54 protein-coding genes, 1 tRNA gene and 2 pseudogenes (1 of these 57 only partly in view) are annotated in these 56,256 nt (G+C 71.4%); 27 read left to right on the forward strand and 30 right to left on the reverse strand.

Annotated elements, in window-relative coordinates:
• From G3576_RS32730 to G3576_RS27725, 6 genes and pseudogenes are all read right to left on the reverse strand, one after another.
• A pseudogene (locus G3576_RS32730) lies at positions 1–705 on the reverse strand (IS3 family transposase); the annotation flags it as partial.
• Positions 702–971 (reverse strand): transposase, encoded by a 270-nt coding sequence (locus G3576_RS32735; protein ID WP_407926139.1) that lies wholly within the window; start codon positions 969–971, stop codon positions 702–704. The gene G3576_RS32735 and the pseudogene G3576_RS32730, both read right to left, overlap by 4 nt.
• Complete coding sequence (locus G3576_RS27710) at positions 938–1,213, reverse strand: transposase (RefSeq protein ID WP_164697737.1); 276 nt, start codon at positions 1,211–1,213, stop codon at positions 938–940. The genes G3576_RS32735 and G3576_RS27710 overlap by 34 nt, the downstream gene beginning before the upstream one ends.
• Positions 1,189–1,704, reverse strand: a complete 516-nt coding sequence (locus G3576_RS27715; RefSeq protein ID WP_164697738.1) for a transposase — start codon at positions 1,702–1,704, stop codon at positions 1,189–1,191. The genes G3576_RS27710 and G3576_RS27715 overlap by 25 nt, the downstream gene beginning before the upstream one ends.
• 6 nt (positions 1,705–1,710) lie before the next feature.
• The gene (locus tag G3576_RS27720) at positions 1,711–2,409 is read right to left on the reverse strand and encodes a transposase (RefSeq protein ID WP_164697739.1); all 699 of its coding nucleotides are present in this window, start codon (positions 2,407–2,409) and stop codon (positions 1,711–1,713) included.
• A gap of 91 nt (positions 2,410–2,500) precedes the next feature.
• Positions 2,501–2,904: pseudogene (locus G3576_RS27725) on the reverse strand (transposase); the annotation flags it as partial.
• A 159-nt stretch (positions 2,905–3,063) separates the two neighbouring features.
• Between G3576_RS27725 and G3576_RS27730 the strand changes: the two are divergent.
• Entirely contained in the window at positions 3,064–4,539 is a 1,476-nt protein-coding gene (locus tag G3576_RS27730; RefSeq protein ID WP_164697740.1) for a sialate O-acetylesterase, read from the forward strand.
• A 485-nt stretch (positions 4,540–5,024) separates the two neighbouring features.
• Here G3576_RS27730 and G3576_RS27735 read toward each other — a convergent pair.
• Positions 5,025–5,101: transfer RNA gene (locus G3576_RS27735), tRNA-Arg, on the reverse strand.
• A gap of 123 nt (positions 5,102–5,224) precedes the next feature.
• Between G3576_RS27735 and gtdA the strand changes: the two genes are divergently transcribed.
• The 8 genes from gtdA to trpA all read left to right on the forward strand — a co-directional run bounded on the left by gtdA (position 5,225) and on the right by trpA (position 11,309).
• Entirely contained in the window at positions 5,225–6,292 is a 1,068-nt protein-coding gene (gene gtdA / locus G3576_RS27740; RefSeq protein WP_164697741.1) for a gentisate 1,2-dioxygenase, read from the forward strand.
• 262 nt (positions 6,293–6,554) lie between these two features.
• A complete protein-coding gene (locus tag G3576_RS27745) occupies positions 6,555–6,908 on the forward strand; it encodes a hypothetical protein (protein ID WP_164697742.1) in 354 nt (117 codons plus the stop codon).
• Between the two features lie 78 nt (positions 6,909–6,986).
• Positions 6,987–7,310 carry a LapA family protein gene (locus G3576_RS27750; RefSeq protein ID WP_164697743.1) on the forward strand — a complete coding sequence of 108 codons (324 nt, stop codon included), beginning with the start codon at positions 6,987–6,989 and terminating at the stop codon, positions 7,308–7,310.
• Complete coding sequence (pyrF, locus tag G3576_RS27755) at positions 7,307–8,023, forward strand: orotidine-5'-phosphate decarboxylase (protein ID WP_164697744.1); 717 nt, start codon at positions 7,307–7,309, stop codon at positions 8,021–8,023. Before G3576_RS27750 ends, pyrF begins: the two co-directional genes overlap by 4 nt.
• A gap of 7 nt (positions 8,024–8,030) precedes the next feature.
• Positions 8,031–8,660, forward strand: a complete 630-nt coding sequence (locus tag G3576_RS27760) for a phosphoribosylanthranilate isomerase (protein WP_164697745.1) — start codon at positions 8,031–8,033, stop codon at positions 8,658–8,660.
• On the forward strand, positions 8,657–9,205 hold the full coding sequence (locus tag G3576_RS27765) for a GNAT family N-acetyltransferase (RefSeq protein WP_164697746.1): 549 nt from the start codon (positions 8,657–8,659) through the stop codon (positions 9,203–9,205). The genes G3576_RS27760 and G3576_RS27765 overlap by 4 nt, the downstream gene beginning before the upstream one ends.
• A 30-nt stretch (positions 9,206–9,235) precedes the next feature.
• A complete protein-coding gene (trpB, locus tag G3576_RS27770; protein WP_164697747.1) occupies positions 9,236–10,474 on the forward strand; it encodes a tryptophan synthase subunit beta in 1,239 nt (412 codons plus the stop codon).
• Position 10,475: 1 nt separating this feature from the next.
• Positions 10,476–11,309, forward strand: a complete 834-nt coding sequence (gene trpA / locus G3576_RS27775) for a tryptophan synthase subunit alpha (RefSeq protein WP_164697748.1) — start codon at positions 10,476–10,478, stop codon at positions 11,307–11,309.
• Positions 11,310–11,514: 205 nt separating this feature from the next.
• Here the strand turns inward: trpA and G3576_RS27780 are convergent, their stop codons facing one another.
• On the reverse strand, positions 11,515–12,534 hold the full coding sequence (locus G3576_RS27780) for an NAD(P)/FAD-dependent oxidoreductase (protein WP_164697749.1): 1,020 nt from the start codon (positions 12,532–12,534) through the stop codon (positions 11,515–11,517).
• Between the two features lie 129 nt (positions 12,535–12,663).
• On the opposite strand from G3576_RS27780, the gene tsaE reads away from it, so the two are divergent.
• The 9 genes from tsaE to G3576_RS27825 all read left to right on the forward strand — a co-directional run bounded on the left by tsaE (position 12,664) and on the right by G3576_RS27825 (position 24,430).
• Complete coding sequence (gene tsaE, locus G3576_RS27785; protein WP_164697750.1) at positions 12,664–13,116, forward strand: tRNA (adenosine(37)-N6)-threonylcarbamoyltransferase complex ATPase subunit type 1 TsaE; 453 nt, start codon at positions 12,664–12,666, stop codon at positions 13,114–13,116.
• Positions 13,113–14,114 (forward strand): aminoglycoside phosphotransferase family protein, encoded by a 1,002-nt coding sequence (locus G3576_RS27790; RefSeq protein WP_235952492.1) that lies wholly within the window; start codon positions 13,113–13,115, stop codon positions 14,112–14,114. The genes tsaE and G3576_RS27790 overlap by 4 nt, the downstream gene beginning before the upstream one ends.
• A complete protein-coding gene (locus tag G3576_RS27795; protein ID WP_164697751.1) occupies positions 14,111–14,839 on the forward strand; it encodes a nucleotidyltransferase family protein in 729 nt (242 codons plus the stop codon). The genes G3576_RS27790 and G3576_RS27795 overlap by 4 nt, the downstream gene beginning before the upstream one ends.
• Before the next feature lie 68 nt (positions 14,840–14,907).
• On the forward strand, positions 14,908–17,967 hold the full coding sequence (gene addB / locus G3576_RS27800) for a double-strand break repair protein AddB (RefSeq protein ID WP_164697752.1): 3,060 nt from the start codon (positions 14,908–14,910) through the stop codon (positions 17,965–17,967).
• Positions 17,968–18,133: 166 nt separating this feature from the next.
• Positions 18,134–21,625 carry a double-strand break repair helicase AddA gene (gene addA / locus G3576_RS27805; protein ID WP_164697753.1) on the forward strand — a complete coding sequence of 1,164 codons (3,492 nt, stop codon included), beginning with the start codon at positions 18,134–18,136 and terminating at the stop codon, positions 21,623–21,625.
• A gap of 104 nt (positions 21,626–21,729) precedes the next feature.
• Positions 21,730–22,059, forward strand: a complete 330-nt coding sequence (gene trxA / locus G3576_RS27810) for a thioredoxin TrxA (RefSeq protein WP_164697754.1) — start codon at positions 21,730–21,732, stop codon at positions 22,057–22,059.
• 78 nt (positions 22,060–22,137) lie between these two features.
• On the forward strand, positions 22,138–23,271 hold the full coding sequence (locus G3576_RS27815; protein WP_235952493.1) for a PQQ-dependent sugar dehydrogenase: 1,134 nt from the start codon (positions 22,138–22,140) through the stop codon (positions 23,269–23,271).
• A 48-nt stretch (positions 23,272–23,319) separates the two neighbouring features.
• Entirely contained in the window at positions 23,320–23,706 is a 387-nt protein-coding gene (locus tag G3576_RS27820; protein WP_164697756.1) for a thioredoxin family protein, read from the forward strand.
• Between the two features lie 7 nt (positions 23,707–23,713).
• Entirely contained in the window at positions 23,714–24,430 is a 717-nt protein-coding gene (locus G3576_RS27825) for a cytochrome c biogenesis CcdA family protein (protein WP_207623075.1), read from the forward strand.
• 40 nt (positions 24,431–24,470) lie between these two features.
• Here G3576_RS27825 and G3576_RS27830 read toward each other — a convergent pair whose 3' ends face one another.
• The 5 genes from G3576_RS27830 to katG all read right to left on the reverse strand — a co-directional run bounded on the left by G3576_RS27830 (position 24,471) and on the right by katG (position 31,349).
• Positions 24,471–26,165 (reverse strand): solute carrier family 23 protein, encoded by a 1,695-nt coding sequence (locus tag G3576_RS27830; RefSeq protein WP_164697758.1) that lies wholly within the window; start codon positions 26,163–26,165, stop codon positions 24,471–24,473.
• A gap of 82 nt (positions 26,166–26,247) precedes the next feature.
• The gene (locus G3576_RS27835; RefSeq protein ID WP_407926140.1) at positions 26,248–27,546 is read right to left on the reverse strand and encodes a bifunctional folylpolyglutamate synthase/dihydrofolate synthase; all 1,299 of its coding nucleotides are present in this window, start codon (positions 27,544–27,546) and stop codon (positions 26,248–26,250) included.
• A complete protein-coding gene (accD, locus tag G3576_RS27840; protein ID WP_164697797.1) occupies positions 27,543–28,469 on the reverse strand; it encodes an acetyl-CoA carboxylase, carboxyltransferase subunit beta in 927 nt (308 codons plus the stop codon). Before accD ends, G3576_RS27835 begins: the two co-directional genes overlap by 4 nt.
• Positions 28,470–28,625: 156 nt before the next feature.
• Positions 28,626–29,045, reverse strand: coding sequence for a Fur family transcriptional regulator (locus tag G3576_RS27845; protein ID WP_164697759.1), 420 nt, complete (start codon positions 29,043–29,045; stop codon positions 28,626–28,628).
• A gap of 84 nt (positions 29,046–29,129) precedes the next feature.
• On the reverse strand, positions 29,130–31,349 hold the full coding sequence (gene katG / locus G3576_RS27850) for a catalase/peroxidase HPI (RefSeq protein WP_164697760.1): 2,220 nt from the start codon (positions 31,347–31,349) through the stop codon (positions 29,130–29,132).
• 176 nt (positions 31,350–31,525) lie between these two features.
• On the opposite strand from katG, the gene G3576_RS27855 reads away from it, so the two are divergent.
• Positions 31,526–32,416 carry a LysR substrate-binding domain-containing protein gene (locus G3576_RS27855; protein WP_164697761.1) on the forward strand — a complete coding sequence of 297 codons (891 nt, stop codon included), beginning with the start codon at positions 31,526–31,528 and terminating at the stop codon, positions 32,414–32,416.
• Here the strand turns inward: G3576_RS27855 and G3576_RS27860 are convergent, their stop codons facing one another.
• From G3576_RS27860 to sppA, 5 genes are all read right to left on the reverse strand, one after another.
• Positions 32,417–33,373, reverse strand: a complete 957-nt coding sequence (locus G3576_RS27860; protein WP_164697762.1) for a peptidoglycan-binding protein — start codon at positions 33,371–33,373, stop codon at positions 32,417–32,419. It lies immediately after the preceding gene.
• Positions 33,373–33,984: a hypothetical protein gene (locus tag G3576_RS27865; protein ID WP_164697763.1), complete on the reverse strand. Its 612-nt coding sequence runs from the start codon at positions 33,982–33,984 to the stop codon at positions 33,373–33,375. The genes G3576_RS27860 and G3576_RS27865 overlap by 1 nt, the downstream gene beginning before the upstream one ends.
• A 1-nt stretch (position 33,985) precedes the next feature.
• Positions 33,986–35,575 (reverse strand): hypothetical protein, encoded by a 1,590-nt coding sequence (locus G3576_RS27870; RefSeq protein ID WP_164697764.1) that lies wholly within the window; start codon positions 35,573–35,575, stop codon positions 33,986–33,988.
• 148 nt (positions 35,576–35,723) lie between these two features.
• The gene (ihfB, locus tag G3576_RS27875) at positions 35,724–36,050 is read right to left on the reverse strand and encodes an integration host factor subunit beta (protein WP_164697765.1); all 327 of its coding nucleotides are present in this window, start codon (positions 36,048–36,050) and stop codon (positions 35,724–35,726) included.
• Positions 36,051–36,081: 31 nt separating this feature from the next.
• Complete coding sequence (sppA, locus tag G3576_RS27880) at positions 36,082–36,999, reverse strand: signal peptide peptidase SppA (protein ID WP_164697766.1); 918 nt, start codon at positions 36,997–36,999, stop codon at positions 36,082–36,084.
• A gap of 168 nt (positions 37,000–37,167) precedes the next feature.
• Between sppA and G3576_RS27885 the strand changes: the two genes are divergently transcribed.
• Positions 37,168–39,471, forward strand: a complete 2,304-nt coding sequence (locus tag G3576_RS27885) for a fused MFS/spermidine synthase (protein ID WP_164697767.1) — start codon at positions 37,168–37,170, stop codon at positions 39,469–39,471.
• A 6-nt stretch (positions 39,472–39,477) separates the two neighbouring features.
• On the opposite strand, the gene G3576_RS27890 is transcribed toward G3576_RS27885, so the two are convergent.
• The 4 genes from G3576_RS27890 to aroA all read right to left on the reverse strand — a co-directional run bounded on the left by G3576_RS27890 (position 39,478) and on the right by aroA (position 44,101).
• Positions 39,478–40,047 (reverse strand): YdcF family protein, encoded by a 570-nt coding sequence (locus tag G3576_RS27890; RefSeq protein ID WP_164697768.1) that lies wholly within the window; start codon positions 40,045–40,047, stop codon positions 39,478–39,480.
• 7 nt (positions 40,048–40,054) lie between these two features.
• A complete protein-coding gene (gene rpsA, locus G3576_RS27895; RefSeq protein WP_164697769.1) occupies positions 40,055–41,770 on the reverse strand; it encodes a 30S ribosomal protein S1 in 1,716 nt (571 codons plus the stop codon).
• Positions 41,771–42,086: 316 nt separating this feature from the next.
• Positions 42,087–42,728, reverse strand: coding sequence for a (d)CMP kinase (gene cmk, locus G3576_RS27900; protein WP_164697770.1), 642 nt, complete (start codon positions 42,726–42,728; stop codon positions 42,087–42,089).
• Positions 42,725–44,101 (reverse strand): 3-phosphoshikimate 1-carboxyvinyltransferase, encoded by a 1,377-nt coding sequence (gene aroA / locus G3576_RS27905; protein WP_164697771.1) that lies wholly within the window; start codon positions 44,099–44,101, stop codon positions 42,725–42,727. The genes cmk and aroA overlap by 4 nt, the downstream gene beginning before the upstream one ends.
• Before the next feature lie 126 nt (positions 44,102–44,227).
• Here aroA and G3576_RS27910 point away from each other — a divergent pair, with 126 nt between their 5' ends.
• Positions 44,228–44,551 (forward strand): TIGR02300 family protein, encoded by a 324-nt coding sequence (locus tag G3576_RS27910; protein ID WP_164697772.1) that lies wholly within the window; start codon positions 44,228–44,230, stop codon positions 44,549–44,551.
• Positions 44,552–44,635: 84 nt separating this feature from the next.
• Here the strand turns inward: G3576_RS27910 and G3576_RS27915 are convergent, their stop codons facing one another.
• The 5 genes from G3576_RS27915 to G3576_RS27935 all read right to left on the reverse strand — a co-directional run bounded on the left by G3576_RS27915 (position 44,636) and on the right by G3576_RS27935 (position 49,028).
• Positions 44,636–45,253 (reverse strand): transposase, encoded by a 618-nt coding sequence (locus G3576_RS27915; protein ID WP_164697773.1) that lies wholly within the window; start codon positions 45,251–45,253, stop codon positions 44,636–44,638.
• Between the two features lie 309 nt (positions 45,254–45,562).
• Positions 45,563–46,333 (reverse strand): hypothetical protein, encoded by a 771-nt coding sequence (locus G3576_RS27920; RefSeq protein WP_164697774.1) that lies wholly within the window; start codon positions 46,331–46,333, stop codon positions 45,563–45,565.
• A 313-nt stretch (positions 46,334–46,646) separates the two neighbouring features.
• Complete coding sequence (locus G3576_RS27925) at positions 46,647–46,910, reverse strand: type II toxin-antitoxin system Phd/YefM family antitoxin (protein WP_164697775.1); 264 nt, start codon at positions 46,908–46,910, stop codon at positions 46,647–46,649.
• A 246-nt stretch (positions 46,911–47,156) separates the two neighbouring features.
• Complete coding sequence (locus tag G3576_RS27930) at positions 47,157–47,717, reverse strand: YdcF family protein (protein WP_207623077.1); 561 nt, start codon at positions 47,715–47,717, stop codon at positions 47,157–47,159.
• Positions 47,718–47,786: 69 nt separating this feature from the next.
• A complete protein-coding gene (locus G3576_RS27935; protein WP_407926141.1) occupies positions 47,787–49,028 on the reverse strand; it encodes a class I SAM-dependent methyltransferase in 1,242 nt (413 codons plus the stop codon).
• Positions 49,029–49,109: 81 nt separating this feature from the next.
• Here G3576_RS27935 and G3576_RS27940 point away from each other — a divergent pair, with 81 nt between their 5' ends.
• From G3576_RS27940 to G3576_RS27965, 6 genes are all read left to right on the forward strand, one after another.
• On the forward strand, positions 49,110–49,643 hold the full coding sequence (locus tag G3576_RS27940; protein ID WP_164697777.1) for an invasion associated locus B family protein: 534 nt from the start codon (positions 49,110–49,112) through the stop codon (positions 49,641–49,643).
• A complete protein-coding gene (gene rlmN / locus G3576_RS27945; protein WP_164697778.1) occupies positions 49,607–50,809 on the forward strand; it encodes a 23S rRNA (adenine(2503)-C(2))-methyltransferase RlmN in 1,203 nt (400 codons plus the stop codon). The genes G3576_RS27940 and rlmN overlap by 37 nt, the downstream gene beginning before the upstream one ends.
• A gap of 73 nt (positions 50,810–50,882) precedes the next feature.
• Positions 50,883–52,034, forward strand: coding sequence for an MFS transporter (locus tag G3576_RS27950; RefSeq protein ID WP_164697779.1), 1,152 nt, complete (start codon positions 50,883–50,885; stop codon positions 52,032–52,034).
• A 64-nt stretch (positions 52,035–52,098) separates the two neighbouring features.
• Positions 52,099–52,917: a cyclase family protein gene (locus G3576_RS27955; RefSeq protein ID WP_164697780.1), complete on the forward strand. Its 819-nt coding sequence runs from the start codon at positions 52,099–52,101 to the stop codon at positions 52,915–52,917.
• A gap of 91 nt (positions 52,918–53,008) precedes the next feature.
• The gene (locus tag G3576_RS27960; protein WP_164697781.1) at positions 53,009–53,365 is read left to right on the forward strand and encodes a hypothetical protein; all 357 of its coding nucleotides are present in this window, start codon (positions 53,009–53,011) and stop codon (positions 53,363–53,365) included.
• Between the two features lie 2 nt (positions 53,366–53,367).
• Positions 53,368–54,000 (forward strand): type II toxin-antitoxin system VapC family toxin, encoded by a 633-nt coding sequence (locus G3576_RS27965; protein ID WP_235952494.1) that lies wholly within the window; start codon positions 53,368–53,370, stop codon positions 53,998–54,000.
• Positions 54,001–54,195: 195 nt separating this feature from the next.
• Here G3576_RS27965 and G3576_RS32035 read toward each other — a convergent pair whose 3' ends face one another.
• From G3576_RS32035 to G3576_RS31355, 3 genes are all read right to left on the reverse strand, one after another.
• Entirely contained in the window at positions 54,196–54,807 is a 612-nt protein-coding gene (locus G3576_RS32035; RefSeq protein WP_164697782.1) for an RES family NAD+ phosphorylase, read from the reverse strand.
• Complete coding sequence (locus G3576_RS27975) at positions 54,804–55,379, reverse strand: DNA-binding protein (protein ID WP_164697783.1); 576 nt, start codon at positions 55,377–55,379, stop codon at positions 54,804–54,806. The genes G3576_RS32035 and G3576_RS27975 overlap by 4 nt, the downstream gene beginning before the upstream one ends.
• Before the next feature lie 182 nt (positions 55,380–55,561).
• Positions 55,562–56,256, reverse strand: partial view of a hypothetical protein gene (locus G3576_RS31355; protein ID WP_164697784.1) — the 3' portion only. The gene runs 22 nt beyond the window's last position; only the last 695 of its 717 coding nucleotides appear in the window; its start codon lies off the right edge, out of view — the gene reads right to left on this strand; its stop codon occupies positions 55,562–55,564.

The raw sequence follows: 56,256 nt of genomic DNA on the forward strand, positions 1-56,256 counted from the left end.
AGACGCTGAACTGGAGCACGCCAGCAGAGGCGCTTGATGAGGCGCTACAGACGGCGCAAAGAGGCGTTGCGACGACCCGTTGAACCTGGGTTGGCTGCCTTGGTCCGAGTGATGCACCACGTCGGCGGGCTTCCTCGTCGTCACCGCCATGTCGAGCGCATCGAGTACCAGGCGCGTGCGCAGGTCGGTTGCCATGGCCCAGCCGACGATCCGGCGCGACCAGGCGTCCAGCACGACAGCGAGGAACAGGAAGCCCGCCGCGGTCGGCACGTAGGTGATGTCCGCCACCCACAGCCGGTTCGGGCCTGCGGCGCGGAAGTTGCGGCCGACCAGGTCGTTGGCAGGCCTGTGGCTCGGCTCCCACTGCGTGGTCGTCGGGAAGCGGCGCCGAGAGACGCCACGCAGCGCGGCCTCGCGCATCAGCCGCGCCACCCGCTTGCAGGCCACGGCCGTCCCCTCGGCCTGCAGCTCGGCATGCACGCGTGGCGCACCGTAGGTGCCGTGCGAGGCGGCATGGATGGTGCGGATCCGGCGCAGCAGCGCTGCGTCGCCCGTGACATGGGCCGATGCCGGCCGGCTGCGCCATGCGTAGTAGCCGGACACCGAAACGCCCAGCACGCGGGCCATGGTGGCAATGGGGAATTCGGCCTGCTGCGCGCTCATGAACCGGAAGACCCGCTGTGGGTCCTCTCCTTCGCGAACTAGGCCGCCGCCTTTGCCAAGATGTCGCGCTCCTGGCGCAGGCGATGGTTCTCACGCCGGAGATTCGTCAACTCCTCCCGCTCAGGGCTTATCAGGCCACCGTCCTTACGGGCCCCGTCGCCCCGCTCCGCCTGACGCACCCAGTTCCAGATCGACTGCGCCGTCGGCTCGAACTCCCTGGCAAGCTCCTCCGGCGTCCGTCCCGATCGGACCAACTCCAACTTCAACTCCAACTTCAGATGTGGCGTTCGGTCGTTCCGTTGGACCACGGCTCGGTCAGCGCCGCAAGGACGGCCGACTGATCGGCTGCGATGCCGTGGCCGAACGCGGGCAGCATGCTGGCGCTGGCTCGCGTGATCCAGTCCCGGAGCGGTGCTGGCGCCATGGCGCTGACCATGCGGTGGAATTCGTCCACGATGTCTCGCGCCGTCGCCAATTCGGGCACCCCGGCCTCGACGGCCGCCACCATCGTCGCCTCGGCACGTGTCAGGCGGTCGCGGCGCACCAGCATGGCATGCGCGATCGATCTGGCCGGCGGTAGCCGGCTGGCGATGGCACCGCCAGGACACTCGCTTCCCACTGGCGTGTGGCCCATTCGCCGACGACACGAAGGCCACCGGCGAAGCCCCGCAGGCGCAGCCGGCGCCAGAGCTCTGCGCCATTGCGGCAGCCCTCCGACCACATCGTGTCGATCGTTGCCAGCCAGGGCGCGAGGCTGCTCGTGCGACTGCGGAACACCTCGTCCTCCGTGTTGCGCAGGACGGCGCGGACGAGCTTGCGGCTGCGGCCGGTGCGCCTGGATATCTGCTTGATCGCGACACAAGCCTCCACCATGGCGCGGATGGCGGCATTGTCGTCGCGTCGTCGCAGGTAGCCGTCGTACTGGAGCCGCGCGGCAGAACTCAGCAATTCGGGGTCGATAGCGCCGACACCCAGGGCGCGCTGGATCGACCCCAGGGCGCCCCGCACGGCCTGCAGGAAAGCGGCGCTGGCGTTCTCCATCAGGTGCTAGCGGTCTGCGACCTTGAGCGCGCCCGGAGCAGCCGCGGCGATGGCGCCGGTGTAGCCGCCGGCACCATCGCGAGCGACAACGCGCACCTCGGGATGGAGGGACAGCCAAGCCCGCACGGTGGCCGGGTCGCGGTCGGGAAGCAGGTCGACTACCCGCTGGCGTTCGAGATCGCAGATGAGGGTCCCGTAGCGCTGCCGCCGACGCCACGCCCACTCGTCGATGCCGATGACCCGCAGCGGTACGCCATCGAGCGTAACTCGGCGCCGGAAGGTCCGCAGCATGGTATCCACCCCGACCGGCCGCATCAGCCGTTTCGCCAGCACCGCCGCCGGGCGACCTCCAAGCCACCGGCCGAGGTCACCAAGGAGACCGTCGAGCCGCGCTGTGCGGCGTCCCGTGCCCCCTGTAATCGACGGTGACGGCACCTCGGTGAAGGCCTGGCGCGGATATCCTGGTTCGCCGCAACGAAATCGGCGGATCTGGACATGCAGTTCGACCGCTCGGTCATGAACCGGCGAATCGAGCACGCGGCTCAGGTGCAGACTGTGAACCAGTGCCGAGCAGACGCCGCAACTCGGGCAGTGGCCAGCGCCGCCTTCGCGGCGTGCGCTGATGGTGATTGTGCCGGGGGTGACCTCGACGGCCTTGAGGACAAGACCCGGCGGGAGCAGCGAACGTGGATCGAGGCTTGGCATCGCCATCGGCTTCCTGAAAGGGCAATGCCCCTGTCAACGCCGCTCAGCACGCAACGAGCGACAGAGCTCTTGTTCCATGCTGATCCATATTCAGGCCCATGGCGTGCACCACCTCGTCCACGCGCCGCGTGAAGACGCCGTCGATCCAGGCTTCCTGGATCAATTCCACCAAGGCCTTCTCGGAGGTCTTCCTGGGCTCCAGGAAGGGCAGGAAGCAACGGCCTTGCCGCAGCTTCGGGATCCACAGCTGCGGCGACCCCAAGCGCGTGTCCAGCGTCCGGTCGCGGACGCCGTTGCGGTTTTCAGCCGCTCGCCGGTGAGCTCGTGCCGTCCGGGGCCGATCAGGCCCTCCATATCGGCCTCAAACAGCGTGGGCAGCACCGCCTCAGCGATGCCGCGAAGGAAGTCTCTGTGTCCTGTCTTCGCCAGTAGGCCCGCCAGTGGCAATCTGTCGTCGGTGTTCCACCCTAGCCGCCAGGTCCGATGGTCACCCAAGCCCTACGCCCCGGCCCAAGCCGGAATTTCCACAACGTCCGCAGACGGTACCCTTGGTGTCGCTGGTTCCCTTTGGGGCGCGCCCTAGCTAAGCGCGCCAACGCTCGGCCTCCTACGCGACAACTGAGATACACGTAAAATGGCAAAGGCTGTGAAATCATGGAAGCCGACCTAGCAGCGTACCAAAACGAAGCTCGTAGTCATTCGGACGCAATAAGGCGACGATCAGTTTCTCTGCACCAACCGACATCTGGTCTGGTGCTGTGGCTAAGTTATGGCCAATCGCTTGCCGCCGGTTGGGAAAGCTGGCCACGTCTTTCCAAGACAGCGCGATTATCCAGCGTCTACATGATGGGCGAGTCAGTTCATCCCGCCGCCGAGAACAGGGCGAAATGGGCGCCAGTAGGTGGATTGGCGAAATTGGCACCTTTGGTTGCGACGGTTCGTGATGGTGGTCGGGGCCTGCTGACGGATGAGGAGGTGGCGAGGCTCACGCCCGGTGCTCCAAACCGTGGGGAGACGCTGTTGGAGGGATTTGCTCAACAGTTTGGTGCCGCCTGGTACGGCTCTCGCGGCATGGCGGGTGGAGATGTTGCAAATAGGTTTGTATTTGCGCAGTGCGGAGTAGGCGGTAAGACAATCGCAGAACTCAGCGTTGGCGCCTGCCCAGATCTGTTCCACCGTATTCGTGATGCTATAAGGCTTGCCCAAAAGCAAGCGACACGCCTGGGTCTCAGTTTCAGTGTCGGCGGCTTACTCTATAACCAAGGAGAAACCGGATACGCCTCAACTACTCGAGGCGCCTACGCGAGCGCGTTAGCTAGGCTTATCGAAGATGTTCGCTCTTATGTTAGTGATGCGACCGGGCAGGCAGGAAAGCTGCCGGTTTTCCTATTTCAGACTGGTGGCCAGTATGCTGTGGACAGCGTTGAACTCGCAGTCGCTAGGGCTCAAATTCAGGTTGCCTCGACTACCGAGGCCGTATTCATGGTATCCGGCAATCAACACGTCGTCGATAAAGATTTTCACTTGACGAGTAATGGCACGCGTTGGTTGGGTTGTTTGGCGGGAAAGGTGGCGGTGCGGACTATTATTGAGGGGGAAGGATGGCAATGCACTCAAGCGATCCGTTGGGTCGGTGGCGGCAATGTTGTCGTGGGATTATTTCATACCCCTGTGCCGCCGCTTCAATTCGCTGCGCCTTACGTTGGGCGGTCAGTATCTCCAATTGTTAGGGCCCCACACAGGGGCATTTATCTGGAAGACGAGAACGGGCCGCTAACTATCTTAAATGTTGAATTGAAGGGGCAGTTAGCGATCGTCACCACCTCGAGGCAACTCTGTATTCGCCCAAGAATTTGGCTTGGGAGAGGAGCTTGCTTCAGCGGAGCCATTTGTATCGCGGACAGCGATCGTACGCCGCTGGCCTATCCTTACGTGTATACCGCTGGGTCTGGGCAGACGATGGATGAAGATATCGCTTCACTTGCAGGCTTTAGCTACCCGAGCAATAATTTTGCCCTCGCTGACGTCCAGACAGTTGACGTTGTCGATCGCGACCCAGGACGTACGGCAAAGTCAAGCCTTCTCAGCGGCCTCGCGGCAAGGCTGAGGACCCGTATAAGCCTTGCGTGACCTGCGTGGTGTGTGAGTCAACCTGCCTCGGAGAAGGGGAATTGGAGTCGGAGTTAACCCGATTTGGTTGACACCCCGAGGCTTGAAACGGAGGTGTTCGAGATTCTGCAGCTCTGCGGTGTGGCCGTTGGCTGTGGATCAGCACGCTGTGGGACCCCGCGTCGGCGTGGGGGTCCCCCTTGCAGATGCAGTAGGTACAATGCCTTGCCGGTGGGGATCCCCGCGCCGATAGGGGTCCCGCTCGGTTGCTTGTCCACAGGTTGCTGAAAAGGGCGCAACGGGCTGCAACGCGCAACGTGCGCCGCCTGAGGAAACCATTCCTCGCCATCAGCGCCGAAGCGGGCCGCCCCCCGTCATGACCGGTAACCCGATTGTGGGGATGCCAGACTGGCGCGTCCCGACGCTTTGCCGGCCCTGCCGCTACCTATCCGCCACCTAGGTTATCTTCGCCTGGACTGAGGTGCGGCCTAATGGGCTGAAAAGATTGGCGGACCCGATACGATTCGAACGTACGACCTTTGCCTTCGGAGGGCAACGCTCTATCCAGCTGAGCTACGGGTCCCGCTCCCCCTCCATAGCCAATGCCGGGGCTCGACGGAAGCCCCGGCAGCGCAAAGCACCGGCATTTCAACGCGGGGCCCTCCTAGGCTACCCTCCACCCCAACAAAGGGGAGGGTCCCGACCCATGACAGACGCGCCGCCGACCGGCACCAATGATCCGAAGGCGCTGCTCCAGGCGCTCTATGCCGAAATGGCGCCCAAGCACCTGTTTCCCCTGTGGGAAGTGCTGGCGGCCCTGGTCACGCCGACGCCCTCCTCACCCGTCCGCCCGCATCTCTGGCATTACGGGGAGGCGCGGGATCACCTGCTGCGGGCGGGCGACCTGATTTCCGCCGAACAGGCGGAGCGGCGCGTCCTGATCCTGGAGAATCCGGGCCTGCCGGGCTCCTCCTCCGTCACCACCAGCCTCTATGCCGGGCTGCAGCTGATCCTGCCGGGGGAGGTCGCGCCCTGCCATCGCCACACCCAATGCGCGCTGCGCTTCGTGATGGAGGGTGATGGCGCCTTCACGGCCCTGGACGGGGAGAAGGCGGTGATGCGCCCCTTCGACCTGGTGCTGACGCCGAACTGGCAGTGGCACGACCACGGCAACACCAGCGACGCGCCCATGATCTGGCTGGATGGGCTGGATATCCCGACCGTCCGCCACTTCGCCGCCAGCTTCGCCGAACGCCTGCCCGATGGCGCCATGGCGCATGCGGAGACGGCGCCGGCGGGCGACACGGCGTCGCGCTACGGCCGCAACCTCCGGCCCTTCGCCGGCACCGCCGCGGCCAGGCGCCCGGCACACCAGCCGATGTTCCACTACCCCTATGCCGAATGGCGGGACAGCCTGGCCGCCATGGCGCGGGTCAGCGCCCCGGATCCGCATCTGGGCCACGCGCTCGAATTCGTGAACCCGGCCGATGGCGGGCCGGTGATGCCGACCATCGCCGCCCATGTCCGCCTGCTGCCCGCGGGTTTCGCCACCCGCCCGCGCCGGTCCACCGATGCGATGGTCCTGGTGGTGGTGGAAGGCCAGGGCTCGGCCCGGATCGGGGAGCAGGACTTCGCCCTGGCGGAGCGCGACCTGATCGTCATCCCCTCCTGGTCCAGTCTCACCCTATCGGCGGCAAGTGACCTCGTGCTGTTCGGCTATTCGGATGCGGCGGCCCAGCAGAAACTCGGCCTGTACCGGGAGGCGCGGCTCTAGCAGGCTGCGGAAGAACGGGCGGCTGAGGATGGACGAGCGAATTTTCGTGCAGGAAAGGATGACGCGCAGACACGATGTGGTTGCATCGTGGCAAGCGGCAGACGAATCCTGCGCGGAAAGGCGCCGTCCAGCCGACCCGTCCCGTTCTTCCGCAGCCTGCTAGCCGTTTCGGTCCCCGGCAACCCCGCGCGCCCCGGCCGCGTTCGCCCCAGGCATCGCCGCCGGGGTTTCCCTCCGGCGGCTCCAGCCCGGAGGACCCCCCATGCCGAACCCGACCAGCATGAACGAAAGGCCCGAGAACACGCGGGACAGCAACATCGAGAAGGGGGTGGTGGACAGCTTCCCCGCCAGCGATCCGCCCGCCGGCACCGCCACCCAGGGCGCCCGCGCCGTGCCTCCGGAGGCGATGATGGCCAGTTCTGATCAGCAGACCGCCCATCCCGTGACGCTGACCCGGCACTTCCCGGATGCCGAATCCGCCAAGCTCGCGCTGGAGAACCTGGTCCGCGCCGTGCCGCTCGACCGCAACTGCACCGAGATCGAGGGGCTGGAGCTGCGCCTGAAGGTTCCGCGCGAGGATGCGGGCCGCATCGAGGACATGCTGCTGGCGGTTTGACCGCGATCCGGAGCGCGGACGCTTCCCGTCCGCCCTCCGGGCGCGTAGGAACGGCCCGTGCCTGGAGAATGAGGTCCCATGCGCTGGGTTCTGTTCGTGCCGCTGCTGATCCTGATCGCGCTCTTCGCCCTGTCGAATACGCAGGAGGTGGAGCTGCGCCTCTGGCCCTTCGACATCGGCTGGGCCTCGCCGCTCGGCATCGCCGTGCTGCTGCTCTCCGCCGTGGGCTTCCTACTGGGCGCCTCCATCGCCTGGGCAGCCGCGCTTCCCGCGCGCCGGCGCGCCCGGGAACTGCAGAATGCCGCCCGGCTGCTGGAGGCCGAGCTCGCCGGCTACAAGGCGCGGGAGGAACAGGCGCGGCGCGACGCCGATCTCGGCCGCCTGCCCGCGCCCGCACCGTGAGCGCCGCCGTCCAGAACGTCCCCTGCGGCCTCTGCGTCGCACTGGATGCGCCTGACCTGGCGACGGCGGAAGCCTGGGCGCAGGCCGTGGCGCCTTCCGCCGGGCTGCTGAAGGTGGGGCTGGAGCTGTTCTCGGCCGAGGGCGCGCCGGCGGTGCGCCGCATCGCCGCCCATCGTCCGGTCTTCCTCGACCTCAAGCTGCACGACATCCCCAACACGGTGGCCGGCGCCATCGGGTCCATTGCGCCCCTTGGCGCCGACTGGATCACCATCCATGCCGCCGGCGGCGCCGCCATGGTGGCGGCGGCGCGGGAGGCAGCGGAGAAGGCCGGGGGCGCCAGCCGCCCGAAGATCCTGGCTGTCACGGTGCTCACCAGCATCGACGCCGCGACGCTGAGCGAGATCGGGGTCGCGGGCGGCACCATGCAGCAGGTTCTGCGCCTCGGCCGCCTGGCGGTCGCCGCCGGCGCCGATGGCCTGGTCTGCTCGCCGCGGGAGGTCTCGGCGCTGCGCGATGCGCTGGGGGAGGGGCCGGCCCTCGTTGTCCCCGGCATCCGCCCCGCCGGCAGCGTGGCCGACGACCAGGCCCGCACCGCGACGCCGGAGGCGATGGCGGCAGCCGGCGCCACCTGGGTGGTGGTCGGCCGCCCCATCACCAAGGCGGCCGACCCGGCCGCCGCGGCGAAGGGCATCGCCGCCTCGCTCGGCTGGTAGCGCCGCCATGCAGGTGAAGATCTGCGGCATCACCGATGCCGCCGCCATGCAGGCCGCAGCCGACGCGGATTTTCTCGGCTTTGTCTTCTTCCCGCCCTCGCCCCGGGCGGTGACGCCCGCGCGGGCAGCCGAGCTGTCGGCCAGCCTGGCGGGTGGCCCGCAGCGTGTCGGGCTGTTCGTGGACGCAACGGACGACCAGCTGGCGGAGACGCTGGCCGCCGTGCCGCTGGATGTCCTGCAACTGCATGGGGAGGAGACGCCGGACCGCTGCGCCGCGGTCCGCGCCCGCTTCGGCCTGCCGGTGATGAAGGCACTCGGCATCGCCTCCGCCGCCGATCTCGAGGGGCTCGCGGCCTATGTCCCGCATGTCGATCGCTTCCTGCTGGACGCCAAGGCCCCGCCCGGCGCACCGCTGCCGGGCGGCAATGCCGCGCCCTTCGACTGGACCCTGACCGCGGGCCGCACCATCCCGCGCCCCTGGCTGCTGGCGGGCGGCCTGACGCCCGGCAATGTAGCGGAGGCCATCCGCGTTGCCGGCGCGCCCGGCGTCGATGTCTCCTCCGGTGTCGAGGTTTCGCGCGGCGTGAAGGATCCGGACCGTATCGCGGCCTTCATCGCCGCCGCCCGAGGCGCGTGATCCGCCCGGCGACGCGCGCCGATGCCCCGGCGATCGGGGAGATGCACGCCCAGGCCTGGGTCGAGACCTACCCCGGCCTGGTGCCGGCGGCCCTGTTCGAGGAGATGACCGACCCCGCCCGCCGCCGCGCCGCCTGGGCGCGCAACCTGGCGGAGCCGCTGCTGGAGGGTGGCACCTTCGTGGCGGAGGAGGCCGGCGCCATCCTCGGCTTCATCAGCGTCTGCCGGGCGCGGGACGCGGCGCTGGGCACGGGGGGTGAAGTCTCGGGCCTCTACCTGCTGCGCCGCGCCCAGCGGCGGGGCCTCGGCCAAGCACTGCTGGCCGCGGGGGCTGCCCGGCTGCTGGCGGAAGGCCTTACGGATGCCGCGGCCTGGGTGCTTGACGCCAACCACCAGGCCCGCGCCTTCTACGTCGCGACCGGCGCCGTCCCCGGCATCAGCCAGACCGGCTACCACGGCGAGACCGCCGTTTCCGAGACCGCCTATGTCTGGCGCGATCTGTCTTGCATCCCACCTGCCCGTGACCCGCCCGCGCCCCTGCGCTAAACACCGCGGAACGCCCAGGAATATTGCCCCGTGAACAAGCCCCTTCCGAATTCCCTCCGCCAGGGCCCCGACGCCCGCGGCCGCTTCGGCGATTTCGGCGGCCGTTTCGTCGCCGAGACCCTGATGCCCCTGATCCTCGAGGTCGAGGCCGCCTACGAGGCCTCCAAGAAGGACGCGGCCTTCCAGACGGAATGGCGCCGGCTGCTGACCCACTATGTCGGCCGCCCGAGCCCGCTCTGGTACGCGGAGCGGCTGACCACCCATCTCCGCAAGACCGCCGAACCCGGCAAGGGCGCCAAGGTCTATTTCAAGCGCGACGAGCTGAACCACACCGGCGCGCACAAGATCAACGCGGTGCTCGGCCAGATCCTGCTGGCCAAGAAGATGGGCAAGACGCGCATCATCGCGGAAACGGGCGCCGGCCAGCACGGCGTCGCCACCGCCACCGCCTGCGCGCTGATGGACCTGCCCTGCGTGGTCTATATGGGCGCGACCGACGTGGAGCGGCAGCAGCCCAACGTCTTCCGCATGAAGCTGCTGGGGGCGGAGGTCGTGCCCGTCACCTCCGGTGCCGCGACGCTGAAGGATGCGATGAACGAGGGCCTTCGCGACTGGGTCGCGAATGTCCACGACACCTACTACTGCATCGGCACCGTCGCCGGCCCGCACCCCTATCCCGCCATGGTCCGCGACTTCCAGTCCGTGATCGGCACCGAAGCCCGGGCGCAGATGCTGGAAGCGGAAGGCCGCCTGCCGGATGTGCTGGTCGCCGCCGTCGGCGGTGGCTCCAACGCCATGGGCCTCTTCTTCCCCTTCCTCGACGACAAGGACGTCGCGATGGTCGGCGTGGAGGCCGCGGGCCGGGGCCTCGACACGCATGAACACGCCGCGGCGCTGTCCCGCGGCCGGCCCGGCGTGCTGCATGGCAACCGCACCTACCTGCTGCAGGATGGCGACGGCCAGATCACGGAAGCGCACAGCATCTCCGCCGGCCTCGACTATCCCGGCGTCGGCCCCGAACACTCCTGGCTGCACGAGATCGGCCGCGTCCAGTATGTCGGCGCCACGGATGAGGAGGCGCTGGCCGCCTTCCAGCTCTGCTCCCGCCAGGAAGGCATCATCCCGGCCCTCGAACCCGCCCACGCCCTGGCCCACGTCATCAAGGCCGCGCCGACCATGCCGGCAGAGAGCATCATCCTGATGAATCTCTGCGGCCGCGGGGACAAGGACATCTTCACCGTCGCGAAGCACCTGGGCGAGAACATCTGAGATGAGCCGCATCGCCGCCAAATTCGCCGCGCTCCGCCAGGAAGGGCGCGGCGCGCTCGTCACCTACCTCCAGGCCTTCGATCCGGACCGGGAGACCTACCGCGCCATCCTGCACGGCCTGCCGGCCGCCGGCGCCGACATCATCGAGGTCGGCGTGCCCTTCACCGACCCGATGGCGGACGGCCCCTCCATCCAGAAGGCCGGGCAGCGCGCGCTGAAGGCCGGCGCCACCGCCGCCGGCGTGCTCGACCTGGTGCGCAGCCTGCGCACGCTGGACGACACCACCCCCGTGGTGCTGATGGGCTACTACAACCCGATCCTCACCTACGGCGTCGAGGCCTTCTGCAAGGACGCCGCCAGCGCCGGCGCCGACGGCCTCATCATCGTCGATGTGCCGCCAGAGGAAGCGGATGAGGTGGAGCCGCACGCCACCGCGAACGGCCTCGACCTGATCCGCCTGATCGCGCCCACCACCGACGAAGCGCGGCTGCCCCGCGTGCTCGCGGCCACCACGGGCTTCATCTACTACGTTGCCATCACCGGCATCACCGGCACGCGCAGCGCCGACTACGCGTCGATGGCCCCCACCATCGCCAAGCTCAAGCGCCACACGGACCTGCCCGTCGCCATCGGCTTCGGCATCCGCAGCCCGGCCCAGGCCGCGGAAGCCGCCAAGGCCGCGGACGGCGCCGTGGTCGGCACCGCCCTTGTGGACACGCTGGCCGCCAGCCTCGACCCCGAAGGCCGCGCCACCCCGGACACCGTGACGAAAGTGCTGGCCCAGGTCAGCAGCCTGGCCGAAGCCGTGCGCGCGGCGAGGAAGGTCGCGGCGTGAGGCTTGCAGGGGGACGCTGTCCCCCTGCACCCCCTGCCAGGGTCCAGCGGGACCCTGGACCGCGGGCATAACGACGAAGGGGGAGGGGGCTTGGGCCCCCTCCCCCTTCGTCGTTGTTATCTCATGGGCTCCAAGGGGCCGCTGCCCCTTGGCATGGGGGGTACGGGGGGAACGGCGTTCCCCCCGGGCAACCTTCGCGCGCCCCTCACCCCGCCACGGGCACGCCCTTGCTGGTGCTGTACTCGAAGTGCAGGGCTTCGCCGGGGAAGATGCGGGGGTGGATGGCGTGGGCGGCCATCGCGGCTTCGGAGAAGCCTTGCAGGATCAGTTTCAGCTTGCCCGGGTAGGTGGCGATGTCGCCGATGGCGTGGATGCCGGGGATGGTGGTTTCGCAGGTCGCGGGGGTGACGGCGATGTGGCTGCGTTCCAGGCCGAGGCCCCAATCGGCGATCGGGCCCAGTTCCATGGACAGCCCGAAGAAGGCCAGCAGGTGGTCCGCCGGCACGGTCTTCACCTCCCCCTTGAGGGTCGCGAGCGAGACGCCGGAGAGCTGCCCGTTCTGCCCTTCCAGGCCGTGCAGCTGGTAGGGAATCGCCAGCTCGATCTCGCCGCGCTCGGCCGCCTGCTTGAGCTGCGCGGCGCTTTCGGGCGCGCAGCGGAACTTGTCGCGGCGGTGCACGACGGTGACCTTGGCGGCGATCTGCTTGAGGCTGAGCGCCCAGTCCACCGCGCTGTCGCCGCCGCCCGCGATCACCACCTGCTTGCCGCGGAAATCTTCGCGGCGGCTGACCATGTAGCGCACGCCGCCGGATGCCTCGAACTCAGCCAGGCGTTCTAGCGGCGGGCGGTTCGGGCCGAAGGCGCCGGCGCCGGCCGCGACCACCACGGCCTTGCAGCGGATCGTGTCGCCCGTGCTGGTGGCGAGGACGAAGCCATCGCCGTCCTGCCGCAGCGCATCGACGCGGCGGCCGAGCATCAGCAGGGGATTGAAGGGCGCGCATTGCTTGTGGAGGGAGGCGATGAGGTCCGCGCCCGCGATCTCGGGATGGGCGGGGATATCGAAGATCGGCTTTTCCGGATAGAGCGCGGCGCATTGCCCGCCGATCGCTTCCAGCGCGTCGATCACCACGGTCTTCATCCGCAGCATCCCGCATTCGAACACCGCGAAAAGCCCCACGGGGCCCGCGCCGATGATCGCCACATCCGTCTCGACCACTGCGGTCATCCGCCTTGTCCCCACGCCGATCGTCGCGCCCCCCTTGGCGGAAGCGCCGGGGTCGATCAAGCCCGCGGGATCAAATTGGGAACGGCTGCGCTTGTGCCAGGGGGGTGGGGGAGGGCAGATTGGGCCCTCATGTCGCTCACGCTGCACCTCCCCGATGAAGCCGCGACGGCGTCGCTCGCCGCGCGCCTGGCCAGGCTCGCGCGGGCGGGCGATGCGGTGCTGCTGGAGGGGCCGCTCGGCGCCGGCAAATCCGCCTTCGCCCGCGCCTTCCTGCGCGCCGCCAGCGGCGATCCGGCGCTGGAGGTACCATCGCCGACCTTCACCCTGGTGCAGTCCTACGATCTGCCCGCCGGCCCCGCCTTCCATTTCGACCTCTGGCGGCTGAACGGCCCGTCCGGCATCGCGGAGTTGGGGTGGGAGGAGGCGCGGGAGGGCATCGTGCTGGTCGAATGGCCGGACCGGCTGGGCGACCTCCGCCCGGCCGATGCTCTGGTCATCACGCTGGCGCCGGGCGGGACGGATGAACAACGCATCGCGACGCTCACGGGCTGGGACGGGCGTCTGAAGGAACTGGCGGCATGATGCGGGCGGCGGAGGCGGCTTCCTTCCTGGCGGAGCATGGCTATGGCGCGGCGGATTACGCGCCGCTGCCGGCCGATGCCTCCTTCCGCAGCTATGCCCGGCTGCGCGGCGGGCCGCGCCCGGTGCTGCTGATGGACGCGCCGCCGCCGCAGGAGGATCTGCGCCCCTTCCTCGCCATCGCCGCGCATCTGCGGGATGCGGGGCTTTCGGCGCCGGAGGTCATCGCGGCCGACGTCACGCGGGGCTTCTGCCTGGTGGAGGATTTCGGCGACGCCACCGTGGCGCAGCTGCTGGATGCCGGCGACGACCCCGCGGCCCACTACCTGGCCGCGACGGCCGCGCTGGCGCGGCTGCACGCGGTGCGGCCGCCCGATGGCCTGCCGGGCTGGGGCGTGGACCGCATGACGGAAACCGCCGGCGCCACCTTTCTCCAGTGGTGGTGGCCCGCGGCGTTCGGCGCGGCGCCCTCGGCCGCGGTGACCGCGGCCTTCGAGGCCGCGATGCGCGCCATGCTCGCGCCCTTCCAGGGTGAGGGCTTCGTCCACCGCGACTACTTCCCGGCCAACCTCATGCCGCTGCCGGATCGCGAGGCGCCGCGCGACATCGGCATCCTCGATTTCCAGGACGCCGCCATCGGCCACCCCGCCTATGACCTCGTCTCCCTGACCGAGGATGCGCGGCGGGACGTCGATCCCGCGCTGCGGGAGGAATGCATCGCCCGCTACCTGGCGCTGCGGCCCGACCTCGATGCCGGCGGGTTCCGCGCCGCCCTGGCGGCCTGCGCGGCGCAGCGGCATCTGCGGGTGGCCGCGCTCTGGGTGCGGCTGGCGCGGCGGGACGGCAAGCCGAAATACCTCGTGCATGGGCCGCGCTGCTGGGCGCAGCTCGACCGCGCGCTGCAACATCCCGCCACGGCGCCGCTGCGCGACTTCCTGGATGCGCAGGTGCCGCCTTCCATGCGACAGAATCCTCTCGTGCTACAGGACGCCACGGCATGATCGCCCTCTCCCACGCCATGGTGCTCGCCGCCGGCCTCGGCACCCGCATGCGGCCGCTGACGGATGACCGGCCGAAGCCGCTGCTGCCGCTGGAAGGCCGCAGCCTGCTGCACCATGCGCTGGACCGCCTCGCGGCGGCGGGCGTCTCGCACCACGTCGTCAACGCGCACTACTTCGCCGACCAGATCGCCGATTCCGTCGCAGCCCATGGCGCGCCGGGCCGGAAAGTGCTGCGGGAGGAGGTGCTGCTCGAGACCGGCGGCGGCATCACCAATGCGCTGCCCCACCTCGGTGACAATCCCTTCGCCGTCATCAACGGCGACGCCTTCTGGCTGGATGGCCCGACGCCGGCGCTGGACCGCCTGGCCGCCGCCTTCGACCCGGAGCAGATGGACGCGCTGCTGCTGCTGGTGCGGACGTCCCAGGTGGATGGGGAGGTCGGGCGCGGCGACTTCCTGCTCGATCCGCTCGGCCGCGTCCGCCGACCGAAGGAGCGGGAGATCTCCCCCTACCTCTTCGCCGGCGTGCAGATCCTCTCGCCCGCGCTGTTCCGCGATGCGCCGGCCGGGCCCTTCTCGCTCAACCTGCTCTTCGACCGCGCGATCGAGGAAGGGCGGATGTTCGGCCTGGTGCATGACGGCGCCTGGTTTCATCTGTCCACGCCCCGTGATCTGCAGCGGGCGGAGACGATGCTGCGCGCCGGGATGCTGACAGCCTTGTTCTGAGGCGGCCGCAAGAAGCCGCCACGCCAACCCTTCATGCGGCCGCCAAGGGCGTCACCGCGGGAGCCCTGATGAACCTCTACGACATCCCCGCCGAGCTGCCCTTCCTGGACTGCCTGGCGGCGGGGGTGCTGCATGCGCTGAAGGACGCGCCGCCGGAGGCGTTGGCCCGCGCCACCATCCTGCTGCCGACGCGCCGTTCCGCCCGCGGCCTGCGCGATGCTTTTCTGGCCGCGGCGGAGGGCCGGGCGCTGCTGCTGCCGCGCATGCGGGCGCTGGCGGGGCTGTCGACCGAGGATGCCGACGAACTCGCGCTGCCCGCCCTGCTGGATCTGCCGCCCGCCGTCGCGCCCCTGACCCGCCAGGCCGTGCTGACCGGCATGGTGATGCGCCTGCCGCCCCGCCATGGCGGCCCCGCCACCCCCGAACAGGCCTGGGGCCTGGCGGCGGAGATGGCGCGGCTCTTCGACGAGGTGGCGCTGGAGGAGAAGGACCCGGACCTGCTCCGCCAGGGCAATCCGCTCGCCTATGCCGAGGCCTGGCTCGCGCGGCTCGAATCCCTGGTGCCGGGGGAGCAGGCGACGCATTGGCAGATCACCACCACCTTTCTCCGCGGCGTCGCCACCGCCTGGGCCGGGTGGCTGGAGGAGCGGGAGCTGCTGGATATCGGGCTCCGCCGCGTCCTCGCGCTCCGCGCCCAGACCGAGGCCTGGCGGCAGGCGCCGCCGGCGGAGCCGATCATCGCCGCCGGCATCGGCGTCGGCGGCACCATCCCGGCGGCGGTCGAGCTGCTGAAGGTGGTCGCCGCGCTGCCGCACGGCGCCGTGGTGCTGCATGGGCTGGACCGCGCCGCGCTCGGCCAGGTCTGGGATGCCGTCTCCAAGGCGCCCACCCACCCCTTCTGCAGCCAGGCGAGGTTGCTGGCGGAGATGGGGGCGGAGGCGAGGCAGGTGCGGCGCTGGCCCGGCTGCGGGTTGCACCAGCCCCGCGCCGTGCCGGAAGCCCGCCCCGCCCTGCTGGAAATGGCGCTGCGGCCGCCGGAGGGCATGGCGCCCTGGACCGTGCCCGCCGCCGATGGCTGGGCGCCAGGCCTGCAAGGCCTGCAGCTGCTCGCCGCCCCCGACGCCCAGGCGGAAGCCGCCGCCATCGCGCTGCTGCTGCGCGAGGCGCTGGAGAAGCCGGGTGCGCGCGCCGCTCTCGTGACACCCGACCGCGACCTGGCCCGGCGCGTCAGCGCGGAGCTGATCCGCCACGGCATCATCGCCGATGACAGCGCCGGCGAGCCGCTGGGCCAGACGCCGACCGGCGCCTTCCTGCGCCTGCTGGCCCGCGCGGTGGCGGAGGATCTCGCCCCCGTCCCCCTGCTGGCCCTGCTGAAGCACCCGATCTGCGCCGCAGGCATGGCCCGGGCGGATTTCCTGGATGCCGTGCGCCTGCTGGAACGCCGCGTGCTGCGGGGCGCGCGGCCGCCGGGCGGGCTCGGCGGTTTGCGCGCGGCCATCGAGGCCCTGTCGGAAGGCGCCACCAAGCCGCGGCTGCTGGCGCTGCACGATGCGCTGTCGGCCGCGCTCGGCGACTTCGCCTCCCTCCACGGCGCGCCGCGCCCGCCCGCCGACCTGCTCGCCGCCCATCTGGCGGCGGCGGAGGCGCTGGCCACCACGCCGGAAGCGCCCGGCGGCCTCCGCCTCTATGCGGCGGAGGAGGGGGAGGTGCTGGCCTCCCACCTCGCGGACCTCGCCCCCGCCATGGCGATGCTCCCGCCCCTCGACCCCGGCGCCTGGCCCGCCTTGTTCGATGCGGCGATCGAGGGCATCGCCGCCCGCTCCGTCCGCGCCCAGGCCGGCCGCGATGCCGGCGCCCATCCGCGCGTCGAGATTCTCGGCCTGCTGGAGGCGCGGCTGCTGGCCTTCGACCGCGTCGTGCTCGGCGCGCTGGACGAGACGGTCTGGCCACTGGCGACCGACCCCGGCCCCTGGATGAGCCGCCCCATGCGGACCCAGTTCGGCCTGCCCGAACCCGAGGCCCGCATCGGCCGTGTCTGCATGGACTTTTTCCTGTTTGCCTGCGCCGCACCCGATGCGATCCTGTCGCGGGCCGCGCGGCGGGGCGGTGCGCCAACCGTGCCCGCGCGCTGGATCACGCGGCTGGAAACCTTCCTCTCCGGCCAGGGGCTGGAACTGCCGCAGAGCCAGGCCGCCCGCCTGGCCGCGGCGCTCGACCAGCCCGCGCAGGTCCTGCCGCTCCGCCGCCCCTCGCCCTGCCCGCCGGCGGCGCTCCGCCCGCGCGAGATCAGCGTGACGGAGGTGGCGACCCTGCTCGCCGACCCCTACGCCTTCTATGCCCGCCGCGTGCTGGACCTGCGAAAGCTCGATCCGCTGGACGCAGATGTCGGCGCGCTGGACTACGGCATCATCGTCCACGCCGCTCTCGCCCGCTTCGTGCGCGATGTCTCCACCGCCCGCGCCGGCTGGCCAGGCGACGACGCCGCTCGCGCGATCTGGGAGGAGGCGGCGGAGGAAGCGCTGGCCGCACAGGGCCCGCGCCCCGCTCTCGCCGCCTTCTGGCGCCCGCGCCTCTCCCGCATCGGGGCCTTCGTGATCGATCTGGAACGCGACATGCGCCGCGACGGCCATATCCGGCAGAGCTGGGTGGAGCGCGACGGGCGGCTCGACCTGCCGCGCCCCCGCGGCAAGGTCACGCTGAAGGCCCGGGCCGACCGGGTGGACCAGCTCGGCGACGGCACGCTGGCGGTGCTGGACTACAAGACCGGCACCCTGCCGAGCCCCGACGATCTGGTGGACGGCACCGCCCCCCAGCTGCCGCTCGAAGCCGCCATGGCCTGGCGCGGCGCCATCCAGGGCGTGCCGGACAGCCCCGTGCGGGCACTCACCTACTGGAAGCTCTCGGGCGGGGAGACCGCCGGGGAGGTGAAGGCCATGCTGACCGAGCCGGAGGAGGTGGAGTCCGCCGCCGAGGATGCGCTGGACCGCCTCGGCCTGCTGGTCGATCGCTTCCTGTTGGGCGACGCCCCCTTCACGGCACGGCCCCACCCCGCGCGCAGCACGCGGGGCGATGACTACGACCACCTGTCGCGCGTCGCGGAATGGGCGGATGCGGAGGGGGATGAATGAGGGGGCTGCTTGGTCGCCCGGGGGGAACTCCGTTCCCCCCGATGCCCCCCATGCCAGGGTCCAGCCGGACCCTGGACCGGGATCAATTGACGATGGTCCAGGGGGGTCTCCCCCCTGGCGGATGGGGTGTGGGGAAGGCAGCGCCTTCCCCACGACTGCCCCGCCCATGAACCTCCCCCTCACCCCCCGCCAGGAAGCCGAGTTCGAGCAGGGCCGGGCCTCCGACCCGCTCTCCTCCGCCTGGGTCGGTGCCTCGGCGGGCTCCGGCAAGACCAAGGTGCTGACGGACCGCGTGCTGCGGCTGCTGCTGGCGCCGGGCACGCGGCCGGCCAGCATCCTCTGCCTGACCTTCACAAAGGCGGCCGCGGCGGAGATGGCGACGCGGCTCGCGCGCGAACTCGGCCGCTGGGCGGTCGATCCCGAATCGCGCCTGGCCGATCGGCTGGCCCGGCTGCTCGGCCGCGCGCCGACGCGGGACGACCTCGACACCGCCCGCAGCCTGTTCTGCCGGGTGCTGGAACTGCCGGGCGGCATGCGGATCAGCACCATCCACGCCTTCTGCCAGTCCCTGCTGCGTGCCTTCCCGCTGGAAGCCGGCCTCGCGCCGCAATTCGGCGTCGTCGAGGATGCCGATGCCCGCACCCTGCTGGCGGAGGCGCGGGAGGCCGTGCTGGCGGGGCCGATGACGCCGCGGGAGGCGCTGGAGGCGCTGGCCAGCCTGGTGCCGCCGGAATCCTTCGCCCGCCTGGTGCAGGCCCTCGATGGCGACCGCGAACGCCTCTCCGCCGCGCTGCGCGGCACCGGGTCGCTGGAAGGTCTCTGCGCCGCCATCGCCGGCCACCTCGGCCTGCCGGATGGCGCGCATGAGGCGAGCCTGGTGGCGCTGGCGGCGGAGCAGGTGGACCGCCAGGCCGTGATGGCCGCCCGCCTCCTCCAGGCCAGCCGGAACGAGAACGACCAGGCGCGGGGGCTCCGCATCCTCACCTGGCTCGAACTCCACCCCGCCCACCGCGCCGCGCGCTGGGGGGAATGGGCGGAGATCTTCCTGACCAGGGAAGGCACGCCCCGCAAATCCATGGCGACCAAGCAGGTCGGCCCCCGCCAGGCCGAATGCGCGGAAGTGCTGGCGCGGGAGGCCGAGCGCATCGCGGCGCTGGAGGGCAGCCGCCGCGCCTGCCGCCTGCTGGCCGCGACGCGCGCGCTGCTGGCGCTCGGCGCGCCGGTTCTGCAGGGCTATGCCGCGCGCAAGCAGGCGCGCGGGCTGATGGATTATGACGACCTGATCCTCTCCGCCCAGCGCGTGCTGCAGGACCCCGGCAGCGCCTGGGTGCTGTTCAAGCTGGATGGCGGCCTGGACCACGTGCTGCTGGACGAGGCGCAGGACAGCAACCCCGCGCAATGGGGCATCGCCGCCGCGCTGACGGAGGAATTCTTCGCCGGCGCCGGCCGCGAATCCCGCCGTGATGAGCCGCCCACGCCCCGTACCATCTTCGCGGTGGGTGACATCAAGCAGTCCATCTACGGCTTCCAGGGGGCGGACGCCGCCGGCTTCGCGCGGTGGAAGGGCCATTTCGGGCGCCGCATCGCCGCGGTGGGGGAGGCGCTGCGCGACGTCCAGCTCAAGGTCTCCTTCCGCTCCACCGCGCCGGTGCTGGCCCTGGTCGACGCCGTTTTCGCGGAGGGCGAGGCGCGGGACGGCGTGGTGAACCCCGGCGAGGAATTGCTGCATCGCCCCGACCGCGCCGGCCATGCGGGCCGGGTCGAGCTCTGGCCCATGCTGGAAGCGGCACCGACGGAGCCGCCGCCACCCTGGGAGGTGCCGGAAGCCCCCGCCCAGGCGACCGGCGCTGATGCGCTGCTGGCGGAGGCGATCGCCGCGCGCATCGCGCAGTGGATCAAGTCCCGCACCCCGCTGGAAAGCCGCGGCCGACCCATCCGTGCCGGCGACATCCTGGTGCTGCTGCGCAAGCGATCCGGCGGGCTGCTGCCCCGCCTGGTGCGCGCGTTGAAGGAACGCGGCGTGCCCGTGGGCGGCGCCGACCGCATCCGCCTGATCGAGCAGATCGCGGTGCAGGACCTGCTGGCGCTGGCCGATGTCCTGCTGCTGCCCGATGACGATCTGCAACTCGCCGCCCTGCTGAAATCGCCGCTCATCGGCCTCGATGAGGACCAGCTCTTCGCGCTCGCCCATGGCCGCACCACCAGCCTCTGGGCCGTGCTGCAGAAGGCGCGCGGGGCGGAGACGCCGGAGGGCAGGGCCGCCGACTGGATCGCCGGGCTGATGGCGCGCGCGGACCTGGTGACGCCCCATGCGCTGTTTGCGGAGGTGCTGGGCGAGCACAAGGGGCGGGAGAGGCTGCTGAAGCGCCTCGGCCCCGATGCCGCCGACCCCGTCGATGAATTCCTCAACGCGGCGCTCGACCATGGCAGCCGCCACCCGCCGAGCCTGCAGCACTTCGTCGGCTGGCTGCGGCGTGGCGGGGCGGAGGTGAAGCGGGAACAGGAAGGTGCCGGCGATGCCGTGCGCATCATGACCGTGCACGGCGCCAAGGGCCTCCAGGCCCCAATCGTCATCCTGCCGGACACCATGGGCGGCGGCCGCGACCAGGCGGATGTGCGCTGGCATGTGCCGGAGGAGGGTGTGCCCCTGCCGCTCTGGGCGCCCAACAAGGACCACCACGCCCCCGCCTATTCGGCCCTGCTCGCCGCCGAGAAGCAGGCGCGGGCGGAGGAGGAGCACCGGCTGCTCTATGTCGCCCTGACCCGGGCGGAGGACCGGCTGCTGGTCTGCGGCTGGCAGAAGAAGCGCCCGAAGGACGCGCCCTGGAAGCAGGGCACCTGGTACGACCTCGTCGCCCGCGGCTTCGCCCGCCTGGATACCACGGTCCCGGAGCCCTTCGACCCGGAGGCGTTCGGCGCCCCCGCCGAATGCCGCTTCGCGACGGGGGAGGCGATGGTGCTCGCCACGCCGCAGGAAACGGCCCCCGTGCCGGATGGCCGCGACACGCCGCCCCCCGCCGCGGCCGACCTGCCGGCCTGGGCGCGCCGGCCCGCACCGCCGGAGGGGGTGGTGGACGCGCTCGCCCCCTCCGCCGTGCCGGGGGAGAATGAGGGCGGACCCGCCGCCGCGCCGCATGGCGCCGCGGACCCCACCGGCCGCCGCTTCCGCCGCGGCCGGATCGTCCATGCCCTGCTGCAGCACCTGCCGGACCAGGACCCCGCCCGGCGCCAGGAAGCCGGCCGCGCCTTCCTCGCCCGGCCGGGCCATGGGCTCGATCCCGCGGAGCAGGCGGAGACGCTGGCGGAGGTGATGGCGCTGCTGGACGCGCCCGGGATCGCCGCCGCCTTCGGCCCCGGCAGCCTGGCGGAGGCGCCCATCGCCGGGCAGGTCGGGGACCTTCTCGTCAGCGGCCAGGTGGACCGGCTGCTGGTCGCGCCCGACCGCGTGCTGGTGCTGGACTACAAGACCAACCGCCCGCCGCCATTGACGGTCGAATCGGTCCCGTCCCTCTACCTCCGGCAGATGGCCGCCTACCGCGCCGTGCTGTCCCGCGCCTTTCCCGGGCGTGCGGTGGAATGCGTGCTCGTCTGGACCTATGGCGCCCGACTCATGCCGCTTCCGGGTGAGTTGCTGGATCGACATGCGCCAGGCGCATGACGGCCTGCGTGGCCCTCACGTGACCCTTGCTTGACCGGGCCCGGCCCCGCCACGATCTTGCCATGAAAGGCCGGGCCCCCGCCCGGCGCTGGAGACGACCCCCCATGAGTGACCTCACCAAGGCCGTGACCGACGACAGCTTCCGGCAGGATGTGCTGGAGGCCCCCGGCCCCGTGCTGGTGGATTTCTGGGCCGAGTGGTGCGGCCCCTGCCGCATGGTGGCCCCCATCCTCGACGAGATCGCCAAGGAATACGAAGGCAAGCTGACCATCGCGAAGGTGAACATCGACGACAACCCGATGACGCCGAACGACTACGCGGTGCGCGGCATCCCGACCATGATCCTGTTCAAGGACGGCAAGCCGGTGGACACCAAGGTCGGCGCGCTGCCCAAGGGCGCCATGAAGGAATGGGTCGCCAGCAAGCTGGGATGATGCATCCAGGCGGGCTCGGCTGACGATCCGCGGCGGGGTGCTTCCGGGCAACCCGCCGCTTCCTACATGCGGCGCATGATGAACCGCCGCACGCTGCTCACCGCCTCCCTCGCCGCCCTGCCGCTGCCGGCCCTCGCCCAATCCGGCGACACGGTGCGGTCGGACCGCGCCGCCTTCCGGCTCACCACGCTGGCGACGGGCCTCGACAGGCCCTGGGGCGCGGCGCTGCTGCCCGATGGCAGCCTGCTCGTCACCGAACGTCCCGGCGGGCTGCGGCGCGTGACGCCATCCGGGGAGGTCTCGGCGCCGCTGGCCGGCGTGCCGGAGGTCGAGGCCCGCGGCCAGGGCGGCATGCTCGACATCGCCATCGCCCCGGATTTCGCCCGGACGCGCGAAGTCTACCTCTCCCACGCCATGCTGGTGCAGGGCGGCGCACTGACGCGGCTGACCCGCGCGCGGCTTTCCGCCGATGCGACGGCGCTGGAGGGTGTGACGCCGATCCTCGACGCCACCCCGGCGCAGCCCAGCGGCCGCAACCATTATGGCAGCCGGATCGCCTTCGGCCCCGATGGCCGCCTCTACCTCTCCACCGGCGACCGCATGAACGACAAGATGCGGTCGCAGCGCCTGGACGACCTGGCCGGCAAGATCCTGCGGTTGGAACGCGATGGCAGCGCGGCCGCGGGCAACCCCTTCCTCGGGCGCGGCGACGCGCGGGCCGAAATCTTCTCCTACGGACACCGCAACCCGCAGGGCCTCGCCTTCAATCCCTGGACCGGCGGGCTGTGGCAGGCGGAATTCGGCGCCCGCGGCGGCGACGAGATCAACCTCGTTCGCCCCGGCCTCAACTATGGCTGGCCCGTCGTCAGCCACGGCGTGGACTACAATGGCAGCCCGATCGGCACCGGCCAGAAGGAGGCACCGGGCATCGAGGCGCCGCTGCATTTCTGGACGCCCTCGGTCAGCCCCTCCGGCATCAACTTCTACACCGGCAACGCCTTCCCCGGCTGGTCCCGCAGCCTCTTCGTCGCCGCCCTCAACCCGCCCGGCCTGGTGCGGCTGGAGACGGAAGGCGAGCGCGTGGTGGCGGAGGAGCGCCTGCTCTTCGATCGCCGCATCCGCATGCGCCAGGTGGTGGTGGCGGCGGATGGCGCGCTGCTGGTGCTGACGGATGAGGGGCGGGGCAGAATTCTTCGATTGATACCCGCGTAACCTTTCGTCGGCGGCGCGCGAAGGCGGGTCAGCCCCGGGAGAACCGCCATGCAACGCCGCGCCATCATCGCCTGCCTCGCCACCCTGCCGCTGCTGCCGCGCCCGGCCGCGGCGGCGCAGCGCCAACCCTTCACGGAGGCGGCGCTGGAGGCGGCGCAGGCCGCGGACCGGCCCATCCTCATCGAGGTGACGGCCCCCTGGTGTCCGACCTGCCGCGCGCAGAAGCCGCATGTCGATGCCGTTGCGGCCGACCCGCGCATGGCGGGCGCGGTGCTGCTCTCCATCGACTTCGACAGCCAGAAGGACGCGCTTCGCCGGTTCCAGGTGCGGTCCCAATCCACCCTGATCGCCATGAAGGGGCGGGAGGAGCGCGGCCGCGCCACCGGCATCACCGATGGCGCCGCCATCCGGGACCTGCTGTTCCGCGCGCTGTAGCCCGGCCGTGACCACCCTGCTGCTGGCGGGGCTGGCGGGAATCCTCGCCAGCCTGTCGCCCTGCGTCCTGCCGATCCTGCCCATCGTGCTGGCGGCTGCCGGCGCGGAACACCGCCTGGGGCCGCTGGCCCTGGCCGGTGGCCTCGCGGTGAGCTTCGCCGGCGCCGGCATGGTGCTGGGACTGGTCGGCTTCGCGATCGGGCTGGATGCGGAGGTGCTGCGCGTCGCCGCGGCGGTGCTGATGCTGGCGGCCGGCATCGCCCTGCTGGCGGCGGGTCTGGCCGCGCGGCTTTCCGCCGCGGCTGAACACGCCCTGCAGCCGGTGACGGCCTTCGCGGCGCGGATGACCGCGCGCGGCGTGGGCGGACAGTTCGCGCTCGGTGCCGTGCTCGGCCTGGCCTGGGCGCCCTGCACGGGCCCGGCGCTTGGCGCGGCGGTGGCGCTCTCCGCCCGGGCGGAGACGGCGCCGCAGGCGGCGCTCACCATGCTGGCCTTCGCGCTCGGCGCCGCGCTGCCGCTCGTGGCGCTCGGCTATGCCGCGCGGGGTTCCGTGCCGTTGCTGCGTCGGCGCCTCGGCGGCCTCGGCCAGGCCATGCGCCCGGTCCTGGGTGGTGCGCTGGCGCTGTTCGGCCTGCTGGTGCTTACCGGTCTCGACAAGCGGATCGAGGCGGTGGCGACGGCGGCGCTGCCCGAAGCCTGGGTGGACCTCGTCGTGCGGTTCTGACCGTCCTGGGGCAGGACCGCCGTGGCGGCGGTTCCTCACCTCAATGGTCGTAGTGCAGCCGTAGCTCCCGGCGGCCATCGGGCAGGGTCAGCTCCACGACCCGGTCGGCGGCGTGCCAGAGCAGGAGCGCCGCGAGATGCCGCTCCATCACCGCCGGATCGGCCTCCGGCGACGGCACGGGCGCCTCGCTGTCGCGCAAGGGCTGGCCGCGCCAGCGCAGCGCGACATCCAGGTTGAATTCGTCGAAGCGGCCCGTGACCTCGATCGCCGTGCCGGGATCGGCTTGGTGGGCGAGCAGCCCGGCCGCTTCCTCCATCGCGCCGCGCAGCCGCGCCACCACCTCCGCCCGCGCGCCCCAGGCGCTGCCGGCCTCCGTCGCGAAATCCTCCAGCGCCGCATGGCCCTGCGCGGGCTGCCAGGTTGCGTCGCGCTGGCGGGTGGCGCCGGCGCGGAAGGCGGCGTTCAGCAGCAGCCCCACCACCAGCCCCAGTACGAGGGAGGAGGTCAGCAGCAGCCGGGCCGCATCCGGCAGGGTGGCGAAGACCTGCGGCGCGGCGTCGTAGGACACGCCGATGACGAAGGCCGCGCCCACCACCAGGCTGCGCCGCGCATCCAGGGCGCGCTGCACGACGATGCCCATGCCGGTGACGACGATGAAAGCGGCGGCGAAGAACAGCGCCGCGCCCAGCACGCCGCGCGGCACGGCCAGCACCAGCGCCGGTGCGCCAGGCACCAGGCCGAGGGCGATCCACATCACGCCGACCGCGATGGCGACGCGCCGCGCCATGATGCCGGTGGCGATGGAGAGGCCGACGCTGGCCGTATAGGTGTTCGTCCCCGGCACGCCGATCACCCCGGCCATGACGGTGCCCAGCCCATCCGCCAGCACGCCGGCGCGGATCGAGCCGAAATCCGGCCGCTTCCAGCCGGGATCATTCGCGCGCTGGCAGGCGACGATGTCGCCGGAGGCGCGGACCAGGCAGGCCAGCGCGCCGACCAGCACCCCGGGCAGCAGCGCCCACGGGAAGGCCGGCGTCGCGATCGGCCAGGCCACGAGTTGCGGCGCCGGCAAGGCCATGGCCCCGGCGCCCCCGGCCACCAGAAGCACCACCAGGTGGGTGGCAATGCCGGCGCCGAGCCCCGCCAGCACCGCGAGCGGCCGCCAGCGTGGCCCGCCCCACGCCGTCAGCGCGATGATGACCAGCAACGCGACGATGGGTGCCACCATGTCATGCGCCGGATTCCGCGCGCCGGGCCCGATGCCGATCATCAGCCGCAGGCCGAGCAGCCCGAGCACGAGGCCGATCATCAGCACGACGAGGCCGGCCAGTTCGGTAGGCAGGTAGGGCCGCAGCCGATGCACCAGGAAGGACAGCGCGATCTGGGTCGCCCCCGCCGCCAGCGTCAGCCCGGCCACGGCGCCGAGCCCGCCCATCTGCGCCGCGATGAGGGAGGGCGGCAGGTAGACCGCGGTGAAGACGGAGGGCAGCAGGAAGCCCGATCCGATGCCATGCCGCCCCCAGGCCTGCAGCAGCGTCGAGATGCCGAGCGCCACCATCGCCAGCGCGATGACATTCGTCACCATCTCGGGCGGTGCGCCCGCGGCCTCCGCCACCACCAGCGGGAAGACCAGCGTGACGGCGCCGAGGCCCACATGCTGGAGTGCGGCCGGCCAGACGACCGAGGGCGGCGGGCTCGAATCGAGAGCCCAGGCAGCCCGCGTCCCGGTTGTCATGCGCCGACGATCTCCCCGTTTGGTTGCGACAACCGTAATCCTGCGCGCATCGCATCCCGCCGGGGGCGGCGTCAACGTTTCGTCAGCGTGGCGGGGAGCCGTCCAGCTTCAGCACCTCGCCCGCGAGGTAGAGGCTGCCGCAGATGAGTACGCGGGATGGCGGGCCATCCTTCGGGATCGCCGCCAGCGCCTGTTCCACCGTGCCGCCCGCCGTGGCGGCGCCGCCGCTGGCGGCGATGATGGCCTCGATCGGCATGGCCAGGTGCTGGCCGGGCTCCGCGATGGCCTGCAGGGTCGCGGCCTGTGGGATCAGCGGCGCCAGGAACTCGCTGGCCTGCTTGGAGGATTTCATGCCGACCAGCAGGTGGCAGGGGCGGTCCGCGAAGGCGGTGCGGAGATGCTCGCCCAGCACCACGCCGGCGCCGGCATTGTGCCCGCCATCCAGCCAGAGCTCCCAGCCCGGCGGCAGCAGCGCCGAAAGCCGCCCGGTCAAACGCTGCATCCGTGCCGGCCATGTGGCGGTGGCGAGGCCGCGCGCGATGGCCTCCGCCGTCAGCCAGTCCGGGTTCCAGGCGCGGAGCGTCGCGATGGCGATGCCGGCATTATCCGCCTGGTGCGGCCCGGCCAGCGCCGGCGGCGGCAGGTCCAGCACGCCCGCCTCGTCCTGCCAGCGCAGCCGCCCGTCAGGCTGCCGCGCCACATCCCAGGCCTCGCCGCGCGCCAGCAGCGGCGCGCCCTGGTCAGCGGCCACCTGTCGCAGCACGGCGGCCGCGCCGGGTGCCTGCGCGCCGGTGGCGCAGGGCACGCCGGGCTTGATGATCCCCGCCTTCTCGAAGGCGATTTTCTCGAGTGTATCGCCGAGGAAATCCATGTGGTCCATGGAGATGCTGGTGATCGCGGTCGCCACCGGGTCGATGACGTTCGTCGCATCGAAGCGGCCGCCGAGGCCCACTTCCAGCACCAGCAAGTCGGCCGGGACGGACGCGAACAGGTGGAGGGCGACGGCCGTCGTCACCTCGAACACCGTGATCGGCGCGCCGGCATTCACGCGCTCCACATGCTCCAGCGCCTCGGTCAGCGCCTCCTCGCTCACCAGCGTGCCGGCGAGCCGGATGCGCTCATGGAACCGCACCAGGTGCGGAGAGGTGTAGACGTGGACGCGCAGGCCGGCGGCTTCCGCGATGGCGCGGAGGAAAGCGCTCGTGCTGCCCTTGCCGTTGGTGCCGGCGACGTGGATGACCGGCGGCAGGCGCCGCTCCGGATGGCCGAGCTTCGCCAGGCAATCCCGCATGCGCCCCAGGCTGAGGTCGATCAGCACGGGATGCAGCTTGTGCAGACGATCGATAATCGCCTCGCTGCGCGAGGCCGTGATGGTGCTCACGCCGGCTTGGGTGCCTCGGCCGGGGCTTCGGGGGCCGGGAGCGCCGGCAGTTCGGGCACCGGCGTCGTGATCGGCATCGGCTCCCGCAGCAGGGAGATCACGCGCGCCAGGGTCGCCCGCATGTCGTGCCGCTTCACCACCATGTCGAGGATGCCGTGTTCCAGCAGGTATTCGGCGCGCTGGAAGCCCTCCGGCAGCTTCTCCCGCACCGTCTGCTCGATCACGCGCGCGCCGGCGAAGCCGATCATGGCGCCGGGCTCCGCGATGTGGATGTCGCCCAGCATGGCGAAGCTGGCCGTCACGCCGCCCGTGGTCGGGTCGCACATCACGACGATGAAGGGCAGGCCCGCTTCCTTCACCATGCGCGTCGCGATCACGGTGCGCGGCATCTGCATCAGGCTGACCGTGCCTTCCTGCATGCGCGCCCCGCCGGAGGCGGTGAAGACGATCAGCGGCGCATCCTGCAGCACCGCGAGCTTGGCGGCCGTGACCAGCGCCTCACCCACGCCCGCGCCCATGGACCCGCCCATGAAGGCGAATTCGAAGGCGGCGACGACGGCCTTGCGGCCCTCGATGCTGCCCTGCGCGACCAGCACCGCGTCATCCATCGCGTTCTTCTGCTGGGCTTCCTTCAGCCGGTCGCCGTAGCGCCGCTGGTCGCGGAAGCGCAGCGGGTCCGCCGGCGCCTTCGGCAGCTCGATCCGGGACCAGCCCTCATCCAGCGTCGCCTTCACCCGCGCATTGGCGGAAAGCCGCATGTGGTGCCCGCAATGGGTGCAGACATGCAGGTTCCGCTCGAGGTCGCGGTGGAAGATCATCTGCTCGCAGGACGGGCATTTGTGCCAGAGGTTGTCCGGCACTTCCCGGGTTCCCCCGAAGATCGCCTTCACCTTGGGCAGGGCCCAGTCGCTGATCCAGTTCACTTCGTTCATGCCCTCAAGCGCCGGGCGCGCGCATCCGCGCGCTTGGCTCGCCGGACTGCCGGCGGCGCCCGTTCGGGCGCTCGGCGCGCCGTCGGCGCGCCGCCAGTCCTAGGCGGGGAGGTAGGGCGGGATGGGGGGTGGGTGCAAGTCCCGCGGTCAGCCGCCCGGCCTGCGGAACCTGACCAGGATATCGACCTCGCCCGGTCGCTCGGCCAGCGCCTGGCGGAGGATGGCGATCAGCGTCTCCGGTGAGACGTCGAGGTCCACGACCTGCGCCGTCTCCTCATAGAGCAGGTGGGAATGCGGCGCGGGCACGGTGTCGAAGACCGGCTCCGTCCCCGTGCTCGGCAGCCGCGCCAGCAGCCCGTGCTGTTCCAGCGTGGCCAGCTGGGACGCCAGCTCGGCAGCGGACAGGCCGAGCCCGGCCGCGGCCGCCAGCCGATCGATCTCGCCGCGCGTCAGATGCGTCTCCGCCGCGGCGCGGAGCGCGATCAGCAGCCGCGCCAGCTTTCCCTGCGCCGGCAAGCCCGCGCGGCGCAGCTCTCCGCGCGCTGCGGTTTCCACCGCCTGCGCCATGGCCTCCTCCCCGGTCCTGCCTTGTCGGCTTGCAAACAGGGGGCGGCACCCCTCGCCTGGATGCCGCCCCCCCCTCGTCAACGCTTACGCCAGATCGAAGCGGTCCGCGTTCATCACCTTCGTCCAGGCGGCGACGAAGTCCTCCACGAAGCGCTGCTGGCCATCGGCCTGGCCATAGACCTCCGCGATCGCCCGCAGCTGGGAGTTGGAGCCGAAGACGAGGTCGACGCGCGTCGCCGTCCACTTCACCTGGCCCGTGGCGCGGTCACGCCCGATGAACTCCTGCGCCGCCTCGGAGGTCGGCGTCCAGGCCGTGCCCATGTCGAGCAGGTTGACGAAGAAGTCGTTCGTCAGCGTGCCGACGCGGCTGGTGAAGACGCCGTTGGCGGCGCCGACATGCGTGCCGAGCACCCGCATGCCGCCAACCAGCACCGTCATCTCCGGCGCCGTCAGCGTCAGCAGCTGGGCGCGGTCCACCAGAAGCTCCTCCGCCGTCAGGGCGAACTGCTTCTTCAGGTAGTTGCGGAAGCCATCCGCCTCCGGCTCCAGCACCGCGAAGCTCTCGACATCCGTCTGCTCCTGCGTCGCATCGGTGCGGCCCGGGCTGAAGGGCACGGTGATGCCGACCCCCGCGCGCCGCGCCGCTTCCTCCACGCCCGCATTGCCGCCGAGCACGATGAGGTCGGCCAGCGAGACCTGCTTGCCGCCGCCCGCCTTCGCATTGAAGGAGGCCTGGATCGCCTCCAGCTTGCCCAGCACCTTGGCCAGCTGCGCCGGCTGGTTCACCGCCCAGTCCTTCTGCGGCGCCAGCCGGATGCGCGCGCCATTGGCGCCACCCCGCTTGTCGGAACCCCGGAAGGTGCTGGCGGAGGCCCAGGCGGTGGAGACGAGCTCCGAGACGCTGAGCCCGGAGGCCAGGATCTCCGCCTTCAGAGCCGCGATGTCGCCGGCATCCACCAGCGCATGCGTCACCGGCGGCACCGGGTCCTGCCAGATCAGGTCCTCGGCGGGCACGAGCGGGCCGAGGTAGCGGGCCTTCGGCCCCATGTCGCGATGGGTCAGCTTGAACCAGGCGCGGGCGAAGGCATCGGCGAACTGGTCGGGGTTCTTGTGGAACCGCTCGCTGATCGCGCGATAGGCCGGGTCCATCTTCATCGCCATGTCCGCCGTCGTCATCATCGGCGGGTGGCGCTTGGACGGATCATGCGCATCCTCGACCAGTGTCCAGGCGGCCCGGTCCTTCGGGTGCCACTGATGGGCGCCGGCCGGCGACTTGTGCAGCTCCCACTCATGGCCGAGCAGCATGTCGAAGTAGCCCATGTCCCAGGTGGTGGGGTTGGGCTTCCAGGCGCCCTCGATGCCGGAGGTGATGGCATCGCCGCCCACGCCCGACTTCCAGGTGCTGAGCCAGCCGAGGCCCATCGCCTCCAGCGGCGCGCCCTCGGGCTCCCGCCCCACATGGTCGGCGGGGCCGGCGCCATGCGCCTTGCCGAAGGTGTGGCCGCCAGCCACCAGCGCCACCGTCTCCTCGTCGTTCATCGCCATGCGCGCGAAGGTCTCACGGATGTCGCGGCCGGAGGCGACGGGGTCCGGCGTGCCGTTCGGGCCTTCCGGATTCACATAGATCAGGCCCATCTGCACCGCGGCCAGCGGGCTCGCGAGTTCGCGGTCGCCGGAATAGCGCGTGTCACCCAGCCAGGTGTCCTCGGCGCCCCAGTAGATGTCCTCCTCCGGCTCCCAGATGTCGGCGCGGCCGCCGGCGAAGCCGAAGGGCTTCAGCCCCATGGATTCGATCGCGCAGTTGCCCGCGAAGATGAACAGGTCGGCCCAGGAGATGCGGTTGCCGTATTTCTGCTTGATCGGCCACAGCAGGCGCCGCGCCTTGTCGAGGTTGCCGTTGTCCGGCCAGCTGTTCTCCGGCGCGAAGCGATGCGCGCCATTGCCGGCGCCGCCACGGCCATCGCCCGTGCGGTAGGTGCCCGCGCTGTGCCAGGCCATGCGGATGAAGAAGGGCCCGTAATGCCCGTAGTCGGCCGGCCACCAGGGCTGGGAGACCTTCATCAGCGCGAAGATGTCCTGCTTCAGCGCCTCGATGTCGAGCTTCTTGAACTCCTCCGCATAGTTGAAGGCCGGGCCCATCGGGCTGACCTTGCTGGAATGCTGGTGGAGGATCTTGAGGTTCAGCTGGTTCGGCCACCAGTCCCGGTTCGACCGCCCGCCGAAGGTCGCATGCTTCGGGCTGCCATGCACGGTCCCGTGCATCACCGGGCACTTGCCCGCGCCCGCCCCACCATGTCCGTCCATCGTTCTCTCTCCGTTGCTGGCCGTGCCATTCCCCCACGCCCTTCCGGGCGCGTGGCGTCGCGGGAGGCTAGCGGGGGAGGCGGGATAGGCGGAAGCGAATTGGTTCTACCGGTTCGATAGATCGTGACTATAATGTAAGGCGATCTGACCGATGACCTGCCGATGAAACCCTGCCGATGAACCTGCGCGACCTCCGCTACCTCCTCGCCGTCGCCGAGCATGGCCATTTCGGCCGCGCGGCGGAGGCCTGCGGCATCAGCCAGCCCACCCTCTCCGTCCAGCTCCGCAAGCTTGAGGAGTTGCTCGGCGTCACGCTGTTCGAGCGCGCGAGCAAATCCGTGGTCCCGACCGCGGCCTGCGAACGCCTGATCGGCCATGTCCGGAGCGCGGTGGCGGAGGCCGACACCATCCTCGATGTCGCGCGCAGCCTGCGGGATCCGCTGGCCGGGCGCTTCCGGCTCGGCATCATCCCGACGCTGGCGCCCTACCTGCTTCCCCTCGTCTTCGGCCCGCTGCGGGATGGGCTGCCGGCGCTGGAGGTGGAGCCCTGGGAGGACCAGACCGCGGCGCTGCTCGACCGGCTGCGGTCGCATGACCTGGATGCCGCGCTGCTGGCGACGGAGGCCGATGGGCCTGACCTCGCGGGGCAGGTCCTCTTCGCGGAGCCCTTCCTGGCCGCCCTGCCGCCCGACCACCGCCTGGCGGGGCGCGAGGCGGTGGAGGAGGCGGAACTCGCCGCCGACATGCTGGTGCTGTCGGACGGCCACTGCCTGCGGGACCAGGTGCTGGCGGCGTGCGGCACCCAGGGTGGCGCGCTGGGCGGCACGCTGCGCGCGGCCAGCCTCTCCACCCTGCTGAACATGGTGGCGGCGGGCTACGGCACCACGCTGATCCCGGGCCTCGCCGCCGGCGTCGCCCAGGATGCGGGGCTGGTGCTGCGGCCGCTCGCGACCCCGGCCGGCCGCACCATCCGCATCGTCCACCGCGCCAGTTACCCCCGCCGCGCGGCGGTGGAGGCGGTGGGCGGCGTCATCGCCGGCCGGCTCCGCCACTTCGCGACGCCCTGATCAGGGAAGTCCCGCGAAGCTCACCCCCGGCGGCGGCAGCGCCCCGGGATCGGCGGCCAGCGCCTGGCAGGCGGCGGCGAAGGTGCGGCAGAAGCGGTCCACATGCTTTCCCGTGCCGATGGGATACTGGCAGAGCTTCCAGCGATTGCCGGCCGACCCCTCGAAGCGCAGCGACCCCGCATTGTAGGCGGCCGCCACCAGCGGCGGGTCGAAGCGCGTCTGCGCGGCCTGGCGCCACATCATCGCCATGCCGGCGCGGATGGAGGTGGAGGGGTTCTCCAGCGCCGCCAGCGTGATCCCTTCATCCCCCAGCACCTCCCGCGCCGTGGAGAGCAGGGTCTGCGTCAGCCCGACCGAGACGCGGCGCGGCGTGAGGGAGGGATCGACCGGGTCGCAGCCCGGCTCCAGCCGGCGCGCGGCGGGCAGGCCGCCGGATTCCGTGCAGATGGTCGCCATCACCAGTTCCGCCGGCACCGGGAAGCGGGCGGCGGCGGTCGCGATGGCGTTGCCGTAGTCGCGCAGCACCCGCGCCGCCAGCGCCGCCTCCGCGGCCGAAGGTTTCTCCAGCGCCCCCTCCACCTCGATCCCCCCCGGCACCAGGCGCCAGGCAACGCCGCCGGGGAAGCGGGTATGGGGGGTGCGCAGCGCGGCCAGCGTCGCGGGGTCCAGCACCGCCTGCAGCCCGGTCGCCAGCGCGGCGGCGACGCGCGCCTCCCCGTTCAGCGCCGCCCAGGTGACGGGGCCGAGCACGCCATCCTCTGCCAGGCCGCGCCGGCGCTGGAAGGCCTTCACGGCATCCCGGGTCGCGGCGCCGAACAGACCATCGGGCTTCAGCGCCGCGCCGGCACGCTCGTTCAGCAGGCGCTGGGCGCGGAAGACCGCGTCGCCCCGCATCAGGGGCTGGGTGAACCAGAAGCTGCGGGCCAAGGGGGAAGGTGCATCGAGGGTCTGCGACATCAGGGGCACCCCGGGTTCTGGGCGGCGCGGGCCGTGGCGAGGGCGGCGCGGCGCTGGGCAATGCGGTCATCGATCGGCGGCAGGCCGGGCACGGAGGCGGCGGCGGCGACATCCGCCGCCACGACGTCGAGCACCGCGCAGCGGCCGGCTGGCGGGACATCCCCGGCCAGCACGCGGTTCAGCCCGACGCCGGCGCGGTAATGGGCGGCCGGGCCGGCGGGCAGCGATGCCAGCGCGGCCAGGATCGCGTCATTGTCGGCGCGGCGCGCCTCCGCCACCGCCCGGTCGCGCTGGCGTTCCAGCGCCTCCACCAGGCGGAGCGTGGGCTCCGCCCGCTCCGCGGCCGGCGCATCCGCCTGTGTCAGCGCCTCCGCCTGGCGGAAGGCGGGCAGGGCGCAATCGGCACGGCCCTGGTCCTGGCAGGCCACGCCGCGCGCCAGCCACAGCGTGGCGCAGGCGCGGTCCCGCACGCCGCAATCGAAGGCGCGGTCGGCCATGCTGCGCGCCACCGCCGGGTCGCGCCGCACGGAGCCCGCCAGCGCCACCGCCTCCCGCGACGGTTCCGCCCCACAGGCCGCGAGCAGCAGGGGCAGGAGGAGAAGGGCGCGCATCTCAGCCGCTCCCCCCCTCGGCACTGGCGGGCGGGGCGGCTGCCGCCCGCGCCGCGCCCTCCAGGAAATCCGGCGCCGCGAGCCGCGCGGAGACCCGCGCCAGCGTGGCGGGATCCGCCCTGCCGAGCGATTCCACCATGTAGACCAGGCGCTCGATCTCCGCGCCGACGCGGCTGTCCTGCCGGGCGATGCGCACCGCATTGGCCAGCGCGACGGTCGGGATGCTGGCGCCCGCCACGGCCACCTGCGGCAGGTTCAGCCCGGCCAGCGCGGCGGCGCCTGTCATGGCGGCGCGGAAATCCTCGATGGCATCGGCCAGCGCCGCCGGATGGCCCGCGAAGGCCTGGCGCAGTGCCGCCGCGCCGGGCCCTGCCACCCCGCCCGCCAGGATGCGCGCCGCGAGGTCCGGCGCGGCTTCCGGCGGCGTGCCGGCCACGGCTTCCCAGGCGGAGAGCGCCAGCGCGGGCTCCACCGCACCCTGGCTGGCCAGGGCGGCCAGAGGCGGGCAGCGCAGCAGCGCGGCGGCGGCGAGGTTGGCATCCACCACCGGCGGCAGCAGGCCGAGGTCGAGCGGCGTGTCCAGCATGGCGGCCTTCCAGCGCTCGAACCTCTCCCGGTCCCGCACCAGGCCGATGCCCCCCACCACCACCGCCGCCACCAGGCCCGCCGGCCCGGCCAGGGCGCCGATCCCGGCGCTGCCCATCAAGCCGCGCAGCATCCCGTCGATGGGCGCGCTCTCCGCCGCCACGCGCCCGACCGTCGCCATGGCATCGGCCACGGCGTTGCCGACGGGGCCGAGATCGCCGAGGTCCCGCAGCGCCGCCCCCGCCTCCTCCGCCAGCCTGCCGATGCTGGCGACATCCGCCTGGCCGCCGAGCACCGGCGTGATGCGGTCGAGCAGCCCATCGATGCGCGCGAGCGCACGGTCAGCCCCCGCCAGCGCCCCGGTGCCGACGCCGAGCGTGCCGACGACGGCGATCAGCCCGCGCAGCGACTGCAACTGGCCCTGCGCCTCCCGCAGCGTCGCCTGCCAGCCCTGCTGGTCGGGCGTCGCGCCGGCCGCGATGGCGCCGGACTGCGCGCCATTCGCCAGGCTGGCGGTGGCGGCCGTGGTGGCGTCCATCGCGCGGTCCGCCGCGCCGGCCGCCCGCCGCGCCGCATCCGCCGCGCTCTCCGCCACCTGCCGCGCCTGGTCGCCGCTGCGGGCGGCGAAGTAGAAGGAGATGACGGCGCCGATGAACCCGGTCAGCGCCTCGCCCGAGCCGAGGCCGAGCGGCCCCTGCAGCGCCAGCAGCAGGAAGCCCAGCACGATGATGAAGATCGAGAGCAGGGCGCGGATCGACCCCTCCGGCACGCCGAGGGGCAGGTCCATCAGGCGGCCCGGCAACTGCGCCCCTCCGGGCTGTGGCGCCAGGGCCTGCATCTCCCGCGCCAGGCGGCGGAGCATCACCCAGGACCCCGCCAGGAACACCATCAGCACCAGCACCACGCCAAGGGCCGCGACGGGAATCGCCGGCGCCGCGCCGGTCGCCGCGTCCTGTGCGATCGCGGGCGCGGGACCGCTCAGCATGCCGATCGCCAGCGGGATCACGGCCCGCCTCCCGGAGGGAAGTCCCATCGGATCGGACTGAAACAGGACCATTCCGCCATCTCCTCAAGACGGACGGATTTAAATCCTATTCTCCGAACGAATCAAGAACAAACGCCTTGCGAGTCGATATGGCGGGATGAGGCGGCAGTCAGACCTTGGCGGGGGCGCGGACCTTGCGGGGCGGTTCCTGCAGCGGGCCGCCATTCACGCGTTCCCGCAATTCCTTGCCCGGCTTGAAGTAGGGCACGGCCTTGCCCTCCACCGCCACGGCGGTGCCGGTGCGGGGGTTGCGGCCGGTGCGGGGATCGCGGCGCTTGGTGGAGAAGGCACCGAAGCCGCGCAGCTCCACGCGATCACCGCGCGCGAGCGCGGTGATGATCTCGTCGAAGATCGTGGTGACGATCAGCTCGACATCGGGCTGGCGGAGATGCGGGTTCGCCGCCGCCAACTGGGTGATCAGTTCGGACCGGGTCATGGCAACCCTGCAGCCTTCTCCCTCGTTGCGCTCAAGGCTGCCAAAGCGCGCGCACGCGGTCAACGCCAAGCCATTCATTCACAAGGCCTTTCGCAAAGGCCCCGAAGACCGCCCCAAAGGTCCTTTCGGTGAGGGACCGTGTCTCGATGTCCCGGACGGGCAGGGAGGCCGGGATCTCGCGCTCAGCCGCGAGCCACTCCCGCGCTTCCGGCTCGCCGCCGATGGCATCGACCAGGCCCAGGGAGAGCGCCTGGCGGCCGGTGAAGATGCGGCCATCGGCGAGGGCGCGGACATGCATCGGCTCCAGCCGCCGCCCGGCCACGACCATGCCCACGAACTGCTCGTAGAGGTCCATGACCACGCGGTTGAGCTCGGCGCGCCCTTCCTCCGTCAGCGGGCGGAAGGGGCTGGGCTGGTCCTTGAAGACGCCGGAGGCGACGGTCTCCGCCCGCACGCCGAGGCGCGCCATCAGCTCCGTCGCCTCGAAGCTCTGCAGGATGACGCCGATGGAGCCGGTGACGGTCGCCTCCCGCGCGAAGATGCGGGACGCCGGCAGCGCGACCATGTAGCCGGCGGAGGCCGCGGTGCCGCCCATGACGGCGACCACGGGCTTGTCGGCAGCGATGCTGGTGAGGGCACGGTGCAGGCCCTCCCCCCCCGCCACGCTGCCGCCCGGGCTGTCGATCGCCAGGATGACGCCACGGACGGAGGGATCGCGCCGCGCGCGGTCCAGGGCCTCCAGCAGCTTGCGGTCATCGCCGATGAAGCCCTGGAGGGTGAGCCGCGCAAGGTGCGGGCCCGAGGACCCCGTCACCAGCGTGCGGACATCAGGCTGCCAGGCGGCGATGACGGCCACGGCCGCGGTGGCGATGACGGCGAAGGCGCGCCAGAGGGAGAGACGGCGCTTGAGGCGCCGGCGATCGAGCAGGAGGTCGGCGTCGAGGGGCATGGGCTGAGATAGGCGCACCCCCGCGGCCAGGGGAAGGGGAGATGGCAGTCCCGCACCCGCTGACGCGAAGTTCAGCGGCAATCCGCCCAGGCCCTGAAACCGTTGCCCTCCTCCCTGCTTCTCCGGGCGCCGGGCAGCGGAACGTTCGGTATCGGTGACGGGGGTCTCATGGTCCGGCTTTCGGCTGCCTTCTTCTGCTCGGGCTTCGCCGCGCTTCTCTGCCAGATCGCCTGGCAGCGCATGCTTGGCATCTTCGCGGGGTCGGACACGGTCTCCGCCGCCCTGGTGGTGGGCGCCTTCCTGGCGGGGCTCGGCCTCGGTTCCATGATCGGCGCCTGGGTGGCGGACCGGCTGCCGCCCTGGAGGGCGCTGGCCGGCTTCGCGCTGTGCGAGGTGGTGGTGGCCGCCTTCGCCCTGGCTTCGAAGCCCTTCCTCTATGACCTGCTGGCGATGCGCCTGGCGGGCGTGGTGGATGAGCCCGCGGCGATCTTCGCCCTGTGCTTCGTCGGCCTGGTGCTGCCGACGACGCTGATGGGCGCCTCCCTGCCGCTGATCGCCCGCGCCATCGCGACCAGCCTCGACACGGTCGCGGAGCGCATCGGCTGGCTCTACGGCCTCAACACGCTGGGCGCCGGGCTGGGCGCGCTGGTGGGGGGCTGGGTGCTGCTCGGCCATCTCGGCTTCACCGGCGCGCTGGCGGTCGCCGCGGCGCTGGACCTGGCGGCGGCGGCGATCGCGCTGACGCTGCTCCCGGCGCTGAGGGGCGATGCGGCGCCGGAGCCGGCGGCACCGCCGGCACGCTCGCTCGGCGCCGCCGCCGTGCCGGCGCCGGCTGCTGGCGGCAACCTGCCGCTGTGGTGCGGGCTCGTCTTCCTGTCGGGCTATGTCATCGTGGCGCTGGAGATCCTCTGGGTCCGCGTGCTGGGGCAGGTGGGGCAGTTCCACGCCTATCTCTTCCCGACCGTGCTCGGCGTCTTCCTGCTGGCGGATGGGGTCGGCATGGCGGTCGCGGCGCGCATGGTGCGGCGGATGAGTGACCCGCGCCCCGCCTTCTTCATGGCGCAGGCCGGCGGCTTCCTGCTTGGCGTGGCGCTGCTGATGGTGCTGTGGTGGGCGCTGGCCCATTGGCCGCTGGTGAACCACCTGGAGGTGGACCAGTGGCGACTGGAGGGGCGCGCCTTCCCGCTGACGCTGCTGCTGGTGGTGCTGGTCGTCGGCCCACCCTCCTTCCTGATCGGGATGACCTTCCCCTTCGTGCAGCGCGCCGTGCAGCGGGACCTGGCGACGGTGGGGGCCCGGGTCGGCTGGGTGCAGCTGGCGAACATCCTCGGCAATGCCGCGGGGTCCATCCTGACGGGGCTGGTGACGCTGCACCTGCTCGGCACGGCGGGCACGCTGCGGCTGCTGGCGGTGCTGTCGGTGCTGCTGCTGGCCATCTGGCTCGTGCAGTCCTGGCGCCTGCCCGCGGCCACCCGCTGGCCCGGCTGGGCCGCCTTCGCAGGATGCCTCGTGGCGCTGGCCATCGTGCCCGCCAATGCCGCGCTGTGGCAGCGGCTGCACGCCGTCTTCCCCGGCGGCGCCCATGCCTGGGGGGAGGACCGGTCCGGCGTCGCCCTGTGGCGGGAGAGGCGGCTGAACCATGCCGAGGCGATCCCCGGCCCCTTCTTCATCATGGGCCACAGCCAGGCGAGCATCCCCTTCTCCCCCCACCACATGCTGCTGGGCGCGACGGGGCCGCTGCTGCATCCCGCGCCCGGGCGGGTGCTGGCGGTGGGCGTGGGCAGCGCGGGCTCCCCCTGGGGCGTCGCCGCCGTGCCGGAGGTGCGGGAGTTCCGGGCGGTGGAGTTGGTGGCGCCGGTGCTGGGCGTGCTGCGGGACCATGCCGCCCTGCACCCGGACGGCCCCGTCGCGACGCTGCTCGCCGATCCGCGCGTGACGCTGGAGGCCGGCGACGGCCGCCGGGCGCTGGCGCGCAGCGCGCCCGGCAGCTTCGACATCATCCAGGCCGATGCGATCTATCCGCAGACCTCCCACAGCGGGCTGCTCTACAGCCGCGAATACCTGGAGCTGGTGCGCTCGCGCCTCGCCCCCGGGGGGCTGGCGGTGCAGTGGGCGCCGACCTGGTCGGTGGTGGAGACCTTCGTCGCCGTCTTCCCGCATGTCGTCATGCTGCGGCCGGGCAACATCCTGATCGGCAGCGACCAGCCCATCCCGGATGCGCGCGCCCGGCTGCAGGCTCGCCTGGCCGACCCCGCGATCCAGGCGCGGCTGCGCGAGGGCAATCCGGAGCGTGGCCTGGGCGTGGCGGCGGAGATCGGGGGCGAGATGCTGGTCTGGGGTCCCGCCACCCCACGCGGCGCGGCGCCGCTGACCGACATGGCACCGCGCGACGAGTTCTTCGTGAACAACCCCGTGCGCAACACCTGGCGGAGCGCCTTGCCGCTGGACCTGGCGGCGGAGGTGGTGCGGTAGGGCGCCTCAGCCCGCCGGCCAGGGCGCGATGAAGCCAGCGGCGAGGTAGCGCGGGACCTTCGCGACCTCGCCCAGCACGCGTTCCCGGGCCCGGTCGTCCTGGTGCCAGGCGCCGCGGCGGACCGGCCCGTACTCCACGGCGCGGCAGCGCTTCTCCGGCGCAGGCCAGTGGCGGTGCAGCGTCATGGCGTAGCGGCGGCCGGTGCAGAAGAGGCCGACGCAGAAGACGCGGCGCGCGCCCAGCAGCCCGGCGGCCTCGATCAGCGGCAGGGAGAGGGTGACGTTCTCCCCGGTATGGGTCGCCCGGTGTTCGAGGATGAGGGCGTCCCGCGGCACGCCTAGCGCGACGATGGCGTCGGCGATCACCGCGGCTTCCGTGGCCGGGCCACCGGGCGTGGCGCCGCCCGTGACGAGGATGCGGGGAACCTGGCGCCCGAGAAAAAGCGAAGCGGCCGCCTGGGCCATCCCGGCTACCGCGATGCGGTTGCCGAAGACGATGGCCAGGTCGGCCGCTTCTGCCGGATGGTCCAGGCAGTGGTCACGCTCGATCCGGGCGATCTCGCCCGGATCGAGCACGCACGCCTTACTCGTCGGAGGCCACCTGGTTGCGGCGGCGGATGGCCGCGCCCAGGATGTCACCCAGCGAGGCACCGCTGTCGGTGGAGCCGAACTCCTTCATCGCCTCACGCTCCTCCTCCACTTCCTTGCCCTTGATGGTCAGGGCCAGGCGGCGGCCGGCGCGGTCGACGGCGGTGATCTTCGCATCGACCTTCTCGCCCACGGCGAAACGGTCGGGGCGCTGGTCGCCACGGTCGCGGGCCAGTTCGGCGCGGCGGATGAAGCCCGTCAGCACCTCATCGACCTTCACCTCGATGCCGTTCGGCTCGATCTTGGTGACGATGCAGGTGACGACGTCGCCCTTGCGGATGCGGTCCAGCACCTCGGCGGCCGGGTCGGCCTGGAGCTGCTTGACGCCGAGGGAGATGCGCTCCTTCTCCACATCCACGTCGAGGACCTTGGCCTTCACCATGTCGCCCTTGCGGTAGGACGTCATGGCCTGCTCGCCAGGGACGTCCCAGCTCAGGTCGGACATGTGCACCATGCCGTCGAGGTCCGGGCCGAGGCCGACGAAGAGGCCGAACTCGGTGATGTTGCGGATCTCGCCCTCGATCACCGTGCCGGGCGGGTTGGCCTCGGCGAACAGCTCCCACGGGTTGCCCTGGGCCTGCTTCAGGCCGAGCGAGATGCGGCGCTTCGGGCCGTCCACGTCCAGGATCATGACGTCCACTTCCTGCGAAGTGGCGACGATCTTGCCGGGGTGAACGTTCTTCTTGGTCCAGGACATCTCGCTGACGTGCACGAGGCCCTCGACACCCGGCTCCAGCTCCACGAAGGCGCCGTAGTCCGTGATGTTGGTCACGCGGCCGGAGAACTTGCCGTTGACCGGGTACTTGATCGCCACGCCATCCCAGGGATCGGCCATCAGCTGCTTCATGCCGAGGCTGATGCGCTGCGTCTCCGGGTTGAAGCGGATGACCTGCACCTTGACCTGCTGGCCGATGGTGAGGGCCTCGCTCGGGTGGTTGATGCGGCGCCAGGCGATGTCGGTGACATGCAGCAGGCCGTCCACGCCGCCGAGGTCCACGAACGCACCGTAGTCCGTGATGTTCTTGACCACGCCGTCGAGCACCATGCCTTCCTTGAGGCCCTGGATGAGCTCGCTGCGCTGCTCGGCGCGCGTCTCCTCCAGCACCGCGCGGCGGCTGACGACGATGTTGCCGCGGGCGCGGTCCATCTTGAGGATCTGGAAGGGCTGCGGGCTGCCCATCAGCGGCGTCACGTCGCGGACCGGGCGGATGTCGACCTGGGAGCCGGGCAGGAAGGCCACGGCACCGCCGAGGTCGACGGTGAAGCCACCCTTCACGCGGCCGAAGATCACGCCGTTCACGCGCTGCTGCGCGGTGAAGGACTTCTCGAGGTTCGTCCAGGCTTCCTCGCGCCGCGCCTTCTCACGCGACAGGATGATGGCGCCGTCGCGGTCCTCGTAGCGCTCCACGAAGAGCTCGATGACGTCGCCGACCTTGACCTCGGGCTTCGCGCCCTGGGGGGCGAACTCCTTGAGGGGGACGCGGCCTTCCGACTTCAGGCCGACATCGACCACGGCGAAGTCATCGTCGACGCGGATGACCTTCCCGGTGATGACGGAGCCGTGGAAGGAAGAGTTCTCGCCCAGCGTCGCGTCGAGGAGGGCGGCGAAGTCCTCGCCGGCATCGGTGGCGAGGGTGTTGGCGGTTGCCATGTAGCGGTTGTTTCCCGGTCGATGCCCCGCGAGGCGGGGCATGGGGTATGCGCCCCCGCGGCGAGCCGCCACGGGCACGACCTGGCCGGATGCGGTCCCCTGGATCCGCGTGGCCCACAGTCTGATGACGGGATGACGGTCCGCCGATGCCGGCCCGGGCCAATGCGGTGATCCCGGTGACGCGATCCGCGCCCCCTGGCTCCCCCTCCGCGATGGCATGGGCACCGCGGGGCTCCCGGAGGGGCGCGCGGCTGTGCCCTCGCCTACGCCCCGGAGCTTACGGGAGTCAAGGGTGAATCCCTTGTGCGGCGCGGGATCAGGCGGCGGCCATCCGCGTGCGGACCAGCAGCAGGGCGGCGGCGTAGGCGGCCTCCGCATCCAGATCGGTGGTGTCGAGCAGCACGGCGTCCTCGGCCGGCTTCATGGGGGCGGTGCTGCGGCCGGCATCCTGGGCGTCGCGGGCGCGGAGCTCGGCCTCCACCTGGTCGAGGTCGGCGGCCACACCGCGGGCATGAAGCTCCGCCCAGCGGCGGCGGGCACGCTCCCCGGTCGCGGCGGTGACGAAGAGCTTGATGGGGGCTTCCGGGAAGACGACGGTGCCGATGTCCCGGCCATCCATCACGGCGCCATGGCGGCGGCCGAACTCCCGCTGCCAGTCGAGCAGCGCGGCGCGGACGGCGGGGATGGCGGCGACGGCACTCGCGGCCATGTCGGCGGCGGGGCCGCGGAGATCCGTCCGCGCCAGGTCGGCGGCGGTCATGGCCCTCGCCTCGGCCTCCGCCGCGATGGCGTCGCGGGGGTCGAGGCCGCGATCCAGCACGCGGCGGCCGGTGGCGCGGTAGAGCAGGCCGGTGTCGAGGTAGGGAAGCCCCAGCTCCGCCGCGAGCCGCCGTGCCAGCGTGCCCTTGCCGGCGGCGGCGGGGCCATCGACGGCGATGACGAGGGGCCGGGCACTCATGGCGCGGAGAGCGGGCCGCCGGGGCCGCCATTGCCGGCCAAGCCATTGATCAGGCTCGCGAAACCGGGGAAGGAGGTCTCGATGAAGGCGGCGTCGTCGGCCGTCACGGGGCGCCTCGACGCCAGGCCCATGACCAGCGCCGACATGGCGATGCGGTGGTCCATATGGGTCTCGACCAGGCCGCCGCCCTCGATCGGGCCGCCGGCGCCATGGACGATGAGGTCATCGCCCTCGATCTCCACCCTGGCGCCATTGGCGACCAGCATGGCGGCGGTGGCGGCCAGGCGGTCGCTTTCCTTCACCCGCAGTTCCTTCAGCCCGCGCATGCGGGTGGTGCCGGAGGCGACCGCCGCGGCGACGGAGAGGACCGGGTATTCGTCGATCATCGAGGGGGCGCGCAGCGCGGGCACATCGACGCCGCGCAGCGCGGAGGCGCGGATGACGAGGTCGGCCACCGGCTCGCCGCCCTCGATCCGGCGGTTCACCTCCGTGATGTTGGCGCCCATTTCCTGCAGCGTCAGGAAGATGCCGGCGCGGAGCGGGTTCATGCCGACACCCTGGATCGTCACCTCCGACCCCGGGACCAGCAGGGCCGCGATGGCGGGGAAGGCGGCGGAGGAGGGGTCTCCGGGCACGACGACCGGGGCGGCGACGAGCTCGGGCTGGCCCAGCAGTTCGATGACGCGGCCATGGCCTTCGACCTGCACATCCACCACGGCGCCGAAGTGGCGGAGCATGTTCTCCGTGTGGTCGCGCGTGGCCTCGACCTCCTGCACCCGGGTCACGCCGCGGGCGCAGAGGCCAGCGAGCAGGCAGGCGGACTTCACCTGGGCGGAGGGAACGGGCACGGCATAATCAAGGGCAAGCGGGTCGGCCGCACCCTCCACCGCCAGCGGCAGGCGGCCGCCGGCGCGGGTGGTGAAGCGGGCGCCGGTGGCGGAGAGCGGGTCCGTGACGCGCTTCATGGGGCGCTTCCGCAGGGACGCATCCCCGGTCATCACCGCGAAGATCGGGTGGCCGGCGAGCAGGCCGCAGAGCAGGCGGGCGGCGGTGCCGCTGTTGCCCATGTCCAGCACATCGGCGGGCTCCACCAGGCCGCCGATGCCGCGGCCGGCGACGCGCCAATGGCCGGCGCCGAGGTTCTCCACCGTCGCACCCAAAGCGCGCATGGCGGCGGCGGTGCGCAGCACGTCCTCCCCCTCCAGCAGCCCGGTGATATCGGTGGTGCCGACGGCGAGCGCGCCGAACATCAGGGCGCGGTGGCTGATGGACTTGTCGCCGGGCACGGTGATGGTGCCGCGCAGCGGTGCGCCGGGCGCCGCCGCCTTGAGCGGCCGGGCGGCCTGGTGGTGGTTCGGCGCGGGTTCCTGCATGCCAAGGCGTTTGACATGCAGGGCGCGAAGTGGCAATCGCGCGCACCCCTTTCGACCACCCCTCCGCCCCGGCTGCGCATCGATCCCGGTGCCTGGCGCGGGCCTGACACGAGGCTGATGTTCCCCATGGCGAAGCCTGAACTCGGATTGAAGCGCGTCTGCGTCGCCTGCGGCACGAAGTTCTACGACCTGACGCGCGCGCCGGCGATCTGCCCGAAGTGCGGGACGGAGCAGCCGGCGGAGCAGCCCCGCCTGAAGCGCGCCCCGGCGGCGGTGGATGAGCGGCTGAAGAAGCGGGCCGTGGTGGCGGAGGCCGATGCCGAGGACGGGGTGGAGGTGGAGACCGACGCCGACGACGAGGCGATCGAGGACGCGGACGAGCTGGAAGACGACGCCGAGGCGCTGGGCGAGGAGATCGAGGTCGAGACCGACCGCGAGGAGGAAGGCTGAGGCCTTTAGTGGTTTTAGGGGATTAAGGGCCGGGAACGCGGCCCTTTTGGACAAAATCCCCGGGCCCGGCATCGGCCTGGACATCTACGGAACCCCCGGCGCCGCGAGGCCCGGGGGTTCTGTCGTTCTGAAGAGCCTCGGCCTGCCGGCGATGAGGCGGTGGAGGCGGGAGAGCAGCGATATCTCCGGCCCGGTCGGCACGCGGCGGGTGCGGAAGATGTTCCTGACGAGGTCGACCAGGCCTGGCTCCAGCTCCGGATAGGGCAGGCACCAGGGCGGGGCCGGCATGGCGGAGACCATGCCGAGACGGCGCACCAGCGCCATGCTGGTGACGGGCAGGAGCCGCGCGGCGCGGCGCCAGGCGCGGACGATCCTCCATTCCAGGCTTTTCACGGAGGCAAAGGCCATGGGGTGGCGGGAGGCGGCGACCAGCAGCCGATCCAGCACGCCGCTGCGCGCCATGCGCGTCAGCATGCGATGGGCGGAGTTGGGGGAGCCGTAGCGCTTCGGCAGTTCGCGCCAAGGGCCGGCAGAACAGGCGACCCAGAAGATGGCATCCATGGTGCGGCGGGCGTTCTGCGAGCGACGGCCGCGGGGGTCGGCGGGGGCGATGAGGGGGGCGAGGGCGTGCCATTCCTCGTCGGTGAGGGGGCGGAAGGGGTGGGGGGTGGTGCGGTGGAGGGGGAAGGTGAGCGGGGGCATGGGGAGGGCCTCGCGGGGGGAGGGAGCGAGGGAGGGTATAGGAATATAGTCTCGTTTGCAAGCGTTGGCGGGTGCCCAAGGAGGTTCACTTTGCAGCAACGTCTGATGTATCGCTTCGCAAGCGGTGTGGAAAACGAATGTTGTGTGCCGAAGTCCGGTCTTAATGTAAGCAGGCGAATATTTTCCAATATCCGCATTGGTTTTTTTGAACTGCAAATTCGCCAATGGAGCGCAACATGGAGCGGATGAGCGTCCGACTAAGTCCGTCACCCCGTTAAAGAAAAAAACTCACTGCTCTGTTTATGTATTTTAGGTACACAGCTGAGTTCGAAGCCGAATTACCGAAGGGCTGGAGATCAACATTTGGGCCGCGCCAAGCAATTCAAGACTTACGGCGTCCAGTCGATCGCGACCGTTGGGTCCGACACCCGGTAGCGGTTTGCGCGAACGGATTTCAAAATTTTCAAGCGCCTCAAGATGCATGTCATAGGCAGGATTGCCATCGCGCATGTAGAAGGAAATAGAACGCTGCACAATTTCTAGAACCTGCTCTTCCGGAGTGCGCCGATCTGTGTCGTAATGTGCGCCGCCTGTCTTGTTTGTGATATAGCGGATTACAGCTTCACGCGATACTTTTACGACGCGCGGCATCGCGCACGCTGGATCTTGTTTAAAGTCTGCGAATGATCTGAAAAAGAAGACGGGCTGATTTTTGAAGGTTTTTAGTGGTGCATCGAAGCGGACGTTCGGATCAAACGGACGGTCTGCCGGATGCTGCCTCCGTTCGGAGAAGGCCGCCATAAGCTGCACGCCGAAAATGTAATATCCGGCGAGCTGGAAAAAAACTGTCAGCGGATCATCTTCAATATGGCGAAGCAGTGCGCGCGCTTCGGGGATGGAGATCTGAATTACGGAGCCCCTTGCGTCGGCTACCTTCTGTAAGTGGTCGTAGCAAATCAAGTTCCGCAAAATCGTGCTGCTATGACGAATGTTTGCGTTTCTGATGGTTGAGTTTGAAATCATAGCCGATAAATAGTCGAGATCATCTGCGACGACCTGCTCAAGCGCTGGGTCAATCATCGGTCTTGGTTTCATGAATTGCCTGTCTCGATGGCGCGACAAAATTCGCGAGTACTTGCGCGAATGTGCTGTCTTATCGTAATTTTATGACGTTAAGTTAACGTATATGTTACTGCGGCTTCGGTATTGTGGTGTTGTTTGGTGGTGTGACCGCTATTCGGTTGCGTTTCTCACGCGTCCGTGATCGCCAGTGATGCAGGAAGCCCATAACTGTAGAACGAAATCTGACTGCTTGTTGGGCAGCCAGCGTGTGCAGGTTTTGCCGTATCGTGGGCGTCTTATTGGCATCTAAAGTGAAGTGTTGGTCTGGTTGTCAAGTTTTCCAGCGGCGGGATGCCGCGCAGCGGTTGCGCTCATCGATGGTGGCGAGGAAGGCAAGGTCGTCTTCAGGCAGGTCTTCGAGCTTGCCGGCGAAGCGCGTTTTCCGGAGCAGGTCGTGGTAGTCCTTGAAGGATATCACGACGACGCGGGGGATGTTGGCGTGCGTTACGGCGACGGATTCGGCGCCGGGGGTGAGGACGCTTTCGCAGAGGCTGTCGAAATTCTGCGCGGCCTCGGCGGAGGAGATGGACCGCATGGGCGGTTCCTTAATATCGCAACTGGGCCGGAGTGATGGTGCGTCGGGCTGCGTTGGTCAAGCGAAACCAATACCTGGGTTGCAAGGGGCCGCTGCCCCTTGCTGGGGGAGTTTGAGGGGGCGAAGCCCTCTCATGCTGGTGGCAAGGGGGCTTCCGCTGTTGCGCCATCCCCCACCCCATCCAGCCTTCGGCGTCGCGGCAGTGCCGCGACCCCCCGAAATCCCGGGGGAGGGAGCCATGCGGCCCTACAGCCTCCGTCTCACTCGTTCCCACAGGATCAGCGCGGCGTCGTAGGGGAGGGCGGGCACTTCCCTCAATCGCCAGAACCAGCGGCGTTGCTTGCCGGTGGCGGCGGGGCCGGCGGGTGGGGGGACGGGGCGGGCTTTCACGCCGGCGAGGCGGAAGAGGGTGAGGGCGCGGGGGAGGTGGTAGCGGTGGGTGGCGATGCGGACTTCGCCTGCATGATTCATCGCGCGCAGCAGCCGGATGCAGGCGAGGACACTGTCGAGCGTGTCGGTGGCGGTGGGGTCCTGGGTGATGCGGGTGGCGGGGATGCCAGCGTCCTGCAGCAGGCGGGCCATGACCTCGGATTCGGCGGGGCCGTGGCGGCCGATGCCGCCGGTCGGGAGGTAGTGGGCGGGCGGGGATTGGCGTTCGCCCCAGGCGCGGGCGGCCTGGACGCGTTCGCGGAGGGCGCGGCTGGGGGTGCCGTCGGGGCGGACGGCGGCGCCGAGGATGATGATGGCGGGGGGGTGGGTCGTTATGGGGCGGGGCGTTCCGGTTTCCGGGAGGCCCCCCTCACCCAACCCTCTCCCCCCGTTGGGGGGGAGAGGGCTTTGCGGGTGGCGGGTGCGGGGGGTGGTCTTCGGCGGTTGCTACGGGGCGGCGAGGAGGAGGCGGTTGAGGGGTTCGAGGGCGGCGATGAGGGCGGCGCGGTCGCGGGCGATCTGGTCGGGGGGGGCGGGGATGCTGGCGCAGATGGTGCCCCAGGGGGTGCGGGCGTCGATGCGGCTGAGGAGGGCGGCGGCCAGGCGCGGCAGGGGGATCTGGACGCGGAGGCTGTCGAAGGTGACGGGGAGGAGGCCGTCGGGGCGGAGGGAGCGGGCGAGGGTGGGGCCGTCGAGCTCGCGGAGGACGGGGATGGCGGCGTCGTCGGTCCAGTCCGCGCGCGGGGGTTCGTCCCTGGTGAGGTAGGCGATGTGGATGCCCATGTTGCCGCAGATGGCCTCGGCGAGGGCGGCGCGGGCGATGGGGTCGAGCCCCGCGGTGCGGGCGCGGAGCTTCGGGTCGGTCAGGTAGGTGTCGGGGTCGTAGCGCAGGGGCTCGACCAGGCAGGCGATGCGCAGCCCGGCGCCGGCGACGAGGTCGGCCAGCTGGGGGATGGTGTAGGCGCGGTCGCGGGGGTTCAGCAGCAAATCGTAGAAGCCGGCGTCGCCGCCCTTGATGTGGTCGTCGATCCAGGGGTTGCGGCGCAGCCAGGCGGTCTCGGGCAGCTGCTTCCAGAGGCGCTTGCCGGTCTCGACCCGGGCGGCGGGGGCCTGGTCGGTGGGGGCGAGGAGGCGGAGCGCCTCCTGCAGCATGTAGACGCCGGTGCGGCCATGCGGGGCGTAGACCATGATGCCGATGCCGCCGCCGGGGGCGAGGACGGAGGCGAGCGCGGCCAGGCCCTCGGCCGGGTCGGGCAGGTGGTGCAGGACCCCGCAGCAATCGATGTAGTCGAAGGGGCCGAGGCCGCTGCCGGGCAGGTCCAGCAGGGAGCCTTCCTCGAAGGTGATGTTCGTCAGGCCGCGGGCGGTGGCGCGGGATTGCGCGACGCGCCTAGCGTGGCTGGAGCGGTCGAGCCAGGTGACGCGGCCGGGGCGCTCCAGCGTCGTCATCTGCTGGGCGAGCATGATGGTGCCGTCGCCGGAGCCGCCGCCGGCCATCAACGCGTTGAGGGGTTGGGCGGCGGGGCGGCGGGCGCCGAAGACCCAGTGGTCGATCTCGCGCAGGTGTGACGGGCTGCCGATGATGAGGCGCTTCGCCTCCTCCCGCGGGTCGCGGGCGGGGTAGGGGAAGGCCTCGTATTGGGCGGCGAGCTCGGCGTCGGTGGTGTCGCGGGGGGGCATGGCGTGCATGCATAGGGGGGTTGGGGCGGGCGCGGAAGAAGCGGGGGATGCGCGGTTGCCGGGGGGCGGGGGCGGACGTAGATAGGCTGCATGCTCCGCACAGCCCTGATCCTCGCCGCACTGGCCGTGCCGCTGGCTGCCGTCGCGCAGCAGCGGGGAACGCCGGCCCAGCCCCAGCGCCTCGGCACCCATCAATCCTGGACGGCGGCGACGCATCAGGAGAATGGGCAGAAGGTGTGCTACGCCTTTGCCCGGGCGGCGCGGAGCGAGAATGCGCCGGCGAACCGGCAGACGGTGACGCTGACCATCACGCATCGGCCGGGCGGGCGGGACCAGGTGGCGATCTCGGTGGGGTATCCCTATCCGCGGCAGGGCGAGGCGGTGCTGAGCGTGGGGACGACGGAGTTCCGCAGCTACGGCGTCGTGCAGTCCAGCGCCTTCTTCCAGAACGGGCAGAGCCTGGTGAGCGCGTTCCGCGGCGGGCGGGATGCGGTGGTGCGGAGCCCGGGGCCTCCGGGCCGGCCGACGGTGACGGATACCTTCCCGCTGGCGGGGTTCTCGGCGGCGTATGATGCGATCAACCGGGAGTGTCCCGCGAGCGGGGCGCCGGCGGGGCGGCGGTGAGCGCGGAGCTTTCGAGCGCGGAGCGGGACCGGATCCTGGCGAAGTCGGCGCTGTTCGCGCCGCCGCCGGCGATGCTGGCGGATGGGCGGCGGGATCTCGTCGGGCTGAGCCGCGAGGAGCTGGCGGCCGAGATGGTCGCGATTGGCGAAAAGCCGTTCCGGGCGAAGCAGCTCTGGCACTGGATCTACCACCAGGGCGTCACGGATTTCGCGCGGATGCCGTCGATCGCGAAGCCGATGCAGGCGAAGCTCGCCGAGCGCTTCGTCGTGGGGCGGCCGGGGGTGACGACGGAGCAGACGAGCACCGACGGGACGCGGAAATGGCTGTTCCGGTGGCGGGACGGGCAGGAGGTGGAGACGGTCTACATCCCCTCGCCGGATGAGGATCGGGGGGCGGTCTGCATCTCGACGCAGGTGGGGTGCACGCTGTCCTGCCGCTTCTGCCATACGGGGACGCAGAAGCTGGTGCGGAACCTGGGGGCTGCCGAGATCGTGGGGCAGTTCATGGCGGCGCGGGACAGCTATGGGGAGTGGCCGAGCCCGAAGGATGGTACTGCGCGGCACCTGTCGAACATCGTCGTGATGGGGATGGGGGAGCCGCTCTACAATTACGAGAACACGGCCAAGGCGCTCAGGATCGTGATGGACCATGAGGGCATCGCGCTGTCGCGCCGGCGGATCACGCTGAGCACGAGCGGCGTGGTGCCGATGATGGACCGCTGCGGGGCGGAGCTGAACGTGAACCTCGCGGTGTCGCTGCACGCCGTGACGAACGAGCTGCGCAACGAGATCGTGCCGCTGAACCGGAAGTATCCGATCGAGGAGCTGATGGCGGCGTGCCATCGCTATCCCGGCGCGTCGAATGCGCGGCGGATCACCTTCGAATACGTGATGCTGCGCGGCGTGAATGACAGCCCGGCGGAGGCGCGGGAGCTGGTGCGGCTGCTGCGCGGGTTGCCGGCGAAGGTGAACCTCATTCCGTTCAATCCCTGGCCTGGGTCGCCCTACAAGACCTCGACGCCGGAGGCGGTGCGCGCCTTCGCGGCGATCGTGGAGGAGGCGGGGTATTCGAGCCCGGTGCGGCGGCCGCGCGGGCGGGACATCCTGGCGGCCTGCGGGCAGCTGAAGACGGAGAGCGAGCGGGCGCGGAAGGCGGACGCGGCGTGATGACGGTCCAGGCCCGTCTCGGGCCTGGCGGATGGGGCATGGGGAAGGCAGCGCCTTCCCCATATCGCCCGCGGTGAACCCCCCCGTCTGGCTGATGGCGACCGCGGCCTTCACGGTGGGCTGCGGGATGCGGATGATCGAGCCGCTGCTGCCCATGATGGCGCGGGATTTCGGCGTCGGGCTTGGCGGCGTGGCGCCGCTGATCGGCGGCTTCGCGCTGGCCTATGGCATCGGCCAGTTCGCGATCGGGCCGATGGGCGACCGCTTCGGGAAGATCCGCGTCGTCGCGATATCCCTGGCGCTCTATGCGGGCACGCTGATCGGGGCGGGGCTGGCGGAGGGGCTTTCCACGCTGCTGCTGTTCCGCGTGCTGATGGGGCTGGCCTCCGCGGCCGTCGTGCCGCTGTTCATGGCGCATATCGGGGACAGCGTGCCCTATGGGCAGCGCCAGGCGGTGCTGGGGAAGTTCCTCAACGGGATGGTGCTGTCGCAGCTGCTGGCGGGGCCGCTTTCCGGGGTTGCGGGCGAGTATGCGGGGTGGCGCTGGGCGTTCCTCGGACTCGGGATCGTCGCTGTCCTGATCACGGGATTCTTCATCCTGCGGCTGGGGGCGCCGTTGTGGCGGGCGCCGGTGGAGGGCGGGGGCGGCGGCGGGCTTTCCGGCTTCGTGCGGCTGCTGCGGAAGAAGCCCGGGCGGCGGCTGATGATCGGGACGGCGCTGGATGGGCTGCTGATGTTCGGCGGCGCGTTCCCGTTCCTGGCCTCGCTGCTCATCGAGCGCTTCGGGCTGAGCGCGGCCGAAGCCGGGCTGGTGGTGGCGAGCTTCGGGCTGGGCTCGCTCGCCTACACGCAATCCGCGGGGCGGCTGCTGGCCAGGCTCGGCGAGCGGGGGATGGTGCTGGTGGGGGGCCTCGGCGTGGCGGCGGCGCTGCTGGTCTTCGCGCTGTCGCCCTGGTGGCAGGCGGTGGCGGTGGCGCAGGCCTTCGTGGGGCTGCTGTTCTTCATGCTGCACGGATCGCTGCAGGCCCGCGCGACGGAGGCGCTGCCGGAAGCGCGCGGCACGGCGGTCGCGGCCTTCGCGATGGCGCTGTTCCTGGGACAGTCGATCGGGTCGGTGATCTTCGGGACGATGATCGTCTGGGTCGGGTTCACGGCCAGCATGCTGGTGGCCTCCGCAGGGCTGGTGGGGCTGACGCTCTGGCTGCGGGGCGTGGTGCTGCGCTGATCGCGCTGGCCTTTCGGGGCTGTGCTTTGGCAGGCTCAGCGCCTCGACCAGGAGGGTTGGCGCGATGTGCGATGCCTGCGTGATGGAGGGCGTGTCCCGGCGGCTCGGCCGGCGGGGCGTGATGGCGGCGGTGGCGGCGGGGATGGCGACACTCGGCCTTTCCGCCAACCCGGCGGGGGCACAGGCGGTGCGGAGCGCGCCGGTGACGCGGGTGGTGGACCTGACCCACACGCTGCACCCGGCCTTCCCGACCTTCGGCGGCACGCCGGCGATCGAGATCGAGCAGGTGCTGACCTTCGCGAAGGACGGCTACAACATCAACAAGCTGACCTACGTCGAGCATGTCGGCACGCATTTCGACGCGCCGATCCATTTCAGCGCGGCGGGGGCGACGGTGGATGCGCTGCCGGTGGCTTCCCTGGTGTGTCCGCTGTTCATCCTGGACGTGACGGCCAAGGCCGCCGCCGACCCGGACTACCAGGCGACGCCGGAGGATCTTTTGGCGCTCGAGGCCTCGGCCGGTCGCCTGCCGGCGGGGGCGTGCCTCGCCCTGCGGTCGGGCTGGGACGCGCATGTGGCGGGGCCGATGTTCCGCAATGCGGGCGCCGGCGGGGCGATGCGCTTCCCGGGCTTCCGGCCGGACCTGGTGCCGCTGCTGCTGGACCGCGGCGTGGCGGGGGTGGCGGTGGACACGCTGTCACTGGACCATGGCGGGTCCTCGACGTTTGCCTTCCACACGGGATGGCTCGGCGCGGGGCGCTGGGGGGTGGAATGCGTGGCGGGGCTGCGGGAGCTTCCCGTGACGGGGGCGACGCTGGTGGCGGGGGCGCCGAAGATCGCGGGCGGGACCGGGGGGCCGGGGAGGGTGGTGGCGCTGGTCTGAGGGGCCGTGGCGCCGCCCCTTCGCGATGGCGCTTGCAAGGACAGGGTAGCTTGTCCGACATTAAGGCAGTTCTGTCGGACGGGAGGTTGTCATGGCGGTCGCGCGACGGAAGGCAGGCCGGGGCCAAGGCGTGGCGGGCGAGCGGGAGGCCTCCGACGTGGCCGGCAAGCCCGCCCGCCAGCAACTCGGCTACCTCGCGCCACGCCGGATCAGGCGGGCCTATGACAGCCTGGTGCAGGACCAGGTCGCGACGGGATCGCAGGATCTGCGCGTGTCCGCGCGCGTCGATCCCGGCATCCTGGAAGCGGCGGCGCGGAACCTCGGCGTGACGCAGCCCTCGGATATCGTGAATGCGGCGATCATCGCCGCGGCGGCGCAGGATCCCTTCAAGACCTGGTTCCTGACCGCGGCGGGCACGCTGCCGGAGGAGTTCGAGCTGGCGGTCTGACCATGGCGGCCGGGACGACCGGCGCGGAGAGCGCCGGCGATGCGCTGGTGCATGATCCCGATGCGACGACGCGCAGCCTTGCCCTGCGTGACCTGGCCGATCTGCCCTACGACCCCGCCGCCTTCGGCGCCGACCTGCCGGTGATGCTCGACACCAGCGCCTATATCGACCAGCTCAAGGGCAGGCTGCCTGGCCGCATCCTGCGCTTCGTCGCCGGCCGGTCGCTGCTGCATGCCGGCACGGCGCTGCAGGAGATCGCGATCTCCATCGGGATGATGGACCCTGGCCATCCTGATACGACCCGGCACCGGGCGCCGCTGCTGCGGCTGCTGGAGACGATCCGGCTCAGGGACTGCGTCGCCCCCTCCCCGGCCGCCTGGACGGAGGCGGGGATGCTGGCCGGCATCCTTGCCCGCACGCAGTTCGGCCTGGCGCGGGCGAAGGGGACGCTCTCGGCGGAGCAGGCCTGCTGCCAGCGGGGCGAGCGGCGGCGCCTGCTGAACGATGCGCTGATCTTCCTGACCGCGCAGGAGCAGGGCGCGGTGCTCGTCACCGCCAACCGGCGGGACATGGACCTGCTGCTGCGCTTCGGCCGGGGCGCGCGGGTGCTGCTCTACAACCCCGGCGCTGTCTGATACCGATGTGCAGAAATGCTGACGCATTTCCGCCCTCAAGCGCCGGCGCGGCCATCCGGCCGCTTGGCTTCGCCGCATAAGCGGCGGGCCGCAGTCGCGGCCTCGGCCGACGGTGTCGGCCGCAGGTCACGACATGTGCTCGGCGGTATGACCGTCCTTCGCGGCCGGGAGGCGTGGCGGCTGCCCCGGGCGGCTTCAGCCGGTATCGACCGCCTTCCCATACCGGTCCAGCACCGACGCCACCGCCGCCAGCCTGTCGCCCAGCGCCGCCGGGCTCCCCGGCCGTATGGCGGCCGAGGCGCGCTCGAACAGCGCCACGCAGGCCAGGGAGGGGTCGAAGCGCGAGGGGTACAGCACCCCTGCGACACGGTCCGAGGCGTGGAAGAACGCCTCCGCCCAGGCGCCGCGCAGCGCGTAATCCGCCGTCAGCAGGCGCGCGTCCAGGCCGAGGCGGGACAGCCCGGGCCCCGTCAGGTCCACCACCTCCACCGCTTCCGCCACGGTCAGCACCGTCACGGCGCGGGCTTCGATTTCGGCGAGGCTCACCAGCGGCTGGCGCGGATTGCGCAGTACCGTCTCGGCGAAGGCAGCGGCGAAGTCGGGCGCGGCGTAGAGCGTGCCGAAGAGGCCAGAGGGGCTGTCGAAGCGGCCGGCCCGCGGGCGGCCCGGACCGCCGGACCAGTGGAGCGGGCCGTGCTGGCGACGGTGGATGCGATGCAGCGGGACGCCGGCAGGCAGGCGCCGCAGCGGCAGGTCGCCAAGGCGATCCGGCGGCAGGGGCACCGGGTCGGCCGGGCCACGCCTCACGCGAAGGCGTCGGCCGTCCGGGCGGTGAGCAGGCGGCGGAGCGGGGGCAGGTTGCCCTGCCGCAGCAGGTCGAGCGGCGCCTGGCCGGCCAGCGCGTCATCGGGCGACAGCAGGAAGGCCAGGATCGACCAGCCGGAGGCGTCGGCCATGGCGGCCAACACCTCGGCCAGGCCGGGCAGCACCTCCTCGCCCCGGAACTGGCAGGCGGGATAATGCCAGTCGGAGCGGATGCGGAGCGCGAGCAGGCGGCCGGCGCCACGGCGCTTGTCCACCGCGGCACGGGAAATGCCGAGCAGCCGGCCAGCCGCCGCCGCGGAGAGCAGGCCGCCGGCCTGGTCGGCAAGGTCGGCCTTCGCCGCGGCGCCGCGGGCGATGGCGCCGGCAAGGGGATCGAGGCGGCGCGTGGCCTCGGCGGCGGCCTGGTCGGCGGTGGCACGGGCAAGGGTGCCGGTATCGGTGGCGGCGGCGAGGGCGGCGACGAGCATCTCGGCCGAGGATTCACGGACCATCCGATCCACCGCGCCCATGGCGCGGCGGCGGAAGGCCTCCCGCAACGGGTCGGTGGTGGACACGAGGAGGCTCCGGTTGCGCTGGTATAGAAGGGGATGCGCGACTACTGCGTCAACCGGATTGAAGCCTGGGTCGGCGGGAGGGAACCGGCTACGGGAGGATCAGGCGGGCCGAAGGGGGAGCGCTGCTCCCCCTTCAACCCCCTCGCCAGGGTCCGAGGGGACCCTGGACCGCCGGGTTTTTGTCAGCTTTCCATCGTCCGGATCGTCTCCGCGCCCTTCACGTCCCGCCGCCGGCCGAGCTGGGTGCGCAGCAGGCGGGCGAGCTTGCCGGCGGCGCCGCGCACCGCCTCCTCGGCCGTGGCGGCGCTGTGGTCGGCGCTCACGGGCCTGGCGTTGACGGGCCGTGCCTCCAGCGCGCAGCGGAGGTCGCGGGCGCCCTGGGAGCCGCGGCTGGCATCGGTGATGAAGGCCTCGACCCGGGTCAGATGCGGCGCCAGGTGGCGCAGCCGGGCGCGCACCAGGCGCTCGGTCCGGGCGGCCAGGCGCTCCGTCCCCTGCACGGAACTGTCGGTGTTCAGCAGGACGGGAAGATTGACGCCCTCGGCCTCCTCCTCCGCGGGCTCGGCCTCGTCGTCCCCGTCATCCTCTTCCGGGGCGTCCTGCGCGGCCTCGGCATCGGCGGCGCGGTCGCGGCGGGAGCGGTTCTCGCGGAAGGCGCGGTCGGTCTCGGACGGGCTGGCGCCATCGGTGGCGTGCGATTTGGAGGATCGCATCGGGTCCACATGGCTGTGCTTGGCATCGCGCTCGCCGCCGCCGCCGGAACGCTGGCTGACGCTGGGGTTGGTGCTCACGGCGTCCTCGGGATGGGCGGGGCCGGGTTCGGGCATCGGCTTGGTGGCATCCTCATGGCTCGCGCCCGGGCCGCCCCAGCGGATGG

The organism is Falsiroseomonas algicola (assembly GCF_011040385.1).
In the GTDB taxonomy this organism is placed as follows: Bacteria; Pseudomonadota; Alphaproteobacteria; order Acetobacterales; family Acetobacteraceae; genus Falsiroseomonas; species Falsiroseomonas algicola.

Coding starts and splice junctions, on each gene's coding strand:
- G3576_RS27820 (WP_164697756.1), top strand. CDS start 23,320: ATGCAACGCCGCGCCATCATCGCCTGCCTCGCCACCCTGCCGCTGCTG.
- G3576_RS27855 (WP_164697761.1), top strand. CDS start 31,526: ATGAACCTGCGCGACCTCCGCTACCTCCTCGCCGTCGCCGAGCATGGC.
- G3576_RS27720 (WP_164697739.1), bottom strand. CDS start 2,409: ATGCCAAGCCTCGATCCACGTTCGCTGCTCCCGCCGGGTCTTGTCCTC.
- G3576_RS27715 (WP_164697738.1), bottom strand. CDS start 1,704: ATGGAGAACGCCAGCGCCGCTTTCCTGCAGGCCGTGCGGGGCGCCCTG.
- G3576_RS27845 (WP_164697759.1), bottom strand. CDS start 29,045: ATGGCGCAGGCGGTGGAAACCGCAGCGCGCGGAGAGCTGCGCCGCGCG.
- G3576_RS27885 (WP_164697767.1), top strand. CDS start 37,168: ATGGTCCGGCTTTCGGCTGCCTTCTTCTGCTCGGGCTTCGCCGCGCTT.
- G3576_RS27745 (WP_164697742.1), top strand. CDS start 6,555: ATGCCGAACCCGACCAGCATGAACGAAAGGCCCGAGAACACGCGGGAC.
- G3576_RS27730 (WP_164697740.1), top strand. CDS start 3,064: ATGGAAGCCGACCTAGCAGCGTACCAAAACGAAGCTCGTAGTCATTCG.
- G3576_RS27935 (WP_407926141.1), bottom strand. CDS start 49,028: ATGCACGCCATGCCCCCCCGCGACACCACCGACGCCGAGCTCGCCGCC.
- G3576_RS27750 (WP_164697743.1), top strand. CDS start 6,987: ATGCGCTGGGTTCTGTTCGTGCCGCTGCTGATCCTGATCGCGCTCTTC.
- ihfB (WP_164697765.1), bottom strand. CDS start 36,050: ATGACCCGGTCCGAACTGATCACCCAGTTGGCGGCGGCGAACCCGCAT.
- G3576_RS27915 (WP_164697773.1), bottom strand. CDS start 45,253: ATGCCCCCGCTCACCTTCCCCCTCCACCGCACCACCCCCCACCCCTTC.
- addB (WP_164697752.1), top strand. CDS start 14,908: ATGAACCTCTACGACATCCCCGCCGAGCTGCCCTTCCTGGACTGCCTG.
- G3576_RS27910 (WP_164697772.1), top strand. CDS start 44,228: ATGGCGAAGCCTGAACTCGGATTGAAGCGCGTCTGCGTCGCCTGCGGC.
- G3576_RS27940 (WP_164697777.1), top strand. CDS start 49,110: ATGCTCCGCACAGCCCTGATCCTCGCCGCACTGGCCGTGCCGCTGGCT.
- G3576_RS27815 (WP_235952493.1), top strand. CDS start 22,138: ATGAACCGCCGCACGCTGCTCACCGCCTCCCTCGCCGCCCTGCCGCTG.
- trpA (WP_164697748.1), top strand. CDS start 10,476: ATGAGCCGCATCGCCGCCAAATTCGCCGCGCTCCGCCAGGAAGGGCGC.
- G3576_RS27710 (WP_164697737.1), bottom strand. CDS start 1,213: ATGCTGGTGCGCCGCGACCGCCTGACACGTGCCGAGGCGACGATGGTG.
- rpsA (WP_164697769.1), bottom strand. CDS start 41,770: ATGGCAACCGCCAACACCCTCGCCACCGATGCCGGCGAGGACTTCGCC.
- G3576_RS27795 (WP_164697751.1), top strand. CDS start 14,111: ATGATCGCCCTCTCCCACGCCATGGTGCTCGCCGCCGGCCTCGGCACC.
- katG (WP_164697760.1), bottom strand. CDS start 31,349: ATGGACGGACATGGTGGGGCGGGCGCGGGCAAGTGCCCGGTGATGCAC.
- G3576_RS27790 (WP_235952492.1), top strand. CDS start 13,113: ATGATGCGGGCGGCGGAGGCGGCTTCCTTCCTGGCGGAGCATGGCTAT.
- aroA (WP_164697771.1), bottom strand. CDS start 44,101: ATGCAGGAACCCGCGCCGAACCACCACCAGGCCGCCCGGCCGCTCAAG.
- G3576_RS27955 (WP_164697780.1), top strand. CDS start 52,099: ATGTGCGATGCCTGCGTGATGGAGGGCGTGTCCCGGCGGCTCGGCCGG.
- G3576_RS27865 (WP_164697763.1), bottom strand. CDS start 33,984: ATGCGCGCCCTTCTCCTCCTGCCCCTGCTGCTCGCGGCCTGTGGGGCG.
- G3576_RS27925 (WP_164697775.1), bottom strand. CDS start 46,910: ATGCGGTCCATCTCCTCCGCCGAGGCCGCGCAGAATTTCGACAGCCTC.
- G3576_RS27860 (WP_164697762.1), bottom strand. CDS start 33,373: ATGTCGCAGACCCTCGATGCACCTTCCCCCTTGGCCCGCAGCTTCTGG.
- G3576_RS27920 (WP_164697774.1), bottom strand. CDS start 46,333: ATGATTGACCCAGCGCTTGAGCAGGTCGTCGCAGATGATCTCGACTAT.
- G3576_RS27760 (WP_164697745.1), top strand. CDS start 8,031: ATGCAGGTGAAGATCTGCGGCATCACCGATGCCGCCGCCATGCAGGCC.
- cmk (WP_164697770.1), bottom strand. CDS start 42,728: ATGAGTGCCCGGCCCCTCGTCATCGCCGTCGATGGCCCCGCCGCCGCC.
- G3576_RS27965 (WP_235952494.1), top strand. CDS start 53,368: ATGGCGGCCGGGACGACCGGCGCGGAGAGCGCCGGCGATGCGCTGGTG.
- G3576_RS27960 (WP_164697781.1), top strand. CDS start 53,009: ATGGCGGTCGCGCGACGGAAGGCAGGCCGGGGCCAAGGCGTGGCGGGC.
- gtdA (WP_164697741.1), top strand. CDS start 5,225: ATGACAGACGCGCCGCCGACCGGCACCAATGATCCGAAGGCGCTGCTC.
- trxA (WP_164697754.1), top strand. CDS start 21,730: ATGAGTGACCTCACCAAGGCCGTGACCGACGACAGCTTCCGGCAGGAT.
- tsaE (WP_164697750.1), top strand. CDS start 12,664: ATGTCGCTCACGCTGCACCTCCCCGATGAAGCCGCGACGGCGTCGCTC.
- G3576_RS27830 (WP_164697758.1), bottom strand. CDS start 26,165: ATGACAACCGGGACGCGGGCTGCCTGGGCTCTCGATTCGAGCCCGCCG.
- sppA (WP_164697766.1), bottom strand. CDS start 36,999: ATGCCCCTCGACGCCGACCTCCTGCTCGATCGCCGGCGCCTCAAGCGC.
- G3576_RS27780 (WP_164697749.1), bottom strand. CDS start 12,534: ATGACCGCAGTGGTCGAGACGGATGTGGCGATCATCGGCGCGGGCCCC.
- addA (WP_164697753.1), top strand. CDS start 18,134: ATGAACCTCCCCCTCACCCCCCGCCAGGAAGCCGAGTTCGAGCAGGGC.